The sequence below is a fragment of the Dokdonia sp. Dokd-P16 genome, assembly GCF_003095655.1.
In the GTDB taxonomy this organism is placed as follows: Bacteria; Bacteroidota; Bacteroidia; order Flavobacteriales; family Flavobacteriaceae; genus Dokdonia.
On the sequence record NZ_CP029151.1, the window covers coordinates 2,131,445 to 2,189,115 of the forward strand.

Here is a 57,671-nt window from a genome sequence, read left to right on the forward strand (position 1 = left end):
CGTATGACAGGAACTGTTTATAAATCTACTGGAAGTTGGTACACCGTAAAGGCGGACGATGGCCAGTGGTTTGAATGTAGAATAAAAGGAAAATTTCGTATTCAAGGAATTAAGAGTACAAACCCAGTTTCGGTAGGTGATGTTGTAGATTTTGATCTTGACACCAAAAGTGATGTAGAGACAGGAGTAATTACAAAAATTCACGATAGAGATAACTACATTGTACGTAAGTCTGTAAACCTCTCTAAACAAACTCATATCATTGCTAGTAACGTAGATGCCGTGTTCCTACTAGTAACACTTAACAATCCGCCTACTTTTACGGCTTTTATAGATCGTTTTCTGGTAACTGCAGAGGCTTATCATATTAAAGCGGTTTTACTCTTTAATAAGATTGATACGTATAACGAAGAGGAAATCATGGAGATAAAATATCTTGCGGCAATGTATCGTGAGATAGGTTATGAATGTGTAGGAATTTCGGCAATTACCGGAAAGAATATCGATACGGTAAAAGAAATGATGACGGGTAAGACGTGTATGTTTACAGGTCATTCTGGAGTGGGGAAATCTACGCTAGTAAACGCTATCGAACCTACGCTAGATCTAAAAACAAAGCAAATAAGCGTGCAGCACAGTCAAGGTCAGCACACAACTACTTTTGCAGAGATGTTTGATCTGCATTTTGATGCACGTATTATAGATACTCCAGGAATTAAAGGTTTTGGAATAGTAGATATGGAACGCGAAGAAATAGGGGACTATTTTCCTGAGTTCTTTGCTTTAAAAAGCGAGTGTAAATTTAATAACTGTTTACACCTTGAAGAACCTAAATGTGCTGTAAAAGAAGCGCTAGATAATGATGAACTCCACTGGTCGCGTTATAAAAGTTATACCCAAATGCTAGAAGGGGATGACGAGCAGCATTACAGAAAAGATCACTACCCAGAAGAGCAATAATAATGAAGGCAGTAATTCAGCGAGTAACCGAAGCGTCTGTCACTATAGACGGAGTTGTAAAATCTGAGATTAAACAAGGGTTACTGGTATTGCTAGGTGTTACTCATAATGATACTAAAGAAGATATTGAATGGCTCACAAATAAAATAATTGGTCTACGAATTTTTAGTGATGATGATGGCGCAATGAACCTTTCTGTGGGTGATGTAGAAGGAGATATTTTGGTGATTAGTCAGTTTACGTTATTTGCAAGTACAAAGAAGGGTAATCGTCCTTCATTTTTAGAAGCAGCAAAGCCTGATACAGCCATCCCAATGTATGAGGAGTTTGTAAGTACGCTTTCGCGAAAGCGTCATAAACCAACTTATACAGGAGAGTTTGGTGCAGATATGAAGGTTCAATTACTTAATGATGGGCCTGTTACGATTGTGATTGATACAAAAAACCGTATTTAATTCTTGTAGGATAATTCTTTAAGTCCTATTTTGGCGCATAATTCATCAATCATCAATCATCAATCAATTAATGCGTTTTCTTTACTTTCTTGCCTTTTTAGGCTTTACTTCTGTGATGTATAGCCAAGATTTTAACTATGCTATAACTGATATTCCTGAGGAGCTTAAAGACAATGCAGATGCAGTTGTTAGACTTCAAGAAACTCTTATTGAAATTCCAGACCATAAAACTCTTTATAGAGAAGAAAAGAGAGTTGTTACCGTACTTAATTCAAAAGGCTTAAGACATATAAATGCAGCTGAGTTCTATGATGATGATACTAAAATTTTAAGTCTTCAGGCGATTATACTTGACGCATTTGGAAATGAGGTTGAAAAAATAAAGAAAGGAGACTTTAGAGATGTAAGTGTTGTAGATGGCTTTAGCCTTTATTCAAGCTCAAGAGTTAGATATCTGGATTTTACGCCTACTACTGGTTTCCCATTTACAGTGATTTTTACATCGAAAGTAAAAACAGTTAGCACAGGTTTTATCCCACCCTTTAGATTGTACAATAATTTTCGAACTAGTATTGAGAAAACAATCTATAATATTAATGTAGCCCCTGGTCTTGGACTTCGTCATAAGATTATTGATGATAATAATGACTTAGAAATACAGAGTCAAGCTGACTTGATAAGCATTTCGGCTATTAATAAACCAAGTGTCTCACAAGAGACTAATGGCCTTCCTATACATGAAGTAGTTCCTAGAGTTTTATTTTCTTTAGAGAAGTTTCATCTTGCAGGGGTGGATGGTAGTGCTAAGAACTGGAAAGAATTTGGCACTTGGATGAATAATAGTCTACTTGATGGAATGACTACGCTAGAGGACGATACAGTGTCAGAAATACAGTCGTTAGTTTCTGATGCAAAAACTGATGAAGAAAAAGCGAGAATTATCTACGATTACGTGCAGCGCAAAACGAGATATATAAGTGTGCAAATAGGTATTGGTGGATGGAAACCTACTCCCGCTCAAGAAGTTCATGACTTAGGATACGGCGATTGTAAAGGTCTGGTGAACTATACGAAGGCTTTGTTAGAAGTTGTTGGTGTGTCTTCATTTTATACTGTGGTGTATGCGGGAGATGAAAAGAGAAGTTTAGAAAAGGACTTTGCATCACTACAGGGTAGTCATGTAATACTGGCAATACCTAAAGATGATGATTATACCTGGTTGGAATGTACAAGCCAGACAATACCTTTTGGTTTTTTAGGGGATTTTACAGATGATAGGGATGTACTTGTGATTAAACCAGAAGGCGGATTTATAGTCCACACTCCTAAATATATTAATGATGATAACCTTCAAGAAATCGATGGTATATACACGATTGATGTGGATGGGAAGCTTTCAGCTAGTTTAGGTATATCATCATATGGAACGCAATATGATAGTAGATCTGGATTGCTTGAGCTAGAACAAAAAAAGCAAAAAAGGTATTACTATAATTTTTTTAATAATATCAACAACTTAAAAATTGATAGTATCAATTTTAAGAATGATAGGGATAACGTGAACTTGCAAGAAAAGCTAGTTTTTACATCAAAGAATTATGCATCCAAAGTAGGCGACGATTTTACGTTAACTCTTAATGCCTTCAATAGAATAAGGCGCATGCCTAAAAAAGAGATAAAACGTACTGGCTCTTTTAGAATTGATAGAGGTTATAAGGATGTGGATGTTATAACAATTAATACTCCAAAAGAGTTCAAAACCCAATACTTACCAGAACCTGTGCTGTTAAACTCAGAGTTTGGGAAATATGTGCTTAATGTCGAAGTGCTTAATGAAACAAGCTTATCATATAGACGCGAATTAAATATAAAAAGCGGGACTTTTTCTAAAGAAGACTACAAAGCGTACAGGCAGTTTTTACAAACTGTTGCAAAATACGATAACTCAAAAATTTTACTTGAAAAAAAATAAATACCAATATGAATAAATTATTACTACTCTTTTTTATTGCAAATTTTTCCACAGCAACTTGTTTAGCGCAAAATTATAAATTTGGCAAGATTTCAAAAGAGGAGTTGCTAGAAGCAGAGCATCCTAGTGAGCCTGAAGCGAAAGCTGCTATATTGTACAGGAATTTTAAGACTACTTTTATTTATACGAAAGAGAAAGGGTTTACAGGTCTTATAAAAAGACATGAGCGCATAAAGATTTATAATAAAGACAACAATGATTGGTTAACGGTGAGTGTCTATTTATATCAAGGAACTAATAATAGTGCAAATGAGGTTTTGAGTGGCCTTAAGGCATATACCTTCAACTATGATGGAGATGTAGAAAAAATCAAACTTGATAAGAAACAGATTTATAAAGAGAAGATTAATGAGAGGTATACAAAAGTTACTTTTACAATGCCTAATATAAAAAACGGTTCTGTAATAGAGTATGAATATTCCATAAGAACACCTTATCTAAATGAATTTGATAAATTCTACTTCCAAGAATCCATACCTATAAAAAAGGTAGAATTATCTTTTAAAGCTCCAGAGTATCTTGAGTATAAAATTCATAGAAGTGGCTGGTTACCATTTAAAATTAACACAAGTTCAAGAGGCAGAAAATTATCAATTCCTTACAAGCAAAAAGCTCAAGGATTGGCTATAAAGGAGAAAAAGGGAACAAATGTATTTGAATTTAACGATATAGAATCCTCAGTTGTACAGAGTGATGTTCCATCTCTTAAGAGAGAGCCGTTTTCTGGAAATGTAAATAACTATAGGTCTACACTTCAATTTGAATTATCTGCTACCCGTTACCCTAATCAAGTACCAGAATTTTATACATCTAGCTGGGGAGATGTAGCAAAGCAAATTTATGACTCGCCTAATTTTGGAGGACAACTAAGAAAAAAAGGATTTTTTAAAGATAATGTTGATCAACTAATTGTTGGGTTATCCAAAAAAGAAGCAACACTTCGCATTTATGACTATGTAAAATCTAATATGGTTTGGGATGGTTTTTACGGTATATATGTCAATGACAATTTATCTAGTGTTTATAAAGAAAATACGGGAAGTATTACGGAAATAAACTTGCTCTTAGTGTCAATGCTTCAATATGCCGGTATAGATGCATCTCCAGTAATACTCGGAACTAAGTCTAACGGAATTTTTTTATTTCCAACTCGATCAGGATTTAATGCAGTTATTGCTTCTGCTAAAATAGGTGGAGATTTATTGTTGCTCGATGCATCAGATAAGATGTCAAGTCCTAATGTGCTTAAGCCAGAATTGCTTAATTGGTTTGGAGGTAGATTGTTAAAAGAAGATGGAGTCTCAGAAGAAATAAAACTAATTGGAAAGCAAGCTAGCCACGATGCTGTTGTTAATGTAAAAATTGACGAAGAGGGCTCGCCTATGGTTATGGCAAATAATAGATATACCAATAATGATGCATATAAAATGCGTAAAAATTTATCGGGTAAGGATGTTTCAGAAATGTCAAAATACGTTTCTACTATTTATAAAGATTACGAAATACTTGACCTTGGGGTAAAAGAAATAGATAATGTATATAAGCCACTCAAGATGTCATTTAAAGCCAAGGCAGATGATTATTTTGAAACGATAGGTGATAAACTGTACATAAGTCCACTATTATTTTATGGCCAAGAAATAAATGTCTTTAAAGAAGAAGAGCGTAAACTACCTATAGATTATGAATATGGACGTTTGAGTAGGTTTATATTTAATATAGAAATTCCAGACGGCTATCAAGTAGAAAGTATACCAGAGTCATTATCTGTAAGTCTAGCTGGAAACATCGGATTTTATAAATACATTATATCAAAAAATGTAAATGGGGTTACTATTTCTGTTCAACGATCAATTAATGAGTCATTTTTAGCACCAGATAACTACGGTGATTTAAAGAAATTCTATGAAGCAATTGTTTCTAAGGAAACAGAAAAAATAGTATTATCTAAAATCTAATAGTAGGATAAGTTTGGCTTTCGGTCAAAACAAAGTAGTTTTGATAAAAAAAAACATGAACATTTCAGACTCACAACAAGCAGTAGACGATTGGATAAAAGCTCACGGAGTGCGCTATTTTAATGAACTAACTAATATGGCTCAGCTTACTGAAGAGGTAGGAGAGGTGGCGCGCATTATTGCACGTCGCTATGGGGAGCAGAGTGAGAAAGAAAGTGATAAAGGCAAGGATCTAGGCGAGGAGCTTGCAGATGTAATGTTTGTGGTATTATGTCTTGCCAATCAAACGGGAGTAAATCTTCAAGAAGCTTTTGATAAAAAGCTTGATATAAAGACTAAACGTGATCACGATCGTCATCACAATAATGAGAAATTGAAGTAATAGCCTATGCTCTTAAAAGTACAACATACTACGGCAAGCACCAGTGGTGAAATACAAATCACAGGCTCAAAAAGTGAGACCAACAGACTGCTTATTTTACAAGCGCTCTTTGATGGTATTGCTGTAAAGAATATATCAAATAGTGACGATGCAGCAGTGATGCAAAAAGCACTAGCATCTACAGATAGTGAGGTAGATATTTACCACGCAGGTACGGCAATGCGTTTTTTAACGGCATATTTTAGTATACAAGAGGATAGAGAGACGGTACTTACGGGTAGCGAGCGTATGCAACAACGCCCTATGGCAATATTGGTAGAAGCGTTGCAGCAGTTAGGTGCTCAGGTTTCTTATGTGAAAAATGATGGGTATCCGCCGCTTCGTATTAAAGGAGTTAAACTCACAAAAAGTGAGGTTAGGCTCAAAGCAAATGTGAGCAGCCAGTATATCTCTGCACTTATGATGATGGGAGCAGCACTAGAAAATGGATTTACCATTCATCTTGACGGTAAAATCACTTCGGTGCCTTATATAAACATGACGCTAGCATTATTACATCAGCTAGACATTGAGGCTACATTTGTAGGGCAGATTATAACCATCAAACCAGGAAGAACGAGTAGCGAGCATAGAGAGATCACAGTAGAGTCAGACTGGAGTAGTGCATCTTATTTTTATAGTATTGTTGCGCTTTCGCGAAAGCGTACTTTAAACACTTCCATAACCATAAGTAGTTATAAAGAAGATAGTTTACAAGGTGATGCTGTTTTACAAGAAATTTATAAGCAGTTAGGTGTAATCAGTACGTTTAACGGAGATAAGTTAACGCTATCAATAGCTAAGGATTTTGAGCTTCCTGAAACAATCACTTTAGATCTTGCAAACGCACCAGATATCGCACAAACGATAGCAGTTACTTGTTTAGGGCTAGGTGTTGGATGTCATCTTACGGGATTACATACCCTCAAAATAAAGGAAACAGACAGGCTAGAAGCGTTGCGCGAGGAGATCACAAAACTAGGCGGTGGGATCATGGTAACAGATACAGATCTTACATTGCTACCTCAAGAAGCAGCGCTTAACGAGAATATTACAATAGCTACCTATCATGATCATCGTATGGCGATGGCATTTGCGCCACTTGCCTTATCAGTTTCATTATTGATAGATGATGCTGGCGTGGTGTCTAAGTCATATCCAGATTTTTGGAAAGATTTAGAAACTTTAGGGTTTGGTCAAGAGATAATTGGCTAAACACTTGACAACGCCTATCTCAAGATTGTATCTTTGCGATCTTGCAAATGAGCGGTTCATGCTGCTTTTGTGAGCACAAAAACTAAAATAAAAACCCTTTATGAAGTTATCACATTTTAACTTTGATTTGCCAGATGAATTACTAGCAGATCGCCCAGCCGAAAATCGCGACGAGTCACGCCTTATGGTACTTAACCGAAAAGAGCAGACTATAGAGCACAAAATGTTTAAAGACATTATTGATTATTTTGAGCCGGAAGATGTGATGGTGCTTAACAACACTAAAGTTTTTCCTGCACGTTTATACGGTAATAAAGAAAAAACTGGAGCACGTATCGAGGTATTCTTACTTAGAGAACTTAACTCAGAAACACGCCTATGGGATGTTCTTGTAGATCCAGCACGTAAAATACGTATAGGTAACAAGCTTTACTTTGGAGATGATGAGAGTCTAGTAGCAGAGGTGATTGACAACACAACATCAAGAGGACGTACACTTCGTTTCTTATATGATGGGTCTTACGAGGAGTTTAGAAAAAAGCTAACTTCACTAGGAGAGACACCATTACCTAAATATATTAATAGAGAGGTAGAGCCAGAAGATGAAGATCGCTACCAGACTATTTATGCAACAGAAGAAGGAGCTGTAGCTGCGCCTACTGCAGGTTTACACTTCTCAAAGCACTTGCTTAAGCGTCTTGAGATAAAGGGAGTAGACTTTGCTGAGGTTACACTACACGTAGGTTTAGGAACTTTTAGCGCAGTTGAGGTAGAAGATCTATCTAAGCATAAAATGGATAGTGAAGAAGCATATATTCATAAGCCAGCAACAGAAATCATTAACAAGGCGCTGAAGGAAAAACGTCGTATTTGTGCCGTAGGTACAACTTCAATGAGAGTGATGGAGAGTGCTGTTTCAAGTAACCATACACTTAATGAGTTTGGTGGATGGACTAACAAGTTTATCTTTCCTCCATACGATTTTAGTATTGCAAACTGTATGATTACAAACTTCCACACGCCTAAGTCTACTTTGTTAATGATGGTGTCTGCATTTGCAGGTCATGATTTCATGAAGAAGGCTTATGAAGAAGCGGTAAAAGAGAAATATAAATTCTACTCTTACGGAGACGCAATGTTGATTATCTAATCACATTATATAATAATGAAAACCCAAACAGCAATGTTTGGGTTTTTTGTTTTAGGAGCATCACCTTATAGTATTTGTGGTGTCTAGTTTCCCGCTTTCATTACAATTCCTCGCGCCGGCTTCGCCAGGCAGCTGTGGGATTTTCATTACAATCGGGGCTAGGGAGTTAAGCTCGTTTGTGTATGCTAGTGTTCTTAATGCTCATCGTTAAGTTGCTTCACAATGGCTGCAATTTTTTTGTTTTTTGAAGTTCGGTTTAAAACCTTAGGTGGAGCTTGTCGCACTTCGCAATCTATAATAGCACAGCGCTCGCAAGTAACTCCTACATTACGGGTGGGGATATTTAAATCTTTTAGAAATTTTATTTTGCGCTCTAGTTGTTTGTTAATGAGGAGACCTATGCTTATACTTCTAAACTTGTCTTCTTTAAACGGGTCCTTTGTAGCGGTAGATAATACTAAGTAGCGTACACCTTCATTTTCATAATTAGAAATTTGCAAGTCAAACTTGCTATTCTCGCTACTCTTGGATAAATCTTTAAGCACTTGTAGTGACACCCATCTTCTACAATAGTGTTCATCACTCTCATTAGCTCTTGGTGCGTGCTGGTGTGCTAAGTGTAGCTCCTTTGTGAGGTGAAATTTTGTGTCGTTAAGCTTATGTGTAAACCGTAAGAAAAACAAGTTTTTAATGTTGAATTCTTTAGGTAAAATATTCGTAAGCCGCTGATAGAAAGATTCAGGTGATGCATTGAACTCATTTGTAATATGCTCAAATGTATCTTTTTGAAAAGTACGCTCCTTAAAAATATCTTTGATTTTAGTTGTGAGATTTTTTCTTGGAATAATCAATGCTCCTGCAAAGTAAGAGGCATAAAAATTATTGAGCACTTGGTCAAAAGTTTCAAAAAGTATCCACGGGAACGTGTATAGCCTTTCTGTAATGTTCAAATAATTATAGGCTATTTCTTTTGCGTAGATAAATGTGCGTTGTGACTCATCTATATCACCCGCGACTAGTAGCGATTGTGATTTTGGAATAAAAACAGATCGGAGGTTATCTAAGTCCTCGTGTTTGTCTAGTTCATCATTTTTTATGGTGTAGTTGTACTCTTCTATGAGAATTTCCTCTAATTCATTTGATGAGATACCCTGTCCTTGATTTATTTGATAAGACTTTACAAAGTCGAGTACTTTTTGCTCTATGTTGTCAAAGTAGTTATTGTTTGCCTCTTGAAATGATCGTACAGAGGCTAGAAAGAAGCTTTCTCTGCTAAAGTTGTAATGTTGCGCTATCTCTATAATTGTGCTTATAAAAGCATTGACCTTAGCTGGAGCATTAGATACAATATCTATTAAGTCACTTTCCTTAATCCCAAAAAGCTCAAGAGGTATCTCTTTGAGAATCTTTGATTTTAAAATCTCTCCTATAGGAGCAAGATTTTTATCAAGTTTTAAAGAGACCATTTGATCATATGGAATGTCTAATTTTTCAGAAAGTGTGACAATCTTATCTGGTTTCGGATATTTTTTTCCATTTTCAATTTCATTTAAATATGATTTTGAAAGCCCTGTAAGTTTTGATAGTCCAAAAAGTGATAAATTCTTGTCAGTCCTTATCTGGCGTAGCTTTAAGCCAAATATAAGTTTAATATCTTCTTCTTCCATATACACAAATATAACACTTTCTGCGAATAGTCTATTTTAGTGAAAATAAATATTTAGCGAACGTTCGCTTTTTTAATCAAAGTATTTTTTTTAACATTGTGCCATAGAATTTTAAAATGATAATTATGGCTCCTGAAATAAACCAACATGCACTAAGCTTTAGCAACCAAGTAAAAAGCTATTATTCAGAAATACTAACTGATGATGCATTAGACTTCATTAAGGCACTTCATGAAAATTTTAATGCCAAACGTTTAGAATTATTACGTGCTAGAGAGCAACAGCAGCTATTGTTCGATCAAGCTCATAAGCCTGTCTTTCCTTTAGAAACACAAGAAATAAGAGAGGGTGAGTGGACTGCGGGAGAAATTCCTCAAGATTTGCAAGATAGAAGGGTGGAGATTACAGGGCCTACAGATCGTAAGATGGTTATTAACGCACTTAACTCTGGTGCAAAAACATTTATGGCAGACCTAGAAGATAGTACTGCGCCTACATGGAGAAATGTGATGGAAGGTCAGATTAACTTGCGAGATGCTGTAAATAAAACGATATCATATCATCACCGTACTAAGGATAAAAAATATACACTCAATGATGCTGTTGCTACATTACTGGTAAGGCCAAGAGGGTGGCATTTGAATGAAAAACATGTTCTTGTTGATGGCGTAGAAGTGTCTGGGTCTTTGTTAGATTTCGGATTGTATTTCTTTACAAACGTACGTCAGTTGTTAGAAAATGGTACAGGACCCTATTTCTACCTAGCAAAGCTTGAGCATTACAAGGAAGCGAGACTATGGAATCAGGTTTTTAAATTTTCTCAAGAGTATTTAAATATTCCTGAGGGAACGATTAAATGTACTGTACTAATCGAGACAATCACGGCAAGCCATCAGTTGGATGAAATTATATATGAGTTAAAAGATCATATCGTAGGTCTTAATTGCGGTCGCTGGGATTATATATTCTCGTATATCAAGAAGTTTAGAAATGATCCTGATTTCTTAGTTCCTAACAGGGATCAAGTTGGAATGACGGCACCTTTTATGGACGCATATTCTAAGTTGGTAATACAAAGATGTCACAAACGCGGAATCCTAGCAATAGGAGGTATGGCAGCACAAGTGCCTATTAAAAATGATCCTTCGGCAAACCAAGCAGCTTTAGAAAAAGTAAGAAAAGACAAAGAACGCGAGGTTATAAATGGACACGATGGTACATGGGTTGCTCATCCAGCACTTGTTCAAATTGCGATGGATGAGTTTGATAAACATATGCCTACAGCAAATCAACTGCACATTACAAGAGATGATGTTGTGGTAACAGCAGATGACCTAGTTGCAATTCCTGCGGGCACGGTCACAGAAGCTGGAGTGCGTAAAAATATTAATGTTGGGATACTATATCTCAACGCATGGTTAAGTGGTCAAGGTGCGGTAGCTCTCTATCACTTAATGGAGGACGCTGCTACTGCCGAAATCTCTAGAACACAAATTTGGCATTGGATAAAAAACAAAGCAGTGCTGGATGATGGAAAAGCATTTACAAAAGAATACTTCAATGAGCTTTTTGATGAAGAAGTTGAAAAAATCATTACTGAAGTGAGTTCTCATAAAATAAAAGAAACTCAATTTGAGAATGCATTTAATCTTTTTAAAGAGCTGGTTCTAGCAGAAGACTTTGAAGAGTTCTTAACCACGCCAGCTTATAAATTTCTTTAGATAAATATCCATAGGCTATTTCTCAAATAGTCATAATAAAACTATCACCGCCTTTATAGGCACTCATTAAATAAATTTTTAAAACTTAGTATTATGTCAAACTACAATTCGGCTCTTGAAGTTGTTAGATCACTTAAAGCAAAGCATGGAAACTCTTGGAGTGCCATAAGTCCAGAAAATACAGCTCGTATGGCTGTTCAAAATAGATTTAAAACAGGCCTTGACATTGCAAGATATACTGCGAGTATAATGCGCAAGGATATGGAAGAGTACGATGCAAATCCTATGAGTTATACTCAGTCTCTAGGGTGCTGGCACGGGTTTGTGGCACAGCAAAAAATGATTGCAGTAAAGAAACATCATGGTACTACAAATAAAAAATACCTATACCTTTCTGGGTGGATGGTTGCCGCTTTACGTTCAGAGTTAGGTCCTTTGCCAGATCAATCTATGCATGAAAAGACTGCTGTGCCAAAATTAATTGAAGAAATTTATACATTCTTACGTCAGGCAGATGCCGTAGAACTCAATGATTTGTTTCGTCGTCTTGATGCCGGTGAGGATGTGCAAGATCAAATTGATAATTATGAAACGCATATAGTTCCAATTATCGCAGATATAGACGCAGGTTTTGGAAATGAAGAGGCTACTTATTTGCTAGCAAAGAAAATGATAGAAGCTGGAGCATGCGCACTGCAGATAGAAAACCAAGTTTCTGATGCAAAGCAGTGCGGTCACCAGGATGGTAAAGTGACCGTTCCTCATGAGGATTTTATTGCAAAACTTAACGCACTTCGTTATGCCTTTTTAGAGCTAGGGGTAGATGAGGGTGTTATTGTAGCTAGAACAGATTCTGAGGGTGCAGGTCTTACCCAGAAATTACCTGTAAGCCAAGAGCCAGGAGATCTCGCTTCTCAATATCTCGCTTTTGTAGAGGCAGAAGAAGTAGACATAAATAGCGCAAATGAAGATGATGTGCTTCTTAAAAGAAATGGAAAACTCGTGCGCCCAGTAAGATTGCCTAATGGTCTTTACAAGTTTAAGAGCGGTTCAAACATAGATAGAGTGGTGCTAGATTGTATTACGAGTTTGCAAAACGGTGCAGACCTATTATGGATAGAAACGCCTACGCCTAATGTGAAGCAAATCGCTCATATGGTAAATAGAGTAAGGGCAGTAGAGCCTAGTGCAAAACTAGTTTATAATAACTCTCCTTCTTTTAACTGGACACTTAACTTTAGAAATCAAGCGTATGATGAGATGGTAGAGGAAGGTGAAAATATGACTGCATATGATCGTAATAATCTAATGGATGCAGCTTATGATCAGACGGAATTGTCTCATAGAGCAGATGAGAAAATTAAAACATTCCAAAGAGATGGGGCACTTGAAGCAGGAATATTCCACCACCTCATTACATTGCCTACCTATCATACTACTGCACTGCATATGAATAATCTTACAGAAGGTTATTTTGGAGAGCAAGGGATGCTGGCTTATGTGAAAGATGTACAAAGACAAGAGATACGCAATGGAGTTTCTTGTGTAAAACACCAGAGAATGGCGGGTTCTGATCTAGGAGATGATCACAAAACATTTTATGCAGGAGATAAAGCTTTAAAGGCTGGAGGAGCAAATAATACTAGTAATCAATTTCAAGAGAAGAAAACGGTATTAAATAATAATCCTGTTTTGACAGCGTAGCCTCAAACAAATTGTTAATTGTTGGGAAGGCGGTGTCGTGTATACCGCCTTTTTCGTTCAGAAATTCTTATTTGGGTGATAATAGTATCTACAATTGTGTCATTTTACCCTAACATTTAATTAGATTGCTATCTTGATAAATAGTTGTAGTGTATGATGTTTATTATGTTGCGCTTTCGCGAAAGCGTTAAATTAAGAAACATTTTTAAAGTAAATAGGAAAAGGAAAACCTAAAAAGTATCATTAAAATCTTAGCAAAAATGAAAAGCAGAAAACTACTGATGATCCCTGGTCCAATAGAATTTGAACCAGATGTGTTACAAGCGATGGCAGTTCCTACTGCGAGTCATGTTGCACCAAATTTTATAGAGGTTTTTGGGAATAGTCTAGATATGATGCGTGAAGTGTGGAATGCTCCGAGTGGACAGCCTTTTGTAGTGGCAGGGAGTGGTACGCTTGCGATGGATATGGCAGCTGCAAATCTAATAGAAAAAGGAGATGCTGCGTTAGTTGTTTCTTCTGGTTATTTTGGAGAACGTTTTAAAGATATATTGGAAACCTATGGCGCAGATACGACCATATTAAGTGCGAAAATAGGCGAGGTTGTGTCTTTAGCGGAGATAGAAGCGGCTTTTAAAACAAAAAAATATAAGGTAGTTACCTTCACGCATGTAGATACATCTACAGGTGTCATGGTTCAACCTGAGCCTCTGTGTAAACTTGCAAAGAAATATAATGTACTCACCATACTTGATGGAGTATGCTCTGTAGCTGGTCAAGAAATCTTGCAAGATGCATGGGGTGTAGATGTTGTTCTTACTGGTTCTCAAAAGGCAATAGGTGTGCCGCCAGGACTAGCATTACTAGTAGCATCTCAAAAAGCAATAGAAGTGTGGAAAAACCGAAAAACACCTGTTCAGAATTATTATGCATCTTGGAATAACTGGTTGCCCATCATGACAGCATATGAGGAAAGGCGTCCATCTTATTTTGGTACGCCACCCGTTAACTTAATTCTTGCACTTGAAAAAAGTCTGCAATTAATTTGTAGTGAAGGAATGGTCGCAAGAATAAATAGGCATGAGCGCCTTGCTAGTGCTTTTAGGGCTGCAATCCGTTCTTTGAATTTAGATATATTACCAAAAACAGAGGAGATTGCTGCGAGTACGCTTACTGCAGTTTACTATCCAGAGGGTCTTGATGGGGCTGCTTTGAGAGCAAATATGACGCAAGATGATGTGATTGTGGCAGGAGGCTTGCTCTCAGAAATCAAAGCCAATTACTTTAGAGTAGGGCACATGGGCTCTGTGTCGGCAAATGATCTGCTTTGTGTTCTAGGTGCTTTAGAGCGCTCCTTATCTGCATTAAATTATTCTTTTGAATCTGGGGTGAGCTTAAAAGTTTTTCAAGATCGCTTGGATTAAAAGTGTAATTATTTTATGAGTTGATAACGCTAGTTTCTCCCTAAGAAGTCTGGCGTTTTTATTTGAAATAGGTTTGTGTGTCTTCTTTTATTAGTATTGAAAAGCTTTTAATAGCAAGCTTGTATTCAAACGTGAAAACCAACAAACAACTACGTACCTTTGCATTGTGAAAACAGATAAGAGAGACATACGTAAATTAAGTAAGGAAGAGCTTAGAGATTTTTTTGTAGCTCAAGGCGATAAATCCTTCCGCGGAAATCAGGTATATGAATGGCTGTGGCAAAAAGGCGCACACGACTTTATAGATATGACAAACCTGTCTAAGGATACTCGTATACTGCTGGATGAGAACTTTGTGATTAATCACATCCGTGTTGATCAAATGCAACGCAGTAGTGATGGCACCATAAAAAATGGAGTAGAGTTACACGATGGTCTCATGGTGGAGTCTGTATTGATTCCTACAAAAAATAGAACGACCGCTTGCGTTTCATCACAAGTGGGCTGCAGTCTTAACTGTAAGTTTTGTGCTACCGCACGTTTAAAACGTATGCGTAATCTCAATCCAGATGAGATTGTAGATCAAGTTGTAGTAATAGATAGGCAAAGTAGGCTTTACCACGACAAGCCACTCTCTAATATTGTCTTTATGGGAATGGGAGAACCATTAATGAACTACAATAATGTCATTAAGGCGATTGATAAAATTACAGATCCAGAAGGATTAGGGATGTCTCCTAAGCGCATTACGGTTTCTACCTCTGGAGTGCCTAAGATTATTAAGAAAATGGCAGACGATGAGGTTAAGTTTAACCTCGCCGTTTCACTACATTCTGCACTTGATGATGTGCGTACAGAGATTATGCCTTTTAATGAGCAAATGCCACTTGCAGATCTTAAAGAGGCGCTTATTTACTGGTATCAAAAAACAGGAAAACGTATAACCTATGAATACGTGGTATGGGATGGTATTAATGATCGCCAGATAGATATTATGGCGTTGCTGGACTTTTGTAAAGCAGTACCTAGCAAAGTAAATATCATTGAGTATAACCCTATTGATGATGGTCAGTTTCAGCAAGCAAATCCTGAAGCAATAGACCGTTATGTGTCGGTTCTAGAAGCAAATGGTGTGACAGTGACCGTGCGCAGATCAAGAGGAAAAGATATCGATGCAGCCTGCGGACAACTAGCTAATAAGCAATAGAGTATTTAAGTGAATAAAAAAAAGGCGGCTCAGAGAGTCGCCTTTTAAAACAAATTTTTGGTTATTTTATTTGTTGAGAATTTTTAATGAAGTTGTGGCATTAGCAGAACTTATTTGAGAAACATAAAGACCCGTAGGTATTAGACTTAGGTCAACAGTATTAAAATTACCTTCTAAAGGTACTGTTTTGACATTTTGACCTAGAAGATTGAATAGTTTAATTTCTGTAAGTGATTCTGAAGAATTAATTTTTAATTGTTTAGAATCAACAAAAACATTAAGATCATTACTCAAAATGTCCTCTGTAGAAAGAGCCGCATCGACAACCAATCTGTCTATTCCAATATAGTTTGAATTACTTCCTAATGGTCCTCCGTCGGTAACCCAATATCTAAAAGCAACTTTAGTGACTAAACCTCCATCAGGAAGTCCTGAAATAGTAACTACTTGCTGCTCCCAATCTTCTGGGTATCCACCAATTGTTAGTGTAGGGTTTATTTCTAGTAATAACTCAGTATAAGAGCCATTATCTGAGGACGTAGGAGCTGTACCTGATGCATCTGTATCTAAGCGAACTTCAAGGCGATCAGGGAAACTACTGGCAGTTGCAGTTCTAGTGTAAAAAGTTAATTCGTCGCCATTACTCAGGTTTAATTCTGGGGTGATTACATACAAATCAATCACAGAGCCTCCTGTGGCATTAAAATTTAAACCTAAAAATGCTGTAGGATCTCCGTCAAATGAGTCAAATACGGCTGTACTGCCTTGCAGAATATCTAAATTAGGATCATCACTTACATTTACAACTGTATAGTCTGTAAGTGTTGTAACATCATCAAAGCCTTCGTCTAGCAAAGTGTTTTGAGAGTTCATAGAAAATGCCACAATTAATGCAGCGATAAGAGTAATTTTTTTCATAAAAATAGTTTAAGTTATTAATAATCGCTTAATTTAGTGAAAATCAGCGATTTTATTTAATTATTTAACATTTATAGCTAATTAAACTCTAAATGTTTTACTATTTGTAAGTAGTATCTTTACTATAATGAAAATAGTAGCACAGATTAAAGAACCCATCGCTTATGAAATGGAGCTTTTTGAAGAAAAGTTTTCACTTTCTATGCGCTCTAAGGTGGCGCTTCTCAATCGTATCACACATTATATAGTAAACCGTAAGGGTAAGCAAATGCGACCTATGTTTGTCTTTCTCACCGCAAAGATGATGAACAACGGTGAGGTAAACGACCGCACCTATCGTGGGGCTTCGGTTATAGAATTAATCCATACTGCTAGTCTCGTACATGATGATGTAGTAGATGATAGTAACATACGCAGAGGTTTTTTCTCGCTTAATGCATTGTGGAAAAATAAGATTGCAGTACTTGTTGGAGATTTTTTATTCTCAAAGGGACTGTTGCTTTCTATAGATAATGGCGATACAGATTTATTGCAAATTATATCTGTAGCGGTGAGAGAAATCTCAGAAGGCGAATTACTCCAAATTGAGAAAGCCCGCAAGCTCGATATTACAGAAGAATTATACTACGAGATTATCCGTCAGAAAACAGCAACGCTCATTGCAGCTTGTTGTGCTATGGGAGCTTGTGCTGTCCATGCGAAGGATAAAGAAGTAAAGCGCATGCATAAATTTGGAGAGCTTATAGGTATGGCTTTTCAAATTAAAGATGACCTATTTGATTATGGTACTGCCAAAATAGGGAAACCTACAGGTATTGATATCAAAGAGCAAAAGATGACCTTACCACTCATTTATGTGCTGAATACGGTTTCTAAAAAAGATAAAAATTGGCTCATCAATAGCATCAAGAATAAGAATACAGACAAGAAGCGTGTAAATGAAGTAATTGCTTTTGTAAGAGATAACGGCGGCCTAGAGTATGCTGTTACAAAGATGAAGGCACTACAGCAAGAAGCCTTAGAAATCCTAATGACATATCCTAAGTCTGTGTACCGCGACTCTCTCGAGTTGATGGTGAATTATGTGATTGATAGAAAGAAGTAAAATTTCATTCCATTTTCTCTAACTCTTCTTGAAAATGTTTCTTCAGAAAAGATTTTTCTCTAGTATTCAGACTGTCCAGTATCCCGACTCTTCCATAAAAACTTATGCTCACGTCTTCTTTGTGAACTAAAACTATTAAAGGATATCCTCTTTGAGCTTCAAACATATCAATATTTTCAAAACCGATAAGAGGTGGGGTCTGATCTAAGTGGTATTGGTATCTTGTATTTTTTACTGAAGAGCGATTAAAAGGGTCGCCATCTGGAACTGCAGACATAATTAAACCTTGAACCTCATTAAAGTCATCTTCGCTGTAATCTTCGTATTTCAACTGTTTATTACAAGATAATAAACACGACATAAGAATGATAGGAATGAAAAATTTCATTAGTAATATTACATAAAAAAAAGGCTAAACATTACGTTTAGCCTTTTTTGATATGATATAAGAATTAAGCTCTAACCGCTCGATTCATAATTAAATCTAAGTAAAGATTTACTTTGTTCTTTAATTCTTGACGCGGAGTGATAAAGTCTAAGAAACCGTGTTCTTGTAAGAACTCTGCTGTTTGGAAACCATCTGGTAGTTCCTTTCCAGTAGTATCACGTACAATACGTGGTCCTGCAAAGCCTATAAGTGCTCCAGGCTCAGAGATGTTTATGTCCCCTAGCATTGCAAATGAAGCCGTAGTACCTCCAGTAGTAGGATCTGTACAAAGCGACACATAAGGTATACCTGCATCTGCAAGTTGTGCAAGCTTAGCACTTGTTTTTGCTAGTTGCATAAGAGACAATGCCGCTTCCATCATACGAGCACCTCCAGATTTAGAGATAATCATAAAAGGAATATTGTTTTTAAGAGAATAATCTGCAGCACGTGCAATTTTTTCACCTACAACACTTCCCATAGACCCACCTATAAAGCTGAAGTCCATACAAGCTATTACAATATCTGCACCTTTAGACTTACCTACGGCAGTTCTAATGGCATCTTTAAGACCTGTTTTTTCTTGAGCAGCAGCGAGACGATCTACATACTTTTTCTTATCCTCAAACTTAAGAGGATCCTTAGAAGTAAGTTTGGCATCTAGCTCTTTATATTTATTATCATCAAAGAGGATTTCAAAATATTCATTACTACCTATTCGTACGTGGTATCCATCCTCTGGTGAGATATAGAAGTTCTTTTCTAGCTCTTCTGTATCTACTATTTTTCCAGTAGGTGATTTGTACCACAGCCCTTTAGGAGTATCTTTTTTGTCCTCTGTTGCAGTGTGTATTCCTTTTTCTTTACGTTTGAACCAAGCCATATTGTGTTTGAATTTGGTTAATGGTATTTATTCCGCTTTCGCGAAAATGTTATTACTATAAATAATTCCTTTCCACTATTAGAAAGTAAATCCTAGCATCGTTAGGACTCATTAATTACTAATGCAAGCCGTAAAAATACGGAAAACGGATTACATCAAATCAATTTTGATGCAATCCGTTTTTACAAATTTTATAATGTGTTGATACTATAGTGTATCGATATTATTTAAATCTTCAAAAGCCTTTTTAAGACGAGCTCCCATAGTTTGCTCTGCCTTGCGTAACCATACGCGAGGATCGTAAAACTTCTTGTTTGGAGAGTCATCACCAGTAGGGTTTCCTATCTGTGTTTTAAGATACTCAGCATTTTCTCCAAAATAATCACGGATACCTTCTGCAGTAGACCACTGTAAATCTGTATCAATGTTCATTTTGATAACTCCGTAAGAGATTCCCTCACGTATTTCTTCTACTGTAGATCCACTTCCTCCGTGAAAAACAAAATCAATGTGATTGTGCTCCTTTCCATACTTCTCAGAGATATGCTCTTGAGAGTTTTTAAGAATCTTCGGAGTAAGCTTTACGTTTCCTGGCTTATAAACTCCGTGTACATTTCCAAAAGCTGCAGCAATCGTAAATTGATCACTTACTTTACTTAGTTCCTCATAAGCATAAGCAACTTCTTCTGGTTGTGTGTATAATTTAGAATCATCTACATCACTGTTATCTACACCATCTTCTTCACCACCAGTGATACCTAATTCTATTTCAAGAGTCATCTCCATCTTAGCCATGCGCTCAAGATATCCTTTACAAATCTCAATATTCTCTTCAAGTGGTTCTTCACTTAAGTCAATCATGTGAGAGCTAAAGAGTGAATGACCATGTTCTTTATAGTAAGCCTCATTTGCATCAAGCATGCCGTCCATCCAAGGAAGTAATTTTTTTGCACAGTGATCTGTGTGTAAAATCACGGTTGCTCCGTATGCTTTTGCAAGTTCGTGTACGTGCTTTGCTCCAGCTACAGCTCCTAATATGGCTGCTTTTTGGTTCTCATTATTTAATCCTTTTCCAGCATTAAACTGCGCTCCACCATTTGAAAACTGGATAATTACAGGAGCGTTAAGCGCTGCTGCAGTCTCTAGAACCGTGTTGATACTGTTAGACCCAATTACATTAACCGCAGGAAGGGCAAAGCCTTTCTCCTTTGCATAGTTAAAAATTGCTTGTACTTCGTGGCCTGTGGCTACACCTGGTTTTATAGAATGCGACATTGTTGTTGTTTAAAATTAGTAAAGTAAAAATAACAAATATTACTCGGAAAGTAACCCGGATGTGGAGGTTACTACGACAACGTTTTAGCTAGGTTACGCTTTCGCGAAAGCGTGGTCGTTAACCATAATGCTCTTAAAAAGTGTCAGAGTCTAATGTGAATTATAGTATAGCAGTAGATGATTCGGGCAAGAGAATTATGTAGCTAATAATATTGAGATGAGTCTAAGACCTTAGCTTTCTTAGAGGATGGTTCGTAAATAAGTGTATATTTAAGCGAGTAATCAAAAATTAATGTCACGCTTACTATTTAGTAGAATACTGTCTTTAATTACTAAAATCACTTGTAAACAAACGAAATAAATTATTGATGTTCTGGAATAAAAAGAAAAAATTACCCATTACCACAGAAGATAAAGTTTGGGTCGACTCAGAATTAAATTGGTTACGTACAGAATTTGGAGAAGAACATTTTATGGAAATAAAAACTGTAACTCCAACCACAGACTTTTATAATAGGAAGTTTAAAGGGACTGAAGAAGATGCTGAATTTATCCTTGCGAGAACAATGGAGCTTATGAATATTCTAGATGTTGAAATTAAACTTAATTTTTTTTCAGACCAACCCGTTGAAATGGATGACGGGACTATCTTGACCTCTCCAGCAGATATAAGTGGAGGCTGGAAAAGCGCAAGTGGAATATATGAGCAAACAGAGAATGAAACTATAATTTCAATCGAAAGAGGGCAGTTGAAAAATCCTATTTCATTAATAGCAACGATTTCCCATGAATTATCGCATCAGATTTTACTCGGTGAAAGTAGGATAGAAGAAAATGATGAATTCTTGACAGATTTTACTTCTATAGTTTATGGCTTTGGAATTTTTATTGGCAATTCTCGATTTCAATTTACCTCTGAAGGGTTTGGGTGGCAATCTAGTAGTCAGGGCTATTTACCTGAACAGGTAATTGCTTATGCCATGGCTTGGCTTTCTAAAGAGAGAAATGAGAATACTGATTATGATAAATATTTGAACAAATCACTGCACAAGTTTTTCAACCAAAGTTTAGAATATTTGAAAGATTGATATGGAATAATTGACTGCATAAATGAAATCAACCTCCTTCTTTTCAGTATCAAAAGTTGTGTTGATTTTAATTTCCGATGCTTGTCTTTTTCTTTCACATTTTCGCGAAAGCGAAAAAAAACTATAGAAACTCTCCATAAAATGCTAGAGTAAACAATAAGAAGATGGGCTGGCTACTAGAAAGGATAGTTAATCCCCACGTTATACACTGCATTTGAGAAGTTGTACTCTTTAAACCAGCGATCACCTTCTGGAAGTGCTGGGTTGTAAGATTTAAAGCCAACGTCAAAGCGAAGGGCGAAAAAGTCGAAATCCCATCTGAGTCCAAAACCAGAGCCTACCGCAAGATCTTTTAAACTAGCGATATTATTAAAGCGCGATCTAGGGTCTTCTACATTATCAAATACATTCCAGATATTTCCGGCGTCTGTAAATAGAGCGCCTTCTATAGGGCCTATTAAATCAAAACGGTATTCAAGGTTGAAGGCAAGTTTCATATTTGCTTCATTAAATTCATTAGGACTACCGCTGCTCCCTGGGCCTAGGTCATAAGCTCTCCACGCTCTGTTGTCATTAGAACCTCCGCCAAAGAAACTACGTATAAAAGGGATGCTTGTAGAGTTTCCATAAGGAATTGCAATACCGCCAAAGGCTCTTGCTGCAATGATATTGTTACCTCCTAGATCCCAATGACGAGAGTATTCTACTTCTGTTTTTACATACTGAGAATATACAACGCCAAAAAGGCTTTTGTTTCCATCCTCGTTTTTCTCTGTATTTGCTATTCCTCCAGCAAGTGCTAGCGCATTACCAGCAAGTTCTACACGAGTTCTAAGTCTACTAAAGGTTTCATCAAATAGATTTTCTCTATTGTCATAAGTATGAGAGATATTTAATGATAAAATAAGATTATCTTCTGTAAGTCGCTCTTGGCGTTCTCCTATCGCTCGTATGTCATCTATGTCATCTTGAACTAGATTGTCTACTTGGTTGCGGTTTACGTCATTTATAAATTGCTCTGCTCCTGTGGGAATAGAGAGATTTCTATTGCCATTCTCATCGGTTATAAAATACCCAGGGTTGATGCTTCCTTCATTATTTCGTGCGATGGTATTGAGGTCTTCATAACTATTTCTATAAATATTAAAATAGTTGTCTGGGTTTAGGTTGCGCACATATTGAGCATTGATGAGATCTACACTAAAACTGCGTTTCCACGATGGACTCCAGTTGTAGGTGAGTCCTGCAGTAACGGTTTGCTTATCGAGACCTATATTTTGTTGTACTCCTATACCAAGATTAAAACGAGTGTTAGGTTGCCATTCGGCAGGAATGAGTGCGCTTGTGCTCACCGGGAAAAATATACGTGGGAACGTGAGTCGTACATCTGCACCTATTTCTGAGATATTAAAGAAGCTATCGTCTGGATTCGCCGCATCATCTGATGCTCCAAGGCTTCCACGAGCAGAAATTTCTAGCGTTTCTGCACCTCTGAAGATATTACGTATTAATAAAGACCCAAATCCAGCGATCCCAAAATCTTGAATGTTTGAGGTAGACACGTCAAAGTCTGCTCTCAATTTATATTTTTCAAGAGGGGAGAGTCTTATACTCGCTATAAGATCAGACCTTGTGCTATCTGCAGGGTCTTCCATGTATTGAATACTTGGGTATTTAAAAGTGCCAAGTCTACTTAGTCTGCTTAAACTTTGAATACGATCTCTATCCTTGTAAATGTCGCCTGGTTTAAGAGGGATAATATCTGTGAGTGCCTTAGGCCTATAATTGATTTTGTCATAAGCATAGATCTTAAAACCATCTTTTACTAAGGAGTCATTAAACGGTTTGTCTCTATTGGCATAGCTGTAATCTGTAATAATATTTACTTCAGAAACATTGTGAACTTTAAACGGGACGTCATAAATCGAGTCGTTTATGTTTTCCGTAGGGTTATCTATAATGTACTCTAAGTTGGCTTTATGATTTGTGTTTACGGTATCCCCAACGAGGCGTATATATTCTGACTCAAAATGGTACAAACCATTGTTTCTAAAGAGTTCTGTAAGACGCTGTGTTTCGGCATTAATGTTTCCAGTCGCATATCGATCTCCAGCCTTAAGTAAGGAAGCACTTTTGTGAACATTATAGATGGAATCTGCAACTGGTGAAGCTATAATAGGTGTAATACTATCTAAAAAATAGGCTTTACGTTTATTAACCTTATAGTCTACGCTGGCGCGCTGGTTGCTGTCTTTTTTAATTTCATAATCTACAGTAGCATTAAAGTAGCCATTGTTTACATAATAAGAATTGAGACGTTGTGCAGATTTTTGAGTGATTGCATCTGTAACAATAGCGGGAGCTTCACCAGTTTTTTTAATGCCTGTATTGATGCTCTTTTTAAAGTTGCGGGCAGCTTCTACTTGCTTGCGAGAAAGTACGCGTTCCCAGAAGGTAAATTTATTTTTGCTCGCCGCTCTTTGTGCATCGAGTATAGAATCTATATTAGGTCTCGCAAGATTATAAATATAAAGTCGCAGCGGAATTCCTAAGCCAGGTAGTGTAGTGTTGGGTTTTTGATAAAGAAAATTATAAAGGCGGCTCTCACTTACTTTCTTGTCACCATCATAAATAGTGTTTTCGGTAAGCAAATGTCCATCATCTGGTACGCGCTTTGTTGCGTCACAACTTAATAGAAACACCGCCACTAGCAGAATTAGTGATATTTTTGTAAAAGTTGTTTTCAAAAGGGCGTTTTCATCATCTCAAAAGTACATCTTAATCGTGGTAAGCAAAAATACAATCAAACGAATAACGAGTTTAGGTCAAAAAAAGTACAGACAGCGTGAGCGCGTCTTTGTGGCCGAGGGAATTAAGGTGGTACATGAGCTGCTTAATTCGGATTTAGAGCTTGTAGAATTGTATGCAGAAGACGTTTCCGCTTTCGCGAAAGCGTTACAAAACAAAAATCAAGCGATAGTAGAGGAAGTAAGCACTGCAGACTTGAAGAAAATCACGTTCTTAAAAACTACACAAAAAGCAGTGGCGACTTTTAGAATGCCAGAAGCTGCACAGCTAGATAGATCTGGGCTTACATTATTGCTAGATGATGTGCGTGATCCTGGGAATCTAGGGACGATTATACGTTTGTGCGATTGGTTTGGGATTAAACAACTCGTGTGTTCTATAGGAACCGTAGATTGTTACAATCCTAAGGTGGTTCAAGCCACTATGGGTTCTCTGACGAGAGTAGATGTTATTTATACTAACCTAGAAGAATATCTTGAAAATGATAGTCGTGACGTCTTTGGAACCTTTATGGATGGCACAAATATTTATAAGACAAGTTTGCCTGCAGCAGGAGTTATTGTTATGGGGAATGAAGCAAACGGTATATCTCAAGAAATAGAGACCGTAGTGTCTAATCGTATTGCCATACCGAGGTTTGGAGACCTACAAGAAACAGAAAGTCTTAATGTTGCGACAGCAACTGCAATCTGCTTGAGCGAATTTAAAAGAGGGTAATTGTTACTGGAAGGTAAAGTTTAAAAATACTCCTCGTGTTTGCATTTTATTGATGTTACCGGTCCATGGGCTGTTTGGGCTGTTATCTCTCACTAGCTCATCAGACATTGCAAATACTCCTTTCAAGCTAGGGATAAACTTAAAGTAGTAGAGGTAAAGCTCTACACCTATAGCCATCTCATAAAAGAAAGGACTTGAAGTAGTACGGAACTGTCCAGCAAAGTTATCATCTGGATTTTTCTCGTTACTAGAAAGGTTTGTTACCGCAGCTACGCCTAATTGAACATAAGGACGCACATTATTAAGCCTTCTAGTATTAAATTTTAAGGCAAGTGGTAAATATATGTAGGTAGAGGGTACTTCTCTTAGTAAATCATTTTCACTATCAAAACGAGCATCTGGAGCATACATTAAATTACGTTGTGTATACACAAGTCCAGGCTCTGTACGTATACTTATAAACTCAGAAAGTCTAAGGTCGCCTACGATACCCACATTGAATCCTACAGAACGTTCTACTTGAATATCCTCTTGATCTGTCTGGTAGTCAAAATTATAATCCATAGAGTTGATACCAAAGTAGTAACCCCAAGAGATAGGTTTTTTGTCAAAATTTTGATCATTTTGTACTCGAGCTCTAGAGAGCCATTGACCATGAACCGTTGAGAAGCTTAAAACAAGTGCTATTATAGCAATGTATGTACGCATAAAATTATTTTGTAGCAGTATAAATTGTTGCAACTCCAAAGGTTTGGGGTTTGTGTTGCACGTCTTTAAACCCAGTTTTGCGCAAAATATTGTTTAGCTTCTCTCCAAAAGGGAATGCATTTGCACTTTCACTTAGGTAGCCGTAAGCATTTTTATCTTTAGAAAAGAGTTTGCCCACGGTAGGTAAGATTACTTTAGAGTGGAAATTATATCCTTGTTTAAATGGTGTTTTAGTAGGTACAGATGTTTCTAAGATAACAAAGATGCCACCTGGTTTAAGTACTCGTAAAATTTCGGCAAGGCCTTTTTCTAGTGTTTCAAAGTTGCGCACTCCAAAAGCGACTGTGATAGCATCAAAACTACTATCTTCAAAAGGCATATTCTCACTGTCTGCCTGCATCATCTCGATGCGGCTATCTAGTTTTTTTGCTGCTATTTTTTTTCTACCTACAGAGAGCATCCCTTCAGAAATATCTAGTCCCACTAGTCTGCTAGCATTTGTGCTTGCCATATTAATGATGAGGTCTCCGGTACCTGTCGCAATGTCAAGAATGGACGTCGGATTTGTGTCTGCAACTAATTGCACCACCTTTTTACGCCATTTTACATCGATACCAAAAGAGATGACACGATTAAGTCCATCATATTCTCCAGAGATATTATCAAACATCTGCTCGACCTGATCTTTTTTTGATTGCTCAGAAGACTTATAGGGTGTTACTTTCTTAGACATTGCCTTTTTTTTACAAAGATAAGGCTTTCGTCAAAATGTGATTAACCTCACCTAAGGACATTTTGATTGTGCATATTGAGCTATAATTATGACCTTTTAAAGGGATAATGGTGTGCTTTTTATGAAAAGCATTCAAATTTTCGCGAAAGCGAACCAATAAATAAAAGTCCATCAAGAGATTAACGGCTGCATTTTTTTAATCGGCTATCAAAGTATTATCTTTGTAGGCATTTTTGAGCACACCCATTTATGAAAATAATCATTGCAGGAGCAGGAGAAGTAGGCTTTCACTTAGCTAAATTACTCTCTTACGAATCTCAAGATATTACGTTAATTGATACCGATAAAGAAAGTCTTTCTTATGCAGATACCCATCTGGATATTAGGACAATAAAGGGTGATGCGACCTCCATATCGATATTGCAAGATTCTCGCGTAGATGGTGTAGATCTTCTTATTGCGGTAACTGCGAGTGAAACGACTAATATCACGGTATGTGTACTAGCCAAACAGCTAGGTGCAAAGCGTACGATAGCGCGTATTTCTAATACGGAGTTTATAGATAATAAAGAATTAGCCGGTTTTCAAAAGTTTGGTATCGATGAGTTGATATCACCAGAAAGTCTTGCAGCTAGTGAAATTGAGTTACTGCTCAATCAAAGTGGTTTTTCTGATAGTTTTGAGTTTGATAACGGCGCACTTACTATGGTAGGTACTACCTTATCACGCACAGCTTCTTTTGTAGGTAAAAGCGTTAAGGAAGCAGCTAAGATTTTTCCAAAATTACATTTTATGCCTATCGCAATACAGCGAGAAGGTACGCAGTATACACTCATTCCTCGTGGAGATACCATCTTTAAGGAAGGAGATCATATTTACTTTGTAACAGTAAAAGGAGGAGTAGAAGAGATATATAAACTTACAGGTAAAGTAAGACAGCATATAAAGAATGTCATGATCTTAGGTGGTAGTAACATCGGGTCAAAAACTGCCAAAGATCTCTGTAGTAACAGATTTAATGTCAAACTCGTTGAGAAAAATCGCGATAAGGCAATAGATCTTGCAGATTTACTTCCCAAAGCATTAATTATAAATGGTGATGGACGTAATGTAGAGTTGCTAGATGAGGAAAATATACATGATATGGATGCATTTATCTCTGTAACAGGAGATAGTGAGACTAATATTATGTCGTGTCTAGTTGCTAAATCTAAAGGGGTGCAAAAAACAATTGCACTGGTAGAAAACATGGATTACTTCCAGCTCTCACAGAGTATCGGGATTGATACCTTGATTAATAAAAAATTACTAGCGGCAAATAACATTTTTAGATATATCCGTAAAGGGGAAGTAGTAGCGATGACTAAGCTCAACAATATGAATGCTGAGCTACTTGAGTTTATTGTAAAAAACTCATCTGAGGTGCAAGGAAAGCGTATAAAGGATATAGATTTTCCTCGATCTGCTACCATAGCAGGAGTCGTGCGTAATGACCAAGGTCTTATTGCTTTAGGAGATTTTAGAATAGAAGTAGGAGATCGTGTAGTGGTATGCTGTTTACCACGATCGATTAAGAAAGTAGAAGAAATGTTTATCTAGCCCCATGCCTAAACTTAATTACAAGATTATATTTCATTTAATGGGTGTGCTGCTGTTAATCAACGGTGGCTTTATGCTTATATCAGCGCTCGTAAGTTTTATAACGAAGGATGGTGTGATGCTAGAAGTATCTGCAGCGGCGTTAATTACGGCACTTGTGGGTACTTTACTCATGTTTATCACAAGAGGTCACGAAAAAGAACTCAAGAAACGTGAAGGGTATATTATTGTAACTTTTGGTTGGCTTTTTATGTCACTCAGCGGTATGCTACCTTATTTGTTTTCTGGTACTATCCCAGGAGTTGCAAATGCTTTTTTTGAAACGATAAGCGGTTATACAACTACTGGAGCCACAATTTTAAGTGAGATAGAAACATTACCTAAGAGTATTTTGTTCTGGCGTTCTATGACGCACTGGATAGGAGGAATGGGTATTATAGTACTTGCGATAGCAATACTTCCTTTACTGGGAATAGGAGGGATGCAACTCTTTGCAGCCGAAGCTCCAGGTCCTAGTGCAGATAAGTTGCACCCAAGAATTACAGACACTGCAAAACGTCTTTGGTTAATTTATGTGAGTTTTACTGTAATAGAAACCATCTTGCTCAAGCTAGCAGGCATGTCATTTTTTGACGCAATTAATCATGCGTTAAGTACGCTGTCTACAGGTGGATTTTCAACCAAAAATGCAAGTGTTGCATACTGGAATGACAACCCGCTTATACAGTATATAATTATCTTTTTTATGCTTCTTGCAGGTACAAACTTTGTACTTAGTTACTTTGCTTTTAAAGGGAAGATTCAGAAGATATTGAGAGATGAAGAGTTTCGTCTGTACATGGCCTTCGTATTTGGATTTGGGATCATTGCTTCCCTTGTGATTTACTTCAATGTAGATTTAGGAATATCAAGTATTGATCATCCTATGGTATGGGGTAAAGCAGAGGCATCTGTACGTCACGCTTTATTTCAAGTGCTGGCAGTAATTACTACTACTGGTTTTATTACCGCAGATTACACGATGTGGACGCCATTTCTTACTGTTATCTTTTTCGGGTTAATGTTTTTGGGAGGCTCTGCGGGATCTACTTCTGGAGGGATTAAAGTGGTGAGACATTTGCTTACGATACGTAATGCACTTGTAGAGTTTAAAAGAACCTTGCACCCTAACGCAATACTACCTGTACGTTATAACACAAAATCTGTAGATAGATCTATTATCTTTAATATACTCGCGTTCTTTATACTCTATATGCTATCGTGGATTATAGGAGCTAGTGTGCTAGCTTCAATGGGACTCGATTTTAGAACAGCACTTGGAGGCGCAGCCTCTGCGCTAGGAAATGTAGGGCCTGCCTTTGGAGGTCTAGGTCCAGTAGATAATTATGGATGGCTACCGCTTGCAGGAAAGTGGTGGATGGCATTTTTAATGCTCATAGGACGTTTAGAGTTATTTACAGTACTTATTTTACTAACCCCATTTTTCTGGAGAAATAGATAATGTTAGATAAATCATCATACGATCTCGTCATCATAGGAGCGGGTCCTATAGGTCTTGCCTGTGGAATCGCGGCACAAAAAAAAGGACTCAATTATATCATAGTTGAAAAAGGAGTGCTGGTAAATTCTTTGTATAATTTTCCTGAAAACATGACTTTTTTTAGCACCTCTGAGCTTCTGGAAATAGGAGAGGTGCCCTTTGTGTCAGATCGTGATAAGCCAACCAGGAAAGAGTCTCTAGAGTATTACCGTAGAGTCTTAGAAACGTATAAGCTTAATGTGAGCTTATATACAGCTGTAGAAAAAATGACGCCAAAGGATGGTGGTTATGAAATCGTAACAGGCAAGGGTGATGTTTTTACAAAAGCGGTCATTGTTTCAACCGGTTTTTATGACATACCTAGAGAGCTCAATGTTCCAGGTGCAGAGCTGCCTAAAGTCAAGTACTTTTATGACAGTCCGCACCCATATGTAGATCAGCATGTGGTGGTAATAGGTGCTGCAAACTCCGCTTGCGATGTAGCTCTAGAAACCTATTATAAAGGGGCAAAGGTAACCATGGTAGTGCGTGGGTCAGAAATAAATAGCCGAACTAAATATTGGATCAAACCTAATATTGAGAACCGAATTAAGGAAGGTTCCATAAACGCGCACTTTAACTCAGAGGTCGTTGATATCACAGAGAGGGAAGTAACGATTAAGACTCCAAAAGGCTTAGTGACAATCGAGAATGATTTTGTGCTTGCTATGATAGGTTATAAACCTAACTACAAGCTTTTTGAGAATTTAAATCTACCAATAGGGAATGATGATTTTAAAACTCCTATTTATAATGAAGAAACCTTAGAGACACCGCTCAAAAACGTCTTTATTGCTGGTGTAGCTGCAGGAGGTCTTAAGACCAGTAGATTTTTTATAGAAAATACCCGAGTACACGCAGAGATGATTATGGAACATCTAGTGACTAAGCTTTAGAGCTACTTTAACTGTTATTTGTTTCTTAAGTTTTTTGAAAAAAAGTAAGCTGAATCACGCTACATCATCAAGTTTCAAATTAACTTCGCAATCGATATAGAATTTCCTATTTCTAAGCGATTCATGCGCTAGCTATAATTTAAAGAATATAAACTCATGGCATTACGACAAATTACCAATACCATCTTGATGATACGCCCTATCCAGTTTAGAATGAACGAGGAAACGGCAGTAAATAATTATTTTCAGGAAGAGCTTAATCTCAAAAATGAAGAGATTAATAAAAAAGCCCAACAGGAATTTGATGATTTTGTAGCGAAACTGAGATTTGTGGGGGTAAATGTTATTGTGGAAGATGATGACAAGGAGGGTAATACTCCAGACTCTGTATTCCCGAATAACTGGGTTTCTTTTCATGAAAATGGTGATGTTGCATTGTACCCAATGTTTGCCGAAAATAGAAGAAGAGAGCGCAGAGAAGAAGTGCTAATACGACTTGAGAAAGAAGGTTTTGACATTAACAATGTGATTGACTACTCTGAGGCAGAAGAGGAAGATTTTTTCTTAGAAGGTACAGGAAGTATCTTAATGGATCGCCAGAATGAGCGTGCATACTGCGCACTATCTGCAAGAGCAGATGAGCAGCTTTTTATAGAATTTTGTGAGGATTTTGAATATACACCTATTGTCTTTACGGCAAATCAAACTGTAAACGGAGAGCGTCTTCCTATTTATCATACTAATGTGATGATGTGCCTTGCAGAAGAGTTTTGTGTGATCTGTCTTGATACTATCGATGATAAGAAGGAACGTAAAAATGTGTTGAAGCATTTAAAGGCGACTAACAAGGAGATTATAGCAATCACAGAAGATCAAATGCATCACTTTGCAGGAAATATGCTGCAAGTATTAGGAGCAGATGATAAGAAGTATCTTGTGATGAGTGCAGATGCGCATCAAAGCCTTACTTCAGATCAGGTAAAGAAAATAGAAAGACACAGCAAGATTTTAAGTAGTGATCTAGGTACTATTGAAACTTGTGGAGGTGGTAGTGCTCGTTGCATGATGGCAGAAGTTTTTCTACCTAAAAAATAGTGATATCTCGTAGCTGCATCATGAAGGCGGCTAGTTGTAAAATCTATGGTTTGTCTTATTTTATGAATGAACACTGTGTCGTTCATCTAATGCATTGATGAATCATTGGTTTTTAAAAAATAAGACGTTATATTTATCATATAGGCGTTCTGGATATAAGTTTTGAAAGTAGCAATTTTAAAAATGTTTGTAGTTTTCATTTTTATAATTTAACTGCGTAAGCAGTACAGGTAATTTTTTTTAGTAGGATTTAAAAAGGAACCATATAATCTTTCAATCATACTTTTTCTAGTGCGCCTTTTTTATATACTACTTAAATCTTTTAGTAGCTATATTTCTAATCATACCTCCAAAAATAAAGTAGTGAAATGGGAGCATACTGTACCAGTATAATCTGCCAAACAATCCTTTAGGTCTAAAGGTTGCTGTTTGATGCAATACGTCGTTTTCATCTATAGTAAACTCTAGCCAGGCTTCGCCAGGCACTCTCATTTCGGCAAAGAGTAGTAATCTGGGTTCTTCTTTACTTGCTAGTAAAACTCTCCAGAAGTCAAGTACATCGCCGGTGTAAATCTTATTGCTATGCGTTCTCCCTCGGCGCAAGCCTACCCCGCCTGCAAGTTTGTCTATATACCCGCGTATTTTCCAGAGCCAGTCTGCATAATACCAGCCTCTGTCACCACCTATCGCCCAGATATTTTCTAGAGCAAGTTCTTTGTCTTTAAGCTGTATAGTTTGTTTGTCTTTGAGGCACCCATATATAGGTACTTGTATGTATTCTTCTAGGTTCGTTTTGAGTCGGCCACTTACGAGGCTATCTTTCCACGAGCTGGCTACTTGGTTTTGTTCAATTTTGGCGAAAGCCAAATTAATAGCCTCCTCATAAGAAATAGGCGTTATCTGTAGTAAATCTTGTAGCCTCGTATCTTTTGAGACTACCTCTATTTTCATGCTATCTACGAGATTGAGTGCAAGTTTATAAGATGTAGAGGTTATAAAATACAACCAGTAAGAGGATATTTTTGGACTCATAACTGGTACGGTCAGTATGTATAATTTCAAGCCGCGCACTTTTGCATATCGTTGCATCATGTCGCGATACGTGAGTACATCTGGACCGCCTATATCAAACTGGTCATTATATGTTTGCTCGTTACCTAGTACGCCTGTGAGGTATTGCATTACATTACGTATGGCTATGGGTTGGCATTTGGTTTGCACCCATTTTGGAGTAATCATCACTGGTAACTTCTCACATAAATCTCTTATGATTTCAAAAGATGAGCTTCCAGAACCTACTATAATTCCTGCTCTCAATACGGTAAGCGCGGCTTTACCTTTGCGCAATGTAGTCTCTACATTTTGTCTCGATTTTAAGTGCTTGCTTAGCGTTTTATCATTTGCAATACCGCCTAGATAAATGACTTGCTTGCAATTTGTGGGAGCGATGTACTTATTGAAGTTTATTGCCGAAAGTTCTTCTTTCTCGTCAAAATCTGACGTACTTGAGCTCATGGAATGGAGCAAGTAATAAGCTGCATCTATGTCTATTGGTATTTTTGAAATATCTGGTTCGTCTAGAAAGTCAATTTCTACAACGGTGATTTGCTCTCTTATTTTTTTTGATACAGAAAGTCTAGCTTCATTGCGCACCGCGCAAATAACCTCGTGCTTTGCTTCTAGTAACATGGAGAGTAGGCGCATCCCGATATAGCCATTTGCTCCTGTGAGTAAGATTTTCATAAAGTTTAAAGATCGTCTATGTTAGTAGGAGCTTGTGCAGCTTTTTCTTGAAGAATGCGTTTGATAAAGTTGTGCACTTTTTTATCCTTGGCTTTTGCTTCTATCTTAATAAAATAATTGTCACGATAGATGCTATACTCCTCGGCGCGTCCTTTGTATAAGTTTAATTTCCAGTACGGAATTATGAGTGCATAACTGTCTAGCAATGCTCTAAAGCCTACGATAATACCTCGTGGGCGCAACTCTATGTTGCACTTGTTGCGATATTTATCTAGCGCAAGAAAATTTTGAATCTGTACGCTTGATTCTGTGATCACTAGGTGGCCTATTCCTATGCCGCCTTGTTTGATGCGCTCGCGTAGTCCAAAGGCTTCACCCACCTCGGCGTCTATTTTGCGTTTTACATCTGGGTTGTTGTAAGATACATTTAATAGCATTTTTTCTTTTAAAGATACGAGTTTCGCTATGTATTCTGTGCGCTAACTTTCAATTTTCACATATCTTTGTGCTTCACGTAATACCCGTAAATAGGGGATTTTTACGTTTTATAAATGTTTCTATTACGCTTTCGCGAAAGCGTAACAAACCCAACCAGTACCAATCATCAAGAATCTATGTCTTTACAATCTACTATTGAAACTCACGTAAAAGCCGCAGTAAGCCAACTATTCAACGCAACGCTTCCTGAAGTGGAATTTCAAGCTACTCGAAAAGAATTTGAAGGAGATATTACAGTAGTAGTATTCCCGATGCTTAGAGTGGTAAAAGGAAACCCTGTGCAAATAGGGACGCAAATAGGAGAATATCTTGTGGAGAATGTGGCAGAGATCACTGCGTTTAATGTGGTTAAAGGTTTCTTGAACCTTGTTATTGCAGATAGCTTTTACATGTCTTCATTTGCAGACATACAAGCAGCCGAAAATTTTGGAAGAACTCCAGAAGCTGGAAAGGCAGTAATGGTGGAGTACTCATCTCCTAACACAAATAAGCCACTTCACTTAGGTCACGTACGTAATGTATTATTAGGATACTCTGTGTCTGAAATTATTAAAGCTGCAGGATCAAAAGTGTATAAAACACAGATTATTAATGATCGTGGGATTCATATTTGTAAATCTATGCTTGCTTGGGAGCGTTTTGGTAATGGTGAGACGCCAGAGTCGACGGGTCTTAAAGGAGATAAGTTGGTCGGGAATTATTATGTGAAGTTTGACCAAGAATATAAAAAGCAAATAGCAGATTTAATTGCTGCAGGAAAAACTGAAGAAGAAGCAAAGAAGGAAGCACCGCTTATTCTTGAAGCACAAGAAATGCTGCGCATGTGGGAAGCTGGAGATGCTGAGGTTGTTGCCTTGTGGAAGAAGATGAACGAGTGGGTATATGCTGGTTTTGAGGTGACGTATAAAAATATAGGAGTAGATTTTGATAGTTATTATTATGAGAGTAACACATATCTACTTGGGAAAGATAATATAGAAGAAGGTCTTGCAAAGGGAGTTTTTGAGAAAGATCCAGATGGTTCTGTATGGTGTGACCTTACAGAAGATGGACTGGATAGAAAAATTGTATTGCGTGCAGATGGTACAGCAGTATATATGACGCAAGATATAGGAACTGCAATACAACGTGTAAAAGACCATCCAGATGTAGGTGGTATGATTTATACCGTAGGTAACGAGCAGGATTACCACTTTCAAGTATTGTTTTTAATACTTAAAAAGTTAGGATACGACTGGGCAGAAAACCTATTCCACCTAAGTTATGGAATGGTAGATCTTCCTTCTGGAAAAATGAAATCTCGTGAAGGTACCGTAGTAGATGCAGATGATCTTATTAATGAGGTTGCACAAACAGCAGGAGAAATCTCTGAGGAATTAGGTAAGCTAGAAGGCTACTCTGACGAAGAGAAGAAAGCGCTTTATAAGACAATAGGTCTTGGAGCTCTTAAATATTACATATTAAAAGTAGATCCTAAGAAGCGTATTTTATTTGACCCTAAGGAATCTGTAGACTTTCAAGGGAATACAGGTCCATTTATTCAATATACTTACGTACGTATCCAAGCAATCTTGCGTAAAGCAAAAGAGATGGGTGTCCCTGTGGAAGTTGCTCAGGAGAGAACATTGCATCCTAAAGAAAAAGAATTGCTTAAGATTATTCAAGAATATCCTGCAACCATACAGCTTGCTGCAGCACAGAAGAGTCCTGCAATCATAGCCAACTATACCTATGATTTAGTTAAAGAATATAACTCATTCTTCCAGCAAGTACAGATTCTAGGTACAGATAATATAGAGGATCAAAGTTTCCGTGTAGCGCTAAGTAAAGAAGTAGGGCAGGTTATAGAAAGTGCCTTTAATTTACTTGGGATTGAGGTTCCAGAACGTATGTAGAAGGATAATGATATAAAAAAAAAGCGAGACTGAAAGTCTCGTTTTTTTTATGCTTATCTGTTACGGATGCTTACCGCAACACAATCTTTTTTACAACCTCTCTACCTATTTCTTCATTGATCATTTTGAGTATTTTTTCCTTTCCATAAGACAATTCTTCTCTAAAAACAGAAGAGCTTAGGTTTACAAATAGTGTTTCCCTCTCAAAGCGTATGGAAGTAGTGTAGGTCTCAAAAGCAGGATTGAGTGCAAACCATGCACCAGCAACATCTACCTTATCCATTCCTTTGTTGAGTTTATTCTTTTCAACAAATTCTCCTAAGGCTTGACTTATAGATATAGGGTCTGTGTTTCTTTTTGCCATTAATCGAGTGCTAGGGGTGTGTATTTTCTGTAAGTATATATGAGTCCATCTTCATTGATTAAAACAAGCTCATCTGTAGTTGCTTTCTTTACAGTTTCTTGCCAGGTGTCCATTGCGGTAGCATATTCTAGTAGTAATAAATCATCCTTATAAACTACATTGATGTTTTCGCTGGATTGAGACGTTGTAAACTCTCCTACTACGTTAGGTTGTACTTTTTTACGAACACCCTTTCCGTCTGCATTTACTTCAAAGAAGTCAATATTCTGACTCATACTGAACTCTTTTACTTGTCCTGCTGGATTTTCAATAGAAGCTATTTCCCAATAACCGCTTATGTGGCTTAGTTTTTCTTCATTAGACTGTGTGCAGCCTAGAGTGATGGCTAGAATGAGTAGTAGGTATAAATTTTTCACGAAAGTGTAGTAAAAGTTGAAATGCAAAATACGATAAAAAGAATGTCTTATAGAGCGCGTTCCAGATGAAAAAGCTCATAACTCTGATGAATATTTTTAACCACACTTTCTGTACGTTCCGGATGGGTGTCACTTATAAATAGTTGGCCAAAATCATTGGTGTTTACTAGTTCGATGATATGTTGCACGCGGCTTTCATCTAGCTTGTCAAAAATATCATCAAGTAGCAGTAGCGGCGTGGTGCCACTTTCTTGTTTTATAAAGTCAAACTGCGCTAGTTTTAAGGCAATGAGATATGATTTTTGCTGACCTTGACTTCCAAATTTCTTTACGGGATGACCGTTAATTTCAAATTGGAGATCATCTTTATGAATACCTACGCTTGTGTATTGCAAGGATCGATCTTTTGCTAGCGAATTAGTAAGAGAGTGCTTGAGCGGCATGTCACTCAGTGTACTGCTGTAGGTAAGTGTCACATGCTCTGTGCCGCCACTTATCGCTTTGTAGCGCTCGTTAAATATAGGAGCAAAACGTTCTAAAAACTGTTTACGCTTTTCAAAAATAGGAGTTCCAAAGCCTTCTAGTTGTTCATTGTAAACAGCGAGTGTATCTGCATTAAAGGTGCTATTTGCTGCAAAATATTTGAGCAGCGCATTTCTTTGGGTAAGTATTTTGGTATATCCTAGTAGGTTAGACAGGTAACTTTTGTCACTTTGTGAGATTACGCCGTCTATAAATTTACGACGGGTGTCGCTTCCTTCGGTAATTAGATCTCTATCTGCAGGAGAAATAATGACAAGTGGTAAGAAACCTATGTGATCTGCAAAGCGTTCGTATACCTTAGCATTGCGTTTTATAACTTTCTTGCTGCCTTTTTTTGCACTTACAACAACTTTCTCTTCTCGGTTATCTTTGTCGTAAACTCCATTAACCACAAAGAAGTCTGCATTGTGATTTATGTTCTGACTAGTAACCGGATTAAAGTAGCTTTTACCAAAGGATAAGTGGTAAATCGCATCGAGTATATTAGTCTTCCCCACGCCGTTATTTCCGACGAAACAATTTATTTTTGCATCAAAGGTAAAGTCCTTGGACTCAAAATTCTTGTAGTTGATAAGAGAGAGAGATTTCAGAATCATAGGGTGGTGTAGGTGTGCAACGCTTTTACAAAAGCTTAGTACATCTAGTAATAGTGCTTTATTGGTCTTCAAAATTAAGCATTAATTTCCCTTTCATAATTCAATAAATATTATATTTTTGCCCGACTAATAAACGACGAAATATGGCAACATATAATAAAAGAGGATATAAATCGAAAACAAAGCCTGAAAAGGAAGAAGTTGAAGAGTTTATAGATGATAGCGAAAGCACAACGGCTGAAGTCTTTGGATCACTAGATGAAGGAGCGAATAAAGCAGAGGAGTGGTTTGAAAAAAACCAAAAACCTGTAATAGGAGTTATCATAGCTATCCTTGTGATTGCTTTATTGTACCTAGCATACAGTAAATTTGTTGCAGAACCTGCAAGAGCAGAAGCAGCAAATGAGCTTGTAGTTGCTCAAGAAAGTTTTACAACAGCACTGGAAGCAACAAATACTTCTGTTAAAGATTCACTATACATGGTGGCACTTAATGGAAAGAACGGTAAGTACGGTCTTCTAGATGTAGCAGATAACTATGGAGGTACTCCTTCTGGTAACCTTGCTCACTATTATGCTGGGATGTCTTACCTTGAAATTAAAGATTATCAAAATGCAATTACTCACTTGCAAGATTTTTCTAGTGATGATAAAATGCTAGCGCCACTTGCAAAAGGAGCAATAGGTGATGCATTCATGCAACTAGGTCAAGCAGATGAGGCTCTTGATTATTATGAGAAAGCAGCAGGGATGAACGCAAATGACTTTACAACACCACGTTTCTTATTTAAAGCAGGTGTAGCAGCAATCGATCTAGGAAAGATGGATGCAGCAGTGAAGCATCTTACTCGTATTAAAGAAGAGTATGCAACATCTGAGTATGCAAGTCAAGTAGACTTATACTTAGGTCGCGCGCAAGCAGCAAAATAACATAGACTAGCGCATTTAAAGCGCTTTGTACTATAACATAAATTACTATTATGGCAACAGCAGGTAACAACCTCTCGGCCTATGATAAAGCAACCATCCCAAACTCGAAAGACTTCAAGTTTGGGATTGTTGTTTCTGAGTGGAACGATGAGATCACAGAAGGACTCTTTAAAGGCGCATTTGACGCTTTAAAGGATTGTGGGGCAATTAACGACAATATTGTACGCTGGAATGTTCCAGGAGCCTTTGAGCTCATCTATGGAGCTAAAAAGATGACACAGGCATATGACATGCTAGATGCTGTTATCGTTATCGGTACCGTGATTCAAGGTGAGACTAAGCATTTTGATTTCGTATGCGAGGGAGTGACTCAAGGAATTAAGGACCTGAACTTGCAACAAGATATTCCTGTGATTTTCTGTGTACTTACAGATAATAACATAGAGCAGTCTAGAGCTCGTAGTGGCGGTATACACGGCAATAAAGGAACAGAAGCAGCAATTGCAGCTATAAAAATGGCGCAATTGAGAAAAGATGCAAAGTTCTAAATTTTGTAGGGTTACGCTTTCGCGAAAGCGTAATAAACAAACAACAATCTATTATATCTCATAGTAGTTGTCGTGCTATTTGTGGTTCCTTTTGATATGATTGTTCTTAATTCTCTAGGGAGAATCAATGGAACGGTACGCTTTTTGGATACGAAATTGTATCTTTGAAACAATAGTATTATGGGAATTATAAAACGCACAAACAAGAAGTATAGTTACGAGCCGCGCTATTATAATAGCGATAAGGAAGGGAGCCCTTTTAAGATAGAAGGGCGCTTTGATGAGCACCGTAAAACGCTCGACTACAACGGCGGGCTAAAGAAAAAAATTACTACTGCGTGGGACGAGCTCCAAGAAAGTCGTAAAGGTGGATATAACCGTACAATCGCCATTATATTCATTCTCATGGTATTATTATTTCTTTGGATTATAGACTTCGACTTATCCATATTTACAAATCCGCTATAACCGTAAGTCCTAATGGCAGACATTATTAAACTCTTACCCGATCACGTAGCAAACCAGATCGCTGCGGGAGAAGTTGTGCAACGTCCAGCTTCTGTGGTTAAGGAATTACTTGAGAATGCTATAGATGCAGGAGCGTCTACCATTAAACTTATAGTAAAAGATGCTGGTAAAACCCTAATCCAGATTATAGATGATGGAAAAGGAATGAGTGATACCGATGCTCGCATGAGTTTTGAACGTCACGCGACATCTAAGATTACTACAGCAGATGATTTATTCAATTTAAACACAAAAGGTTTTCGTGGGGAAGCACTCGCATCTATTGCGGCAGTTGCTCACGTAGAACTTAAGACGCGTCCAGAAGGAGCAGAGGTAGGAACGCGCATAGAGATAGAAGGTAGTAAAATTAATGCACAAGAGGTTTGTGCTACGCCTAAGGGAACTTCGCTTTCTGTAAAAAATCTATTTTTTAATATCCCAGCGAGACGTAATTTTTTAAAATCTAATAGTGTTGAGCTACGTCATGTAATTGACGAGTTTCAACGAGTTTCACTAGCACATCCAGATATTGCTTTTGCAATGTATCACAATGAGGGCGAGTTGTTTCAATTACCACAAGGGAATCTCAAACAACGTATTGTGGCTATTTTTGGAGGTAAGACTAATGAGAAATTAGTTCCTGTTCAAGAAGAGACAGACATTCTTACCATAAACGGATTTGTAGTAAAACCTGAGTTTTCTAAGAAGACACGAGGGGAGCAGTTTTTCTTTGTAAATGATCGCTTTATAAAAAGTCCATATCTTAATCATGCTGTAACGGCAGCTTTTGATGGACTTTTGCCAGATAGAGCGAGAGCAAGTTACTTTTTATATTTAAAGGTAGATCCAAGTACGATTGATATCAATATACACCCTACCAAGACAGAGATAAAGTTTGATGATGAGCATGCATTATATGCAATGCTGCGTAGTACCATCAAGCATAGTTTAGGGCAATTTAGTATTGCGCCGGTGCTCGATTTTAATCGCGATAGCGAACTTGATACTCCTTATGATTATAAAAACAAGGGTATTGTAACGCCTAAGATAGAAGTAGACCGAACATTTAATCCTTTTGAAAACGTAGCACCACCAAAACGTGGAGCGCAACGTCCAGAATTTGAGAAACCTAGTGCTGCTGGGTGGGAGAATATGTATGAAGGGATGGAATCTCAGGCAACTGCAACAAGTACGATGACTTTTGAGAAAGAGGTGAGTACTCCAGATATGTTTGAGAGCGGACTTAATGGTGCTAAGCATAGTACCCCGACTTCGTCTTCTCAAAATGAATCATCTACCTATCAACTTAATAATAAGTATATAGTTAGTACCATCAAAAGTGGGATGGTGATTATAGATCAGCATAGAGCGCACCAGCGTGTCCTTTATGAAGAGTTCTTGCGCAACATCACGGTAAAGGAATCTGTAAGTCAGCAGTTGTTATTTCCTTTAACGCTAGCTTACAGTACTACAGAGCTAGCGCTTATAGAAGAACTCAAAGCTGGTCTAGAAAACACAGGTTTTATCTTTGGGACTATAAGCGGAGATATTCTTGAAATAAACGGAATTCCTACTTCTATCACAGAGAGCCAAGTGCCAGTGGTAATAGATCAATTATTAAGTGATCTTGAAAATGAGGTGCCAGATAGTGGCTTTAGTCAAACGGATACACTAGCCAAGAGTATGGCAAAAAGTCTAGCTGTAAAAGGTGGCGTTTCATTAGATAGTGCATCTAGAGAGCATCTAGTAAATAGCCTTTTTGCTTGTAAAGAACCGAGTATTTCACCTACTAATCGCAAGACGTTTGTGACAATGACAAGTGAAGACTTAGAAAGAAAATTTAAGTAGGTATGGGAAGAATAACTGAAACAGTAAAAATACTACTGATAGTTAATGTGATTTTCTATCTAGGATCTCTGTTTATTATTAAACCAGATCCAGCGATGCAACTATTTGCATTGTGGTTTGTAGAGCATCCTAGCTGGCAAGTGTGGCAACCACTTACGCATATGTTTATGCATGATATGGGGAGCCCTATGCACATAATTTTTAATATGTATGCACTTTGGATGTTTGGAAGCCCCATAGAAAATGCACTTGGACAAAAGCGATTTATATTCTTTTATTTTTCGGCAGGTCTTGGAGCAGCTCTGATACATACACTCGTCAACTATTATCATTTTAATAGCGCGAGTGATGCTATAATGGCTTTAGGTTTTAATGCAAGCCAGATAAAAGAGATGACTACTAGTTTGTCGTCTCTTAATGGATATGTAAATGCAGGGAAAATACCACTCGAATTAGGGCAGGAGTTATATAACTCATTCTATGTTCCCGCAGTAGGAGCTTCAGGTGCAATAATGGGGCTTTTGGTAGCGTTTGGGATGTTATTTCCTAATGCTTCATTGGGATTATTATTTATTCCTGTTCCTATCAAGGCAAAATACTTTATCCCTATCATTGTAGGGATAGATTTATTTTCTGGTGTAACTGGTTTCTCAATTTTTGGGGCAAACATTGCACATTGGGCTCACTTTGGAGGTGCTTTATTTGGGTTTGTAATGATGTTCTACTGGAAGAAACAAGGATTAGGTCAATATTGATTTTTACATATGGCAAATACATCACTAGCATATAAATATAGTACCGCAAACATTGCAATCAAATTGATTGTAATCAATGTAGCTGTGTACTTACTTTTTAATATCGTTCCATGGATATCTGGTTTAGGATCAGATTTCTTTAGTAGATACTTTGTATTGCCATCAGACTTTGTGAGATTCTTACAGCAGCCGTGGAGTATACTTACGTATGCTTTTTTACATGCTGGTTTTGGACATCTATTCTGGAATATGGTCTGGCTTTATGTTTTCTCAAGGTTTGTATTAAACATTTTTTCTGAAAAGAAATTTATAGCAATTTACCTCTTAGGAGCTATCGCTGGAGGAACACTTTTTGCATTATTATATAATGTACTTCCGGCATTTAGAGGAACAGGTGTGTTACTAGGTGCGAGTGCAGCTGTAAATGCAATTGTAGTCTTCATAGGTACATACACACCTAATGCAGAGATAAGGATATTTACATTTAACATCAAGCTATGGTGGATTGCAGTATTTGTAGTGCTTAGAGACCTATTAATGCTAGATTCTGGAAACGCTGGCGGATTAATATCTCACTTAGGTGGTGCGGCTTTTGGGTTTATATATGCAAAGCAATTACTTAAAGGTAATGATATTGGATTGTGGTTTGAAAAAATAATGGATTCAGTGACAAGTTGGTTTACTAAAACACCTAAAAAAGAAAAGAAATCTCCACTACGCACGGTACATAGAACAGCAAAGAATGCAGGTTCTAAGACCAGAAGTACTGCAACTGGATCAAAATCTGAGCAGCAGCAACGCATAGATGCTATTCTAGATAAAATTAGCAAAAGTGGTTACGACAGTCTGTCTAAGGCTGAGAAAGACTTTTTATTTAAAGCCGGTAAGGAATAAGAGATGAAAAAGCTCGAATTCTTCGGTAAGATTATCTTCTTCGTAAATAGCATATTTGCCGTACTCCTACTAGCTAGTTATTTATTACCATTTATACCTCCCCACATTTTCCCAGCACTTTCTGTGCTTAGCCTTGTGCTTCCTGTATTGCTTATCATCAACTTTTTATTCTTGATGTATTGGCTTTTCAGAGGAAGGAAGCAATTGTTATTATCTGCTATTATTCTAGCCTTAGGGATTACACATATTTTCTCTCTTGTACGTATAGGTGGAGGTGAGGATATAGATGATGGAACCACATTAAAGGTGCTTACCTATAATGTGCGACAGTTTAACATTCATGGTTGGTCTGATGAGGTGAAAGTAGGTGAACGTACCATACAGCTAATTTCAGATAAAGATCCCGATGTCGTTTCCTTTCAAGAATATTATCCAGGATTTAAACCTGATGAAAGGGTTTATCGCTATGAGTATAAAGTGATGAAATCACCAAGCAAATCTTTCGGTCAGGTGATTTTTTCAAAATATCCAATTATCAATAGTGGTTCATTGGATTTTGAGAATACAGGTAATAATGGGATTTACGCAGATATAGCGACTGCTACTGATACAGTAAGAGTGTATAATATGCATTTTCAATCATTCAGTTTATCTCCTAATCTAGCAAACTTGCAAAAGGAGAACTCAAAAAAATTATTGGGTAGATTAGGTCAAGCTTTTGAAAAGCAAGAAACTCAGGTTGCTAAGTTTTTAAATAGCGAAGTTACATCTCCTTACCCGGTTATCGTAACTGGCGATTTTAATAACAGCGCTACTTCTTATATGTATCGCAAGGTGAAAGGTGATAAGATTGATGCTTTCGCGAAAGCGGGATCAGGAACAGGAGCAACCTTCTGGTTTGACATCATTCCTTTGCGTATAGACTTTATCTTAGTAGATGAGTCTTTACCGGTTACAAACTTTGAAACCTACGATGTAGATTTAAGTGATCACAAGCCTTCTATGGCGACTTTTATGCTAGCTCATTAGATAGGTCAACCTTAGCTAGATAATCTTGTGCGCTAGGGCCGAGATTGAATAGTAAGTCAAGAATAGTTAGGTTAGATAAATAGCCATGATTCTCGTTAAAGAGTTGGTGATATGCTGGTAAAGGATAGCTCGGTTCTTTTTTTGCTTGAACGAGATGTCTATAATCTAATTGTTTAGGATTTTTAAAAAACTCTTCAGTAAGAATAGGTGTGATTTCTAATTGCAAGCACTCCATAATAACAGCATGACAAGCGTTGTTAAAGTCTATAAGGCTATCATAAGTGGTATGATATAAATGCTCAAAATCGTCCTCATAATACTCAAAGTATGGTGAGGTTTGATATGCAATTTTAAGAGACCTCCAGTGATCACGCTGCCAGTGAAATTTATTCTCAATCTTCACATCATAATACTGCTGGCGCTCACTCTTATCCTTTCGGTGAAGAATAGGAATAATGAGTGTTAACTCACCAGTAGATGTAGCAATCTTCATACGCGTGCGGTACGATTGCTTTTGAAAATTCCCCTTAGCTTCAATGTGAAGTTGTTCGGTTTGATAAATTACTGCGTATTGTATAATAGGAGCACAGTAGCCTACGGTAATAAGAGCTGGTTTCATAAATTACTTCTTAGCCTGTTTTTTCTTTCTAAAGAAAGACCATCCTATGTATAATAATAAGGCTCCTAAAAACCAGTAGCGGTAACTTACTAAAGGTCCATTACCACCTACGGTTGTAAATACACGATCCCATCGTATTCCGTTAAAACCAGGAACGTTTGCGTCTTTACTAAACCATACAAACACAGGCTTACCTACTACGTGATTAAAAGGAACGTAACCCCACGCTCTCGCATCTTGCGAGTTGTGACGGTTATCACCCATTAACCAATAATAATCTTGCTCAAAAGTATACTCGGTAAGAGGCTTGCCATTCATTAATATCTGATTGCCGTTAACCGTGATTTCACGTTCTCTACCCATTTCATAACCTTCATACACTTCAATAATACGCTGGTAATAAGGAAGACTTTCTGAGTTTATAGCTACCGTTGTACCTTCTTCTGGAATGTAAATAGGTCCAAAGTTATCTACACTAGAAGCTCGGCCTGGCATAGCTCCAAAGATCCCTGTGTTATTTTCTCTAACATCATATTGTGTGCGTTCAACACTTATGATATTAGCATTGTTTTTTAATTTTTCAATGGCTGCCTCACTTGCGTGTGCCATGTGTTCATAAGGTCCATTCGGTCCTTCTGCTCCAGATAAATAAATATCAGAAATCTCATAGCGACCATTCACTAGATCTGTAGGTACTACATAATTCCCATTTACATCTGTAGCGCGTTTTACGAGTAGCTCCTTAGATACAATCTTATAGCTAAACTGAATTCGCGCGCGATCAGGAAGATCATTTTGTTCACCATTAATAAATACATAACCATCGCGTACTTCTAGAGAATCTCCAGGCACTCCTACAGCTCTCTTCACATAGTTAGACTTCTTATCAATAGGCTTGCGCACGCTACCACGCATGTGCCCAGGTGTAATATCTGTAAGCGTATCAACTGGCCAGTTAAAAACTACAATATCATTACGCTTGATATCTTGAAAACCAGGAAGTCTAAAGTAAGGTAATTGTGGTCTCGATAAGTAACTCTTGGTTTTTGTACCGTAAATGGTGTCATGTAGCATAGGTGTTGCTACGGTAGTGATAGGTGTTCTCGCTCCGTAATGAAATTTACTTACGAATAACCAATCGCCTACAAGTAATGTTTTCTCTAGTGATGAAGATGGGATTACAAAAGGTTGCATGAAATATGTATGCACTAATGTCGCAGCTACTATTGCAAACAGCAATGAACTTGTCCATTCTCCACTAGACGATTTAGGATTAATATCTCTATCGTGTTTGTGTGGAGCATCTGTTGCATAATTGATGTAGTATAAATACAATCCTCCTGTGAGCACCGTAAGCGCTGTATCTTTAAACGTGTTAAAGCCAAATGATCTAGCAGTCTCTACCCATACGACAGGTATCATAATAAGGTTTACGATAGGTACAAATAACAAAATTGTCCACCACTTAGGACGGTTTATAATACCCATGAGTACTACGGCATTGTAAACTGGTACTGCTGCTTCCCATGCCTTACGACCAGCGCGTACGTAGAGTTTCCAAGTTCCAGCAAAGTGTACTGCTTGAACGATTAGAAAAAATATAAACCATTGTATAAGTGTCATCTGTAATATTTTGAATCTGTAAGTTGGTCTTACGTTATTAGATAATGTTACAAGTTAAAGACCTAAAACGTCTCTCATAGTGAAAACTCCTTGTTTTCCTTGTAACCATTCTGCTGCAACTACGGCTCCTAAAGCAAATCCATGTCTAGAGTGTGCTTCGTGGCTTAGGGTGATTGTGTCTATCTCACTTTTGTAGTTGATAATATGTGTGCCGGGCACAGTCCCTTCCCTTTCGGCAGAAATTGGGAGGTGATCTTCTTGTATGTTCTGTCCTTCATTGAGATCCCAAGCTGTATAATCTGATGCTTCAATAATACCTTCTGCTAGTGTAATAGCGGTGCCGCTAGGTGCGTCTAGTTTTTGAGTGTGGTGTATCTCCGTCATATCGACTTTATAGTCTTTATGAGGCGCCATGATAGCTGCTAATTTTCTATTAAATTCAAAAAATAAATTAACGCCTACGCTAAAGTTTGAAGCGTAAATAAATCCACCTTTGTTTTTAGTGCAAAAAGCAACCATATCTTGATAGTTGTCTAGCCAACCTGTAGTCCCAGAAACAACGGGTACTCCTGCTTCAAAACATTTTGTAAGATGATCTACAGCGCTATCTGGAATGCTAAAGTCAATCGCAACATCTGCATCTGCTAGTGTAAAGCTCTCAGGAGAGTTTACTCTTGCTACAATCTCGTGACCTCTATCTGTTGCAATGCTTTCAATGGTTTTACCCATTTTCCCATAGCCTAGGAGTGCTATTTTCATATACTAAAACTTGTAATTAAAAGAGAGTCCATAATTCATGGTCTGCCCTAAGTCGTCAAAATAAAGTGCTGGACCAAAGGTCAAATCATCATCCACATCATATTGTGATAAGTGTGCATCCACATTTGCCTCTATAATCTGGAGAATATAAACCCCAGCCGAAACTAAGATAAAAAGATCTCTTCTTCTTCTAAATTGATCTTGACCATTAATAAGTGCATCATCAGAAAAGATTTCGGTAGTAGTACCATCTTCATTGATTCTGGTAAACTCGTCTATACGACCAGCGAGTCTTTCCTTAAAGGCTGTTCTAAAACGTTCTGATTGATTACCATTAAAGGAGACACCATATATGGTAGAGCCCAGAGCTCCATATACTAATGGAAGTTTCCAGTAATCTTTATTATAAATTTGACCTAGACCAGGAAGTACGGCACCGTAAAAGGCGGCTTTAGCCGGTCTCAATGGGTCGTAAGGTTTTTTGCTAGATACGCCTTCTACCTCATCTGCATCTATGATAGTTTCTGCAGGAGCGTCTTGTTGCGCTTTCGCGAAAGCGTAAAAACACAATAAAAAAACCAGTAAGAGGTATTTGTTATTTTTCACCTCTAATTAGTTTCTGTAAGCGATTAAAGTCCTCTTCTGAAGAAAAAGGAATAGAAATTTTTCCGCGACCATTTTTTGCCACTTTGATATCTACTTTTGCTCCAAAGTACTCGGCAAAGTCTTTAGTTCCTTTTTTAATGAACTTAGGAGTTTCTTCCTTTTGCTCTGTAGGTGTTTCAATAGTAGAGGTAGCATGGTAATTCTTTACCAGTGCCTCAGTCTGTCTTACCGAAAGTTTTTCTTGTAAGATTTTTTCATAAATATCTAGCTGGTCACTAGTATCATCTACATTGATAAGTGCGCGACCGTGTCCCATAGACAAGAAGCCATCACGCATTCCCGTTTGTACAATAGGATCTAGTTTTAATAAACGTAAGTAATTTGTGATTGTAGATCTATTTTTACCCACGCGATCACTCATTTGTTCCTGCGTAAGGTTAATTTCATCAATTAATCGCTGGTAAGAAAGTGCGATTTCTATAGGGTCAAGATCTTGTCGCTGTATATTTTCAACAAGAGCCATCGTGAGACTCTCATTATCATTTGCAATACGTATGTATGCAGGAATGGTAGCATTACCTATTAACTTTGAAGCTCTGTAACGACGCTCTCCAGAAACCAATTGGTACTTTCCGAAACTCATCTTACGCACCGTAATAGGCTGTATAACGCCTAGTTCGCGTATAGATGAAGCAAGCTCTCTTAAAGTTTCCTCATTAAAGCTTGTACGAGGTTGAAAAGGATTAACATCAATATCACCTAGATCGAGCTCGATGATATTACCTACAACCTTGTCTGCATTTTTATCTTCGGCACTCTTAATGTCGTTTTCTGGATCTTTGAGTAATGCCGAAAGTCCGCGACCTAGCGCTTGTTTTTTTGTTGCTTTAGCCATTCTAGCTATTATTTTTTGTAATAAGTTCTTGAGCTAGGCTCAAGTAATTAGTTGCTCCTTTACTTGCTGCATCGTAGTTAATAATACTTTCACCATAACTAGGTGCCTCACTTAAACGTACGTTACGTTGTATGATTGTCTCAAAAACCATTTCACTAAAATGTTTTTGAACCTCTTCAACAACTTGATTAGATAATCGTAGTCTTGAATCAAACATTGTGAGTAAAAGCCCTTCGATATCTAAATCTGGGTTGTGAATCTTTTGAACACTTTTTATAGTGTTTAACAATTTCCCTAATCCCTCTAGTGCAAAATACTCGCATTGAATTGGGATAATTACAGAATCTGCCGCTGTAAGCGCATTAAGTGTAAGTAAGCCCAGTGATGGTGCGCAATCTATAAGTATGTAGTCATACTTATCTCTAAGGTGACCTATCGCTTTCTTCATCATGTACTCACGAGCCTCCTTATCTACAAGTTCTATTTCTATAGCAACAAGGTCAATGTGTGCAGGAATGATATCAAGGTTAGGTGAAGACGTCTTTATAATCGCCTCCTCTGCATTATTAGTATGCTCTAGTAGTTGGTATGTTCCTACCTCTACGGTTTCTACATCAATGCCTAGTCCAGAGGTTGCATTAGCCTGAGGATCTGCGTCAATAAGGAGTACTTTTTTCTCTAGCACGCCTAGTGAGGCAGCGAGATTAACAGAAGTAGTGGTCTTGCCTACACCACCTTTTTGGTTTGCAATAGCAATTATTTTACCCATAAAATTTGAGGACGATTAGGAGGTAAAAATACAATTTAAAATGGGTAATTGAAATGGATTAGAAATGAAAAAGCCGAGAAGAATATTCTCGGCTCATCGATATTTTATAAAGTAGTGGATTACACCAGTAAAATCAAGACAACTATTTACATTAATTAAGAAATAAAATCTCTTGGTTTTATTTTGAGATAGCTTTCACCTCTTCTTCGGTAATCATTTCTTTTTGAGTGTTTCCCCAGTTATTCATAATGTAGTTCATCACATCTGCCACTTCATCTTCATAAAGTTCTAGGTTTGCCATCACGCCATTATAGTCAACACCGTTTACAGTAATAGGTCCTTGCTGTCCATATTTTACAGCTTTAATTGCCTCTTTATAACGATCTTCTGTGAGCCAGTCTGAACCTGCCAGCGGTGGGAAAGTTCCTGCTACGCCTTCTCCTTTGCCTAAGTGACATTGTATACAAAAGTCTTGGTACACCTCTGCACCACGTTCTATAGACTCGGCAAGTGGGTCTTGAGAGGTGTAAACTTCTTTTTCCGCTTTCGCGAAAAATAGTAAAACACTAACTCCTGCCGTACATAAACTTATAAGTAGCTTCATTATTTCTTAACTAGTTTAAGGATTCCTTTTCCTTCTACACCTACATAGATAGTGCCATTGTGATTAATCACATTGCGCACACGACCTACATCTTCTAGTAACTTCTCACGAGCAACCACCTTGTCATTTTCTAAAATGGCAAGTTCCAGGTATTCAAATTTAAGCGAACCTATTAATAAGTTACCATCAAGTTTTGCATCACCAGTGTTGGTTGCAAAAGTCATCCCTGAAGGAGCGATAGAAGGAACCCAGTAATACACCGGTTGCTCCATTCCCTCTTTTTCCGAAATTTCTGTAAACGTAGTTCCGCTGTAATTAATACCGTAAGAGATTACTGGCCACCCAAAGTTTTTACCAGCCTCAGGGATATTAATCTCATCCCCACCACGTGGTCCGTGCTCGTGTATCCATATCTTACCTGTCTCAGGATGCACTGTCATTCCTTGCGGATTACGATGTCCGTAAGAGAAAACAGCCTCTTTTGCTCCGTCTTGACCTACAAAAGGATTATCAGTAGGGATGCTTCCATCTGCATTAAGTCTATAAATCTTCCCTCCATCACGCGTAATATCCTGAGGATTTTGATCTCTTTCACCACGATCTCCTATAGAAAAGTAGAGGTATCCATCCTTATCAAAACGCACACGACTGCCAAAGTGGTGGCCCTTTCTTGTATTTGGGCTTCCTTTATATAATACCTTCTTCTCGGCAAGCGCGCCGTCTTTTAATTTTGCTCTCATAAGTGCTGTCATCGCCCCATCCTCTTCGCCTTCTGGTGATGAGTATGTGATGTATATCCAGCCATTAGTCGCATAGTCTGGATGCAAGCGTATGTCAAGTAAACCACCCTGATTACGTGTCACCACCTCTGGAGCTCCAGTAATCATTGTTTTCTTGCCATCCTTAAAGTGTATGAGTTCTCCACTTTTTTCAGTGATAAGCATAGACTCATCTGGTAATACTACGAGCCCCCAAGGGTTTGTAAGTTCTGGAACAATTATCTCGTAGGTGTAATCTAGGTTTGAGGTTAATGGAACATCATTTTCTCTAGTTTCTTGCGCGCAAGCCACACTCGCAACAAATAATAATAAGATATAAGTAAAACGACTTTTCATAGTATCTGATTTTAATGGCAAATTACAGAATTATCACCACACTCTATGATGTATTAACAATTTGCAAACACTTGTTATTAATTAGAATCTTATCTTTAATTTACGCAAGGGTAAGCTTGTAGTCAGTTATATCACTTTTGGTGATAAAGCCATTCGTTTTCTTGATAACTTGATTGTAAGGTTTGGCTTGTAAAACCTACTTTTGTAATGTGAATATTAATAAGAATTGTGCGATTGTAAAAGTGTTAATTACGCTTTCGCGAAAGCTTAAAAATAATATAGTATGTCAGTAGAAAAAGTAAAATGCCTTATCATAGGTTCAGGACCAGCGGGATATACCGCAGCAATTTATGCAGCACGTGCAAATATGGCACCAGTTCTTTACCAAGGGCAGCAGCCAGGAGGACAGCTTACCACGACAAACGAGGTGGAGAACTTCCCTGGTTATGTAGATGGTGTGACTGGACCAGAAATGATGGTGCAGTTAATGAAACAAGCACAACGTTTTGATACAGATGTACGTGACGGATGGGTGACTAAAGTAGATTTTTCTGGAGATGTACACAAAGCGTGGATCAACGGAGAAAAGGAAATACACGCAGAATCAATCATTATCTCTACAGGAGCGAGTGCAAAATATTTAGGATTACCTTCTGAGCAGAAATATTTAAAAATGGGTGGAGGTGTATCTGCCTGTGCCGTTTGCGACGGATTCTTTTACCGTGGGCAAGAAGTTGTAATCGTAGGTGCTGGAGATAGCGCTTGTGAGGAAGCACACTACCTTTCTAAATTATGTAAGAAAGTTACAATGCTCGTGCGTCGCGACGAGTTTAGAGCATCAAAAATTATGGCTGCTCGTGTTAAGAAAACAGAAAATATTGAGATCCTTTTCAACACAGAAACTGTTGAGGTATTAGGTGACGATGTAGGTGTGACAGGAGCGAGAGTAAAGAATAATGTAACTGGTGAAGAGCATGATATTGCTGCAACTGGATTCTTTGTAGCTATTGGACACAAGCCTAACACAGATATATTTAAGGAGTATTTAAAATTAGATCAGACTGGATATATAATCAACACCCCAGGAACTTCTAAAACAAACGTACCAGGAGTATTTGTATCTGGAGATGCAGCAGATCACGTGTACCGTCAAGCAATCACCGCTGCCGGAACAGGATGTATGGCTGCACTAGATGCAGAACGTTACCTAGCTTCAAAAGACGAGCTTCCACAAGATGAGCCAGGAGTAGGTTCTACTTATGTGGATGAGGTTCCAGCTGCACGTCAGTAAATGACATACCTTATATAGAATTTAAAAACGACAGCGAGAGCTGTCGTTTTTTTTGTTTGTGATTATTTGCGGACATCTCCCTGACTCCCTCTTCAAAGAGGGACACTGTTGCTGGTGTTCTGCTTCGCAAAATAAAAGTTCGGTTGAGTGTTCCCCTCTTTGAAGAGGGGCTAGGGGAGATGTTTCTCATAAAAATCATCAAACAATTTTTTTTCAACGATTAGTTAAGGTAGAAGTACTAGGACATATGTAACTAATCAAAACGTAAGCTAGCCTTATTTTAACCGACAATACTTAAATACAAGCAACAAAGAAAATACAATGAATATATTAAGAATAGATAGTAGTCCAAGAAGAGATGGTAGTGTAAGCCGCCAACTCGCAGATGTTCTTCAACAAAAACTGGAGGCATCTGGAAACAAAATAACAAATCATAGAGATTTATATTATGACGAGCTAATTACACTAGGGAATGAAGATCGGTACAATGGCTATTTCACTCCGCCAGAAATGCAAACCGATGCTCAAATAGCGGCTGTAGCAGGAAGTAATGAACTCGCAATAGAATTTGCAAATGCAGATGCATACATAATCGCGGCACCTATGTATAACTTTAGCGTCACCGCTGCTTTGAAAACCTATATAGATTTAATTTCTAGAGCTGGAATTAGCTTTAACTACTTACCAGAAGGCCCTATAGGACTTCTAAAAAACAAGAAGGCTTATGTGGTTATAGCTACTGGAGGAACACCAGTAGGTAGCGAAGTAGACTTTGTAACTCCCTATTTAAAAACATTCTTAGGCTTTCTAGGGATTACAGATGTAACCTTTATAGCAGCAGATTTAGTTAATGTCAATTTAGAAGAAGGAATTGCAAAAGCCAATGATACAATATCAAAGATTTAATCTGGATTTTAGATAGTATTAAAAAACGACAGCGAGAGCTGTCGTTTTTAATTTTATTCTAATTAGCTATTTACATTGGGTATTATAAAATGAGGTGATTTTTTTTAACTCACTTTGTTTAAAACCTCTCTTTTCATCTTTTATATTCTGTACTAGTGTAGGACAATCAGAAAAGTACTCTTCACTGTGCTTTTTAAAGCTATCTACTATCTTTATAAATGCGACAGAAGTATCTTTTCCTCCTAATGTTGTTATAGTAGGTTCATCTGTCCTTTTGAGGCCGTAAGCGACTCTCTTTTTGCCAGCCATAGGTATCGCAGAGCCTCCCAAGCCTCCAGCGCCAGTACTTACCCATACTGTTGAATATCCAGCGAGATTAGTCTTCTTATATAAATTTAATGGACCAGAAATCACTAGCTCATAAACACCGATTTTCTTTCTATTTTTCCCTTCTGGAATGAAATAAACAGTTTTAGGTTTAAGCTGTCGTTTAGCTCTTTTGTTAATAGGTGTTGCAGCTGAATCTAAAAGTGTGTAATCAAACTTTTCCTTTTTACCTTTTTGACTTTCTTTGTATTTGACTTCGTCTTTTTTAAATTCTATGTAGCCAGTTTTAATAGTGCCATCCTTAAAATAAAGGTTCATTTTCTTTTGAGCTGAGAGCTTCATCGAAAACAGAATAGTAACTACCAAAACTAAAAATATTCTAATATTCATGAATTTTATTTTTTATTCTAAATGTACTGTCAAAGTACTAATAATTATAAAGTTTTTTAATTACTCTGAGTATTCCCCTCTTCGAAGAGGGGCTAGGGGAGATGTTTTTTTAATTATTTCTCCAACCCCTTCTCCAGCGCTTTCTTAATCCCTTCTAGATTCTCGGTAAACTCCATCATCTGAGAGAGTATTTGTGCCATCTCGTTCTTATCACCAAAACCTTTGAGTTTATTATTTTTTACAAAGGTTTCTTTCATCGTGTTCCAGCGCTCTTGCTGCGTTTCATCTAGCGCATTAATGAGTTCGCGGTACTTTAGTAGGTTTGCCTCTGCGCTTGAAGTGAGTGTTTGTGACTCACTTTCATAGTGCGATAGTAACAATGTAGCAAGCTCAGCGTCGTTCATTATAGGAACCACTTTTGCTACGAGTTTATTCATATCACGGTATGACCCTTGAAGTTTAAATGAAGGTTCCGTACGATAGGCATCTTCTTGCGCGGCACTACGTATGTATTCTGCATTTACCTTGAGTACTGTGTTACGTATGGTGATTACCTTCTCTAGCACCTTTGTATAATCTGCTACTTCTTGAGCAGTGTGATTTCCTTTGAGCTGACTGTCCTGGGTTCCATTTTCTATGCGGTCTATGAGTGTATAGATATCATCAAAATGCGTACTGCTCAATTGCTGCAGTAGCGGATTTGCAGTGAGCGAATTCTCAATAAGACTGAGCTTAAACAGATGTTCCGTGTCGCCTATGATGTCTCCCAGGTTATAAATGTCTGCCCTGTTTGCAAGCATATCTGGTATACGGAATTTCTCTCCACTCTCCGTATATGGATTACCCGCCATTATCACACAGAATTTCTTACTGCGCAGATCATAAGTTTTAGACTTATCATTATACACACCTTCAATCTTACGTGTACCATCAGAAAGGCTAATGAATTTTTGTAAAAACTCTGGATTACAGTGCTGTATATCGTCTAGATATAGCATCACATTGTTACCCATCTCAAAAGCGACGTTCAGTTTTTTGAGTTCTTCACGAGCGGCACTATTTGTGGCACTTTCTGGATCTACAGACGTAACTTCGTGACCTATCGCTGGGCCGTTAATTTTTACAAAAACAAGTCCTAGACGGTTTGCGATATATTCCATCAAAGTCGTTTTACCATATCCTGGTGGAGAGATAAGCAGCAACATACCCATACGATCGGTACGTTTGTTATCGCCTACGGTTCCTAATTGTTTGGCAAGATTATCACCAAACAATGGGAAATACACTTGGTCAATCAGCTTATTACGCACGAAGGATGTAAGCACTCTTGGTTTAAATTCGTCGAGTTTTAAGCTTTCTTTTAATTCTTCAGTAACCGTATGTTTTGCTTTCTTAAATGTTTCAAATGCGGGTACTTGCTCTGTTACAAATAAGTTGAGCCTAGCCGTAAAGTCGTGATAGTTAAAGTTGAAAACACCTTTGGTTATCATGCTGTGATCACCGCTTAAGCCAGTAATTTTCTCATGAGGAGAAGCCGCTTTTGTCTTTAAAACCGACTCATCTTCAAAGAGTAGTAAACACACCACTTCATCTACGTAGCGCACATCTGTTAGGCTTTTTTGGGTGCGCACAAAGGCCATTACCCATTGTTTTACGAGCTGCACTTTCCCTTTTAGAGTAGGTAGTGACTCATAGCTTTTCTTAAACTTAAGGTCTGCCTGTTGTTGTTTTAACGCTTTCGCGAAAGCGTCTTTTAAACGCACCGCAACACTACTACGCACAAACTCTGTGTCCCCTTGAAGTTCATCAAAGATGTAGGTCGCAATGGTCTGACTTAACTCTGGTGAGAAAAGGGATTCCGCTTTCGCGAAAGCGTGTATCTCCTCACTTAACGTCTCAACAATAAATTGGTACTCCTTTGCATCTGGAAAAAACTGCAACACCTCTCCCGAAGCCTTTATAGACTGGTTAAGCGTTTTTTGAGTGTTTGGGTCAATGCTGTTCCAGAAATACTGCGCGTATGCTCTAATTTCTGGGGCGTAGGTGAGTAATCCTAGCTCGTTGTGTTTGTGTACGAGTACCTTTAAAATTTTAGTCGCGTCTACATCGTGTACCCCTTTTACATAGCCCTCTGCATAATCATTGCGGCTTTCTTCTTGCACTATCCCAAGTAGCGCGTCATCACCAGCTTCTAGTAGGGTGTGCTTGTCTAGTTTATTAAATAATTTATAAGCTAGGTAGGCACTGCGGTACACCTCGCTAGTTTCTGATACAAATTCTTGATCCCAGATATGGCGAGAAGCGAGAAGCGTTTCATTTGAGAGTTCTTGGTAAAAATCGGTACCTGTGAGGTGATAGTTAAGCGCGCCATCTTTAAGCACGATAGTGAGATCAAGCGGTTGCTTGTTTACACCAAATTTATGCTTGCCAAGTCGTATTACCGTATCTCCATCCTCATAGAGATCTAGTTTGTCTTTGAGCTTGCGCAGCGCATCTTCACGAGCTGTTTTAAGTCCAGTCTCAATCTCTTCTGCCTTGCCGGTATCTTCTTGCTCTTTAAGTTGCTGTACGATATCACGCACCTTATTAATCATAAGATCTGCGGCAAAATATCCGTTTATTTCCGAAGCTGTTTTAAAGCTTTCGGCTTTTTTACGTACACCTTTCAAGATACGTTCTGAGGCATTTTTTAATGCCATCGCCTTTTTATTGCGCTTTTCTACAAGTGCATTTTTACGTGCTTCAAAAGCTCCGTACACTTCCTCACGCTTTTCAATAATGAGCGTGATAAACTCATCCCAGTCTGCAAACTTTCCTTCTAGCTCTTCCAGCTGGATAGAGATTTTAGTCTGGAACTCATCACACTTTTCTGGCGTGGTGGCAATATCTAGGTAGTTTATGATACTTTGATCAATAAGCTTCAGTTGGGCAGCAAAATCTGCTTGTGCTTCTGCACTTCCTAGTGATTTTTTCTTATTCTTAATCCCAGCCTTTAACTGATTGATAGTCGCAAAAATGAGCGAGATATCATCAATAATTTTAGTAGAGTGGGAGGTGTCTTCTATATCAAGGTTTGAAACAATGTCAATAAGTAATTCAAGATCTGTCGCAATCTGATTTACTTCTTCTTCAAGCTTTTTGGCTTCGATCACTTTCTTGATCTTCTCCATCGCGCCTTTCTTCTCAGCTACTGCTTCATGATAAGGTTTTAAGGCTTTGTCGTCCAGTAAGAACTGTACACACTTTTCTGAAATTTTTTGTGTCTGTACCGCGATTTCTTCCTCTAGCGTTTTCACGAAAATGGGATGTACATAGCGTATGTCATTGAGCGAGATGGTCTCTCCACGCAACGATCGTAACTGTGTGAGTAGCGCCACAAAATCATTAATAGATTTAAAAGAGGTGCTCTTTATTTTACCAAAAATCTCGTCAGCCTTTTTCTGAATCTCTTGCGTTT

At 37.7% G+C, this 57,671-nt stretch carries 51 protein-coding genes (1 of these 51 cut by a window edge); 28 read left to right on the top strand and 23 right to left on the bottom strand.

The annotated features are described in order from the left end of the window. Positions 1-3 precede the first annotated feature (3 nt). The 7 genes from rsgA to queA all read left to right on the top strand — a co-directional run bounded on the left by rsgA (position 4) and on the right by queA (position 8,191). Complete coding sequence (rsgA, locus tag DCS32_RS09570; protein WP_108878062.1) at positions 4-960, top strand: ribosome small subunit-dependent GTPase A; 957 nt, start codon at positions 4-6, stop codon at positions 958-960. A gap of 2 nt (positions 961-962) precedes the next feature. Next, a complete protein-coding gene (dtd, locus tag DCS32_RS09575) occupies positions 963-1,415 on the top strand; it encodes a D-aminoacyl-tRNA deacylase (RefSeq protein WP_108878063.1) in 453 nt (150 codons plus the stop codon). 70 nt (positions 1,416-1,485) lie between these two features. Then, positions 1,486-3,387 (top strand): DUF3857 domain-containing protein, encoded by a 1,902-nt coding sequence (locus DCS32_RS09580; protein WP_108878064.1) that lies wholly within the window; start codon positions 1,486-1,488, stop codon positions 3,385-3,387. An 8-nt stretch (positions 3,388-3,395) separates the two neighbouring features. Beyond that, positions 3,396-5,405: a DUF3857 domain-containing protein gene (locus DCS32_RS09585; RefSeq protein ID WP_108878065.1), complete on the top strand. Its 2,010-nt coding sequence runs from the start codon at positions 3,396-3,398 to the stop codon at positions 5,403-5,405. 55 nt (positions 5,406-5,460) lie between these two features. Beyond that, on the top strand, positions 5,461-5,787 hold the full coding sequence (locus tag DCS32_RS09590; RefSeq protein WP_013749990.1) for a nucleotide pyrophosphohydrolase: 327 nt from the start codon (positions 5,461-5,463) through the stop codon (positions 5,785-5,787). A gap of 6 nt (positions 5,788-5,793) precedes the next feature. Next, entirely contained in the window at positions 5,794-7,041 is a 1,248-nt protein-coding gene (locus DCS32_RS09595; RefSeq protein ID WP_108878066.1) for a 3-phosphoshikimate 1-carboxyvinyltransferase, read from the top strand. 100 nt (positions 7,042-7,141) lie between these two features. After that, complete coding sequence (gene queA / locus DCS32_RS09600; RefSeq protein WP_108878067.1) at positions 7,142-8,191, top strand: tRNA preQ1(34) S-adenosylmethionine ribosyltransferase-isomerase QueA; 1,050 nt, start codon at positions 7,142-7,144, stop codon at positions 8,189-8,191. 194 nt (positions 8,192-8,385) lie between these two features. Here queA and DCS32_RS09605 read toward each other — a convergent pair whose 3' ends face one another. Further along, on the bottom strand, positions 8,386-9,858 hold the full coding sequence (locus tag DCS32_RS09605) for a helix-turn-helix domain-containing protein (protein WP_108878068.1): 1,473 nt from the start codon (positions 9,856-9,858) through the stop codon (positions 8,386-8,388). 125 nt (positions 9,859-9,983) lie between these two features. Here DCS32_RS09605 and aceB point away from each other — a divergent pair, with 125 nt between their 5' ends. From aceB to rlmN, 4 genes are all read left to right on the top strand, one after another. Further along, positions 9,984-11,579, top strand: coding sequence for a malate synthase A (gene aceB, locus DCS32_RS09610; protein WP_108878069.1), 1,596 nt, complete (start codon positions 9,984-9,986; stop codon positions 11,577-11,579). Between the two features lie 93 nt (positions 11,580-11,672). After that, positions 11,673-13,283: an isocitrate lyase gene (locus tag DCS32_RS09615; protein WP_108878070.1), complete on the top strand. Its 1,611-nt coding sequence runs from the start codon at positions 11,673-11,675 to the stop codon at positions 13,281-13,283. 260 nt (positions 13,284-13,543) lie between these two features. After that, positions 13,544-14,707, top strand: a complete 1,164-nt coding sequence (locus tag DCS32_RS09620; RefSeq protein ID WP_108878071.1) for a pyridoxal-phosphate-dependent aminotransferase family protein — start codon at positions 13,544-13,546, stop codon at positions 14,705-14,707. A gap of 166 nt (positions 14,708-14,873) precedes the next feature. Beyond that, positions 14,874-15,914 carry a 23S rRNA (adenine(2503)-C(2))-methyltransferase RlmN gene (gene rlmN / locus DCS32_RS09625; protein ID WP_108878072.1) on the top strand — a complete coding sequence of 347 codons (1,041 nt, stop codon included), beginning with the start codon at positions 14,874-14,876 and terminating at the stop codon, positions 15,912-15,914. 66 nt (positions 15,915-15,980) lie between these two features. Here rlmN and DCS32_RS09630 read toward each other — a convergent pair whose 3' ends face one another. Next, positions 15,981-16,832: a T9SS-dependent choice-of-anchor J family protein gene (locus DCS32_RS09630; protein WP_108878073.1), complete on the bottom strand. Its 852-nt coding sequence runs from the start codon at positions 16,830-16,832 to the stop codon at positions 15,981-15,983. A gap of 127 nt (positions 16,833-16,959) precedes the next feature. On the opposite strand from DCS32_RS09630, the gene DCS32_RS09635 reads away from it, so the two are divergent. Further along, entirely contained in the window at positions 16,960-17,937 is a 978-nt protein-coding gene (locus tag DCS32_RS09635; RefSeq protein WP_108878074.1) for a polyprenyl synthetase family protein, read from the top strand. 4 nt (positions 17,938-17,941) lie between these two features. On the opposite strand, the gene DCS32_RS09640 is transcribed toward DCS32_RS09635, so the two are convergent. From DCS32_RS09640 to fbaA, 3 genes are all read right to left on the bottom strand, one after another. Continuing rightward, positions 17,942-18,268 (bottom strand): hypothetical protein, encoded by a 327-nt coding sequence (locus DCS32_RS09640; protein ID WP_162533626.1) that lies wholly within the window; start codon positions 18,266-18,268, stop codon positions 17,942-17,944. Between the two features lie 121 nt (positions 18,269-18,389). Continuing rightward, positions 18,390-19,247: an acetyl-CoA carboxylase, carboxyltransferase subunit beta gene (gene accD, locus DCS32_RS09645; RefSeq protein ID WP_108878076.1), complete on the bottom strand. Its 858-nt coding sequence runs from the start codon at positions 19,245-19,247 to the stop codon at positions 18,390-18,392. 207 nt (positions 19,248-19,454) lie between these two features. After that, entirely contained in the window at positions 19,455-20,522 is a 1,068-nt protein-coding gene (gene fbaA, locus DCS32_RS09650; RefSeq protein ID WP_108878077.1) for a class II fructose-bisphosphate aldolase, read from the bottom strand. A gap of 368 nt (positions 20,523-20,890) precedes the next feature. Between fbaA and DCS32_RS09655 the strand changes: the two genes are divergently transcribed. Further along, entirely contained in the window at positions 20,891-21,610 is a 720-nt protein-coding gene (locus tag DCS32_RS09655) for a hypothetical protein (RefSeq protein WP_108878078.1), read from the top strand. A 176-nt stretch (positions 21,611-21,786) separates the two neighbouring features. Here DCS32_RS09655 and DCS32_RS09660 read toward each other — a convergent pair whose 3' ends face one another. Continuing rightward, a complete protein-coding gene (locus DCS32_RS09660) occupies positions 21,787-24,357 on the bottom strand; it encodes a BamA/TamA family outer membrane protein (protein ID WP_108878079.1) in 2,571 nt (856 codons plus the stop codon). A gap of 37 nt (positions 24,358-24,394) precedes the next feature. Here DCS32_RS09660 and DCS32_RS09665 point away from each other — a divergent pair, with 37 nt between their 5' ends. Next, a complete protein-coding gene (locus DCS32_RS09665) occupies positions 24,395-25,135 on the top strand; it encodes a TrmH family RNA methyltransferase (RefSeq protein WP_108878080.1) in 741 nt (246 codons plus the stop codon). A 3-nt stretch (positions 25,136-25,138) separates the two neighbouring features. Here DCS32_RS09665 and DCS32_RS09670 read toward each other — a convergent pair whose 3' ends face one another. Together DCS32_RS09670 and ubiE are read right to left on the bottom strand one after the other, a co-directional pair. Next, complete coding sequence (locus DCS32_RS09670; protein ID WP_108879274.1) at positions 25,139-25,843, bottom strand: porin family protein; 705 nt, start codon at positions 25,841-25,843, stop codon at positions 25,139-25,141. Between the two features lie 4 nt (positions 25,844-25,847). After that, entirely contained in the window at positions 25,848-26,576 is a 729-nt protein-coding gene (ubiE, locus tag DCS32_RS09675; protein ID WP_108878081.1) for a bifunctional demethylmenaquinone methyltransferase/2-methoxy-6-polyprenyl-1,4-benzoquinol methylase UbiE, read from the bottom strand. A 249-nt stretch (positions 26,577-26,825) separates the two neighbouring features. On the opposite strand from ubiE, the gene trkA reads away from it, so the two are divergent. From trkA to ctlX, 4 genes are all read left to right on the top strand, one after another. Continuing rightward, positions 26,826-28,175: a Trk system potassium transporter TrkA gene (gene trkA, locus DCS32_RS09680; protein ID WP_108878082.1), complete on the top strand. Its 1,350-nt coding sequence runs from the start codon at positions 26,826-26,828 to the stop codon at positions 28,173-28,175. A 4-nt stretch (positions 28,176-28,179) separates the two neighbouring features. After that, complete coding sequence (locus tag DCS32_RS09685) at positions 28,180-29,676, top strand: TrkH family potassium uptake protein (protein ID WP_108878083.1); 1,497 nt, start codon at positions 28,180-28,182, stop codon at positions 29,674-29,676. After that, the gene (locus tag DCS32_RS09690) at positions 29,676-30,650 is read left to right on the top strand and encodes a YpdA family putative bacillithiol disulfide reductase (RefSeq protein ID WP_108878084.1); all 975 of its coding nucleotides are present in this window, start codon (positions 29,676-29,678) and stop codon (positions 30,648-30,650) included. The genes DCS32_RS09685 and DCS32_RS09690 overlap by 1 nt, the downstream gene beginning before the upstream one ends. Before the next feature lie 156 nt (positions 30,651-30,806). Continuing rightward, on the top strand, positions 30,807-31,745 hold the full coding sequence (gene ctlX, locus DCS32_RS09695) for a citrulline utilization hydrolase CtlX (protein WP_108878085.1): 939 nt from the start codon (positions 30,807-30,809) through the stop codon (positions 31,743-31,745). A gap of 309 nt (positions 31,746-32,054) precedes the next feature. Here the strand turns inward: ctlX and DCS32_RS09700 are convergent, their stop codons facing one another. Further along, positions 32,055-33,488 carry an SDR family oxidoreductase gene (locus DCS32_RS09700; protein ID WP_108878086.1) on the bottom strand — a complete coding sequence of 478 codons (1,434 nt, stop codon included), beginning with the start codon at positions 33,486-33,488 and terminating at the stop codon, positions 32,055-32,057. A 5-nt stretch (positions 33,489-33,493) separates the two neighbouring features. Beyond that, on the bottom strand, positions 33,494-33,925 hold the full coding sequence (locus tag DCS32_RS09705; RefSeq protein ID WP_108878087.1) for a hypothetical protein: 432 nt from the start codon (positions 33,923-33,925) through the stop codon (positions 33,494-33,496). A gap of 177 nt (positions 33,926-34,102) precedes the next feature. Here DCS32_RS09705 and argS point away from each other — a divergent pair, with 177 nt between their 5' ends. After that, a complete protein-coding gene (argS, locus tag DCS32_RS09710; protein ID WP_108879275.1) occupies positions 34,103-35,881 on the top strand; it encodes an arginine--tRNA ligase in 1,779 nt (592 codons plus the stop codon). 70 nt (positions 35,882-35,951) lie between these two features. Here argS and DCS32_RS09715 read toward each other — a convergent pair whose 3' ends face one another. Genes DCS32_RS09715 through recF form a run of 3 tightly spaced genes read right to left on the bottom strand, consistent with a single transcriptional unit; the run spans position 35,952 to position 37,800 of the window. Continuing rightward, complete coding sequence (locus DCS32_RS09715; protein ID WP_108878088.1) at positions 35,952-36,245, bottom strand: DUF721 domain-containing protein; 294 nt, start codon at positions 36,243-36,245, stop codon at positions 35,952-35,954. Continuing rightward, positions 36,245-36,661: a hypothetical protein gene (locus DCS32_RS09720; protein WP_162533627.1), complete on the bottom strand. Its 417-nt coding sequence runs from the start codon at positions 36,659-36,661 to the stop codon at positions 36,245-36,247. The genes DCS32_RS09715 and DCS32_RS09720 overlap by 1 nt, the downstream gene beginning before the upstream one ends. 47 nt (positions 36,662-36,708) lie before the next feature. After that, a complete protein-coding gene (gene recF / locus DCS32_RS09725; protein ID WP_108879276.1) occupies positions 36,709-37,800 on the bottom strand; it encodes a DNA replication/repair protein RecF in 1,092 nt (363 codons plus the stop codon). A 143-nt stretch (positions 37,801-37,943) separates the two neighbouring features. Here recF and DCS32_RS09730 point away from each other — a divergent pair, with 143 nt between their 5' ends. From DCS32_RS09730 to DCS32_RS09760, 7 genes are all read left to right on the top strand, one after another. Further along, complete coding sequence (locus DCS32_RS09730) at positions 37,944-38,729, top strand: tetratricopeptide repeat protein (RefSeq protein ID WP_108878090.1); 786 nt, start codon at positions 37,944-37,946, stop codon at positions 38,727-38,729. A gap of 50 nt (positions 38,730-38,779) precedes the next feature. Next, the gene (ribH, locus tag DCS32_RS09735) at positions 38,780-39,277 is read left to right on the top strand and encodes a 6,7-dimethyl-8-ribityllumazine synthase (RefSeq protein WP_108878091.1); all 498 of its coding nucleotides are present in this window, start codon (positions 38,780-38,782) and stop codon (positions 39,275-39,277) included. 180 nt (positions 39,278-39,457) lie between these two features. Beyond that, positions 39,458-39,745, top strand: coding sequence for a hypothetical protein (locus tag DCS32_RS09740; protein WP_035334344.1), 288 nt, complete (start codon positions 39,458-39,460; stop codon positions 39,743-39,745). Positions 39,746-39,757: 12 nt separating this feature from the next. Further along, positions 39,758-41,632 (top strand): DNA mismatch repair endonuclease MutL, encoded by a 1,875-nt coding sequence (gene mutL / locus DCS32_RS09745; RefSeq protein ID WP_108878092.1) that lies wholly within the window; start codon positions 39,758-39,760, stop codon positions 41,630-41,632. Between the two features lie 2 nt (positions 41,633-41,634). Beyond that, a complete protein-coding gene (locus tag DCS32_RS09750) occupies positions 41,635-42,387 on the top strand; it encodes a rhomboid family intramembrane serine protease (protein ID WP_108878093.1) in 753 nt (250 codons plus the stop codon). A 9-nt stretch (positions 42,388-42,396) separates the two neighbouring features. Then, a complete protein-coding gene (locus DCS32_RS09755; protein ID WP_108878094.1) occupies positions 42,397-43,281 on the top strand; it encodes a rhomboid family intramembrane serine protease in 885 nt (294 codons plus the stop codon). Between the two features lie 3 nt (positions 43,282-43,284). After that, complete coding sequence (locus DCS32_RS09760; RefSeq protein WP_108878095.1) at positions 43,285-44,310, top strand: endonuclease/exonuclease/phosphatase family protein; 1,026 nt, start codon at positions 43,285-43,287, stop codon at positions 44,308-44,310. Here the strand turns inward: DCS32_RS09760 and DCS32_RS09765 are convergent. The 8 genes from DCS32_RS09765 to DCS32_RS09800 form a co-directional block, all read right to left on the bottom strand. After that, positions 44,294-44,929: a WbqC family protein gene (locus DCS32_RS09765; RefSeq protein ID WP_108878096.1), complete on the bottom strand. Its 636-nt coding sequence runs from the start codon at positions 44,927-44,929 to the stop codon at positions 44,294-44,296. The two genes, DCS32_RS09760 and DCS32_RS09765, sit on opposite strands and share 17 nt — an antisense overlap. Before the next feature lie 3 nt (positions 44,930-44,932). Beyond that, positions 44,933-46,552, bottom strand: coding sequence for a signal peptidase I (lepB, locus tag DCS32_RS09770; protein WP_108878097.1), 1,620 nt, complete (start codon positions 46,550-46,552; stop codon positions 44,933-44,935). Positions 46,553-46,606: 54 nt separating this feature from the next. Beyond that, complete coding sequence (gene dapB, locus DCS32_RS09775) at positions 46,607-47,311, bottom strand: 4-hydroxy-tetrahydrodipicolinate reductase (RefSeq protein ID WP_108878098.1); 705 nt, start codon at positions 47,309-47,311, stop codon at positions 46,607-46,609. 3 nt (positions 47,312-47,314) lie between these two features. After that, positions 47,315-47,917, bottom strand: a complete 603-nt coding sequence (locus DCS32_RS09780) for a DUF5683 domain-containing protein (protein ID WP_108878099.1) — start codon at positions 47,915-47,917, stop codon at positions 47,315-47,317. Beyond that, positions 47,907-48,812: a ParB/RepB/Spo0J family partition protein gene (locus DCS32_RS09785; RefSeq protein WP_108878100.1), complete on the bottom strand. Its 906-nt coding sequence runs from the start codon at positions 48,810-48,812 to the stop codon at positions 47,907-47,909. The genes DCS32_RS09780 and DCS32_RS09785 overlap by 11 nt, the downstream gene beginning before the upstream one ends. Position 48,813: 1 nt before the next feature. Then, positions 48,814-49,581 (bottom strand): ParA family protein, encoded by a 768-nt coding sequence (locus DCS32_RS09790; RefSeq protein WP_013749952.1) that lies wholly within the window; start codon positions 49,579-49,581, stop codon positions 48,814-48,816. A gap of 178 nt (positions 49,582-49,759) precedes the next feature. Beyond that, entirely contained in the window at positions 49,760-50,185 is a 426-nt protein-coding gene (locus tag DCS32_RS09795) for a c-type cytochrome (RefSeq protein ID WP_108878101.1), read from the bottom strand. After that, complete coding sequence (locus DCS32_RS09800) at positions 50,185-51,300, bottom strand: PQQ-dependent sugar dehydrogenase (protein WP_108878102.1); 1,116 nt, start codon at positions 51,298-51,300, stop codon at positions 50,185-50,187. Before DCS32_RS09800 ends, DCS32_RS09795 begins: the two co-directional genes overlap by 1 nt. Positions 51,301-51,583: 283 nt before the next feature. Between DCS32_RS09800 and trxB the strand changes: the two genes are divergently transcribed. Both trxB and DCS32_RS09810 read left to right on the top strand, forming a co-directional pair. After that, positions 51,584-52,591, top strand: a complete 1,008-nt coding sequence (gene trxB, locus DCS32_RS09805) for a thioredoxin-disulfide reductase (RefSeq protein WP_108878103.1) — start codon at positions 51,584-51,586, stop codon at positions 52,589-52,591. 321 nt (positions 52,592-52,912) lie between these two features. After that, positions 52,913-53,497, top strand: a complete 585-nt coding sequence (locus DCS32_RS09810; RefSeq protein WP_108878104.1) for an FMN-dependent NADH-azoreductase — start codon at positions 52,913-52,915, stop codon at positions 53,495-53,497. A gap of 66 nt (positions 53,498-53,563) precedes the next feature. Here the strand turns inward: DCS32_RS09810 and DCS32_RS09815 are convergent, their stop codons facing one another. Together DCS32_RS09815 and DCS32_RS09820 are read right to left on the bottom strand one after the other, a co-directional pair. After that, positions 53,564-54,214: a hypothetical protein gene (locus tag DCS32_RS09815; protein WP_108878105.1), complete on the bottom strand. Its 651-nt coding sequence runs from the start codon at positions 54,212-54,214 to the stop codon at positions 53,564-53,566. A 113-nt stretch (positions 54,215-54,327) separates the two neighbouring features. Next, on the bottom strand, positions 54,328-57,671 hold the 3' portion of the coding sequence (locus DCS32_RS09820; protein ID WP_108878106.1) for a DNA repair ATPase. The gene runs 1,534 nt beyond the window's last position; 3,344 of the gene's 4,878 nt are visible here — the last part of the coding sequence; its start codon lies off the right edge, out of view; it ends in the stop codon at positions 54,328-54,330.

Excerpts from the sequence above, each read along its gene's own strand:
- rsgA (WP_108878062.1), top strand. The coding sequence starts at position 4 with ATGACAGGAACTGTTTATAAATCTACTGGAAGTTGGTACACCGTAAAG.
- dtd (WP_108878063.1), top strand. The coding sequence starts at position 963 with ATGAAGGCAGTAATTCAGCGAGTAACCGAAGCGTCTGTCACTATAGAC.
- DCS32_RS09580 (WP_108878064.1), top strand. The coding sequence starts at position 1,486 with ATGCGTTTTCTTTACTTTCTTGCCTTTTTAGGCTTTACTTCTGTGATG.
- DCS32_RS09585 (WP_108878065.1), top strand. The coding sequence starts at position 3,396 with ATGAATAAATTATTACTACTCTTTTTTATTGCAAATTTTTCCACAGCA.
- DCS32_RS09590 (WP_013749990.1), top strand. The coding sequence starts at position 5,461 with ATGAACATTTCAGACTCACAACAAGCAGTAGACGATTGGATAAAAGCT.
- DCS32_RS09595 (WP_108878066.1), top strand. The coding sequence starts at position 5,794 with ATGCTCTTAAAAGTACAACATACTACGGCAAGCACCAGTGGTGAAATA.
- queA (WP_108878067.1), top strand. The coding sequence starts at position 7,142 with ATGAAGTTATCACATTTTAACTTTGATTTGCCAGATGAATTACTAGCA.
- DCS32_RS09605 (WP_108878068.1), bottom strand. The coding sequence starts at position 9,858 with ATGGAAGAAGAAGATATTAAACTTATATTTGGCTTAAAGCTACGCCAG.
- aceB (WP_108878069.1), top strand. The coding sequence starts at position 9,984 with ATGGCTCCTGAAATAAACCAACATGCACTAAGCTTTAGCAACCAAGTA.
- DCS32_RS09615 (WP_108878070.1), top strand. The coding sequence starts at position 11,673 with ATGTCAAACTACAATTCGGCTCTTGAAGTTGTTAGATCACTTAAAGCA.
- DCS32_RS09620 (WP_108878071.1), top strand. The coding sequence starts at position 13,544 with ATGAAAAGCAGAAAACTACTGATGATCCCTGGTCCAATAGAATTTGAA.
- DCS32_RS09630 (WP_108878073.1), bottom strand. The coding sequence starts at position 16,832 with ATGAAAAAAATTACTCTTATCGCTGCATTAATTGTGGCATTTTCTATG.
- DCS32_RS09635 (WP_108878074.1), top strand. The coding sequence starts at position 16,960 with ATGAAAATAGTAGCACAGATTAAAGAACCCATCGCTTATGAAATGGAG.
- accD (WP_108878076.1), bottom strand. The coding sequence starts at position 19,247 with ATGGCTTGGTTCAAACGTAAAGAAAAAGGAATACACACTGCAACAGAG.
- fbaA (WP_108878077.1), bottom strand. The coding sequence starts at position 20,522 with ATGTCGCATTCTATAAAACCAGGTGTAGCCACAGGCCACGAAGTACAA.
- DCS32_RS09655 (WP_108878078.1), top strand. The coding sequence starts at position 20,891 with ATGTTCTGGAATAAAAAGAAAAAATTACCCATTACCACAGAAGATAAA.
- DCS32_RS09670 (WP_108879274.1), bottom strand. The coding sequence starts at position 25,843 with ATGCGTACATACATTGCTATAATAGCACTTGTTTTAAGCTTCTCAACG.
- ubiE (WP_108878081.1), bottom strand. The coding sequence starts at position 26,576 with ATGTCTAAGAAAGTAACACCCTATAAGTCTTCTGAGCAATCAAAAAAA.
- trkA (WP_108878082.1), top strand. The coding sequence starts at position 26,826 with ATGAAAATAATCATTGCAGGAGCAGGAGAAGTAGGCTTTCACTTAGCT.
- DCS32_RS09685 (WP_108878083.1), top strand. The coding sequence starts at position 28,180 with ATGCCTAAACTTAATTACAAGATTATATTTCATTTAATGGGTGTGCTG.
- DCS32_RS09690 (WP_108878084.1), top strand. The coding sequence starts at position 29,676 with ATGTTAGATAAATCATCATACGATCTCGTCATCATAGGAGCGGGTCCT.
- ctlX (WP_108878085.1), top strand. The coding sequence starts at position 30,807 with ATGGCATTACGACAAATTACCAATACCATCTTGATGATACGCCCTATC.
- DCS32_RS09700 (WP_108878086.1), bottom strand. The coding sequence starts at position 33,488 with ATGAAAATCTTACTCACAGGAGCAAATGGCTATATCGGGATGCGCCTA.
- DCS32_RS09705 (WP_108878087.1), bottom strand. The coding sequence starts at position 33,925 with ATGCTATTAAATGTATCTTACAACAACCCAGATGTAAAACGCAAAATA.
- argS (WP_108879275.1), top strand. The coding sequence starts at position 34,103 with ATGTCTTTACAATCTACTATTGAAACTCACGTAAAAGCCGCAGTAAGC.
- DCS32_RS09715 (WP_108878088.1), bottom strand. The coding sequence starts at position 36,245 with ATGGCAAAAAGAAACACAGACCCTATATCTATAAGTCAAGCCTTAGGA.
- recF (WP_108879276.1), bottom strand. The coding sequence starts at position 37,800 with ATGATTCTGAAATCTCTCTCTCTTATCAACTACAAGAATTTTGAGTCC.
- DCS32_RS09730 (WP_108878090.1), top strand. The coding sequence starts at position 37,944 with ATGGCAACATATAATAAAAGAGGATATAAATCGAAAACAAAGCCTGAA.
- ribH (WP_108878091.1), top strand. The coding sequence starts at position 38,780 with ATGGCAACAGCAGGTAACAACCTCTCGGCCTATGATAAAGCAACCATC.
- DCS32_RS09740 (WP_035334344.1), top strand. The coding sequence starts at position 39,458 with ATGGGAATTATAAAACGCACAAACAAGAAGTATAGTTACGAGCCGCGC.
- mutL (WP_108878092.1), top strand. The coding sequence starts at position 39,758 with ATGGCAGACATTATTAAACTCTTACCCGATCACGTAGCAAACCAGATC.
- DCS32_RS09750 (WP_108878093.1), top strand. The coding sequence starts at position 41,635 with ATGGGAAGAATAACTGAAACAGTAAAAATACTACTGATAGTTAATGTG.
- DCS32_RS09755 (WP_108878094.1), top strand. The coding sequence starts at position 42,397 with ATGGCAAATACATCACTAGCATATAAATATAGTACCGCAAACATTGCA.
- DCS32_RS09760 (WP_108878095.1), top strand. The coding sequence starts at position 43,285 with ATGAAAAAGCTCGAATTCTTCGGTAAGATTATCTTCTTCGTAAATAGC.
- DCS32_RS09765 (WP_108878096.1), bottom strand. The coding sequence starts at position 44,929 with ATGAAACCAGCTCTTATTACCGTAGGCTACTGTGCTCCTATTATACAA.
- lepB (WP_108878097.1), bottom strand. The coding sequence starts at position 46,552 with ATGACACTTATACAATGGTTTATATTTTTTCTAATCGTTCAAGCAGTA.
- dapB (WP_108878098.1), bottom strand. The coding sequence starts at position 47,311 with ATGAAAATAGCACTCCTAGGCTATGGGAAAATGGGTAAAACCATTGAA.
- DCS32_RS09785 (WP_108878100.1), bottom strand. The coding sequence starts at position 48,812 with ATGGCTAAAGCAACAAAAAAACAAGCGCTAGGTCGCGGACTTTCGGCA.
- DCS32_RS09790 (WP_013749952.1), bottom strand. The coding sequence starts at position 49,581 with ATGGGTAAAATAATTGCTATTGCAAACCAAAAAGGTGGTGTAGGCAAG.
- DCS32_RS09795 (WP_108878101.1), bottom strand. The coding sequence starts at position 50,185 with ATGAAGCTACTTATAAGTTTATGTACGGCAGGAGTTAGTGTTTTACTA.
- DCS32_RS09800 (WP_108878102.1), bottom strand. The coding sequence starts at position 51,300 with ATGAAAAGTCGTTTTACTTATATCTTATTATTATTTGTTGCGAGTGTG.
- trxB (WP_108878103.1), top strand. The coding sequence starts at position 51,584 with ATGTCAGTAGAAAAAGTAAAATGCCTTATCATAGGTTCAGGACCAGCG.
- DCS32_RS09810 (WP_108878104.1), top strand. The coding sequence starts at position 52,913 with ATGAATATATTAAGAATAGATAGTAGTCCAAGAAGAGATGGTAGTGTA.
- DCS32_RS09815 (WP_108878105.1), bottom strand. The coding sequence starts at position 54,214 with ATGAATATTAGAATATTTTTAGTTTTGGTAGTTACTATTCTGTTTTCG.